The following is a 56365-nucleotide window of genomic DNA, read 5'->3' on the forward strand; positions in this document are numbered from 1 at the left end:
CCCCGCGCGGGCCGGCCCCCGGCGCCCCGCCGCAGGGACCGCCGCCGCAGGCGCCGCCGGCCCAGTGGCAGCAGCCCGACTACGCCCAGCAGGGGTACCCGCAGCAGGGCTACCCGCAGCAGGGCGGCCAGCCCGGCGGCGGTGTGCCGCCGTGGCAGCCGCCGGTCGGCGGAGGGTCCGGCGGCGGCAAGGGGAAGGGCAAGGGCAAGCTGATCGCGATCATCGGAAGCGCCGTCGCGCTGCTGGTCGTCCTGGCGCTGGTCCTGTTCTTCGTCGTGCTCGGCGGAGGCGGTGGCGCCAAGGGCGCTGCCGAGGACTTCCTGGACGCGCAGTTCAGCGGCGACCAGGAGGAGGTGTGCGAGCTGACCGCCAAGGACCGGCTCAAGGACACCTTCGAGGCCAACGACGTCGACTCGTGCAGCGCCCTGGGCGACAAGCTCTCCGAGGACCAGGCCACGAAGGAGTTCACCGACCTCCTCGACGACATCGAGGCCGACATCAAGATCGGCGACGTCAACGAGAAGGACGACGAGGCCACGGTCAAGTACACCGCCGACATCGAGTACACCGGGAGCGACGAGGACAAGTTCAGCGACCTGTTCGGCGGTGACACCAAGTTCACCGAGAAGGGCACGCTGACCCTCGTCAAGGAGGACGGCGACTGGAAGGTCTCCGACAACGAGACCGACTGATCCCCGCTCGACCACGACGGCCCCCCGGAGCGATCCGGGGGGCCGTCGTCGTCCGGCGCGTCAGCCCCCGACGGAGGCCGGCGGCTCGGTCAGCACCCGCAGCGCCAGGTCCGTGGTGGCGGGCACCCCGAGGTAGCCGACCACCTGGGACACGCGGTCGGGGTCGAGCGGCAGGAGCCCCGGCGTGCCCGGCTGGTCGGGGGTCAGGCCGAGGTCCAGGTCGGTGCGACCGGACATCAGCGCGAGGTTGAACTCGAAGCGCTCCCGGGCGCCCGGCGCGGTCAGCCGCTTGAGCAGCCCGGGGCCGATCCGGCGCAGGCCCTCCTCCTCGCAGTAGGAGTCGAGGGCGGCCACGAGGTTGGCGCCGCCGCAGTGGTCGATGTCGGCCCACACCGACCGCATGGAGCCCATCTGGCTGAGCAGCACCGGCGCGGACTTCTCGCCGATCCCCGGCACGCCCGGAAGGTTGTCGCTGGTGTCGCCGCGCAGGGCGGCGTACTCCAGGTAGTGCTCGGCGGCGATGCCGTAGAGGGTGTGCAGCCGTGCGGGGTTGAGCAACGGGGAGCCGTTGATGCCGCCGTTGATGAGCCGCAGGACGCGGGTGCGGTCGCTGATGTGGGCGAACGAGTCGCGGTCGGAGGTCACGATCACGCAGTGCCATCCCGAGGCCTCGGCCCACGTCGCGGCCGACGCGCTGACGTCGTCGGCCTCCAGACCGGGCGGGGTGACCGTGAGCAGCCCCAGCGCGTCGAGCAGGGCGCTGGCGCGCTCCAGCTGGTCGACCAGGGCCGGGTCCTTCTCGCGCCGGCCGGCCTTGTAGGCCGGGTAGGTCTCGGTGCGCACCGAGGCCGTGCGGTCGTCGAGGCCGAAGACCACCGCGTCCGGCGCGAACTGGTCGACGACCTCCAGGATCTGGCGCAGCATGCCGTGCAGGGCCCAGGCGGGACGGCCGCCCTGGTCGCGGAGCCCGGAATCGACGCGCGCGTGGTGGTTGCGGTGCAGCAGCGACGGGGCGTCCACGGTGAGCAGCAGGCGCGGCTCGGGGGAGGGGGGCGTGGGGCTCGGCATGACGGTGGGTCCACCCTACGGCTCGCCACGATCGGGACGAAGGTCCCGCCGATCGGGGTCTTCCGAGCCCACCGGCGTGCTGACGTGCGGGTCTACTCGCACGTGGGTGCCGTGACCCGCGCTCTGCTCCGTGCCGCTGCCTGCCCCGTGGTCGTCGTGGAGACCGCGCCGGTCGCCCCTGCCGCCGAGAAGGGCCGCGGCGGGCGGCTGCAGGTCCCCGCCTGAGGCGTCCCCGCGGAGCGCGGACACCTAGGGTCGACGCATGGAGCTCGTCGACAACGTCCCTCTCCGTACGGCGCTCGCCGCGTTCGCCGCGGACAGCAACCAGGCCACCTACCTGGAGGTGCTGCGACACCTGTTCCAGGGCGAGCTGCTGCTCGACGCGACCGCCTCGGACCTCCAGGTCGACGGCGGCACGATCGCGGCCGGCTCCACCCTGCGCTTCGCCGGCGGCACCGGACCGGACGGTGCCACCGCGCTGTTCGCGTTCACGCGGCAGGAGGAGGTCGCGCGGATGCACCCGGCCGGCACGCACGTGCAGACCGTCGGGCAGCCGGCCGCCTCCGTGCTGGAGCTGACGGCCTCCCAGGGACACGGCTGGCTCTACCTCGACCCGGCCGGACCCACCTGCGCCATCAACCTCGCCGAGGCGAGCTTCGTGCTGCGCAACCCACGCAACGACGCGGTCAAGGATGCGATCCCGCACGGCTCCTCGGCCGTCGTGGACGCCCTGGCCGGGGGAGGGGTGCTGTTCTACGCGGTGGACGAGCAGCCGGACGGCGCCCGGGCGCGCACCACCGCGATGCCGGACGGCTCGCCGGCGCGGCTGGCCTTCACGTCGCCGGCGGAGGTGGTGGTCCGCGCGCCGGACGACGCGTTCGTCGCGGTCGACGTCGCCCGGGTCGTGGAGGAGGCGCTCGCCGAGCCGTTCGTCGCGCTGGTGCTCAACCCTGCCGGCCCGTGGGTCGCGCTGCGCCCCGACGAGCTGACCGCCGTGCGGGCCGGCCTCGCCTCGGCCTGACGGGGTGCCGACTGTTCGAGAATGTGAACCGACTGGCGAGATCGTTCACGAGTCTGGACGTGGTTCTTGACTCTGTGTGACGGCGGCCATACGTTCGGCGCATGTGGACGCTGCGCACGGCCCCCCGACAGCCGGTGCGCTCGCGCCGTACGACCTCCCACCTCGTGACCGCGGCGGCCGCCCTGGCCGTGGCCCTCCCGGCGCTCGGCGCCGTGGCCGCCCCGGCGGCGGCAGCGCCCGGCGACGACGTCGTCGCGTGGGTCGAGGTCGAGGACGGCGTCATCGCGGGCGGCCCGGGCCTCAACTCCGGCGACCACGGGAACTTCTCGGGCACCGGCTCCTACACCTTCCGCGAGACCGGCATGAGCTCGACCATGAGCGTGACGGCGCCGGAGGCCGGGGTCTACCCGATCCACGTGCGGTACGCCGCAGGCCCGCTCGGTGCCGGCGAGAACGTCACCCGGTCGATGGGCCTGCTCACCAACGGCGGGGCCCGACGGCTCATGCAGCTGCCGATGACGAGCCTCGAGGACTGGGAGACGTGGCGGTTCGTCACCTACCAGGTCACCCTGGCCGAGGGCGCCAACACCGTGGCGCTGCAGTGCGACCGCTCCACGGACTTCTGCCGCCTCAACTTCGACGCCGTCCAGGTCGGTGGCGCCGCCCCGGACCCCTGCGCGGCGACACCCGCGGACCCCGGGGCCACGAGTCTGTTCGACGGGACGTTCGCGTCCTTCGACGGCTGGCGCAAGGCCGGCGCGGGTGCCTTCGGCCGCCAGACCGACTGCACGATCCGCAGCTTCCGCGGCCGCGGCGCGACCTGGTTCACCCAGCAGCAGAGCGAGCCGTACACCCTCGAGCTCGACTGGCGCCGCACCGCCTCCAACGACGACTCGAGCCTTTACGTCGCCTCCAGCAGCCGCGGCGGCGCCGACCCGGTGGGCGGCTACAAGATCGCCATCGGCGCCGACACCGGCGCCATCGTGCCCACCGGCGGCGCCATGCAGGCGGCCGACCGCACCGCCGTGGCGGGTGCGCTGCACCCGCTCGGCGAGTGGAACACCTACCGGGTGCAGGTCACCGCCTCCCGGATCCGGGTCTCCCTCAACGACGTCGTGGTCAACTCGCTGGCCCGCACCGGGACGGCGCCCGTCACCGGCTACGTCGGCCTCGAGAACCGCAGCGCCAGCGACGAGGTCGACTTCCGCAGCATCCAGGTGCGCCCGGGCGTCGACCCGGACGCCTCGACCACGTCGCTGACGGTCGCGCCGACCTCCGTGCCGGTCCGGCGCGGCACGGCCGCGGTATCCGTGGCGGTCGCGTCCAGCGGCGACACCCCCACAGGTGCCGTCGAGGTCTGGTCCGGCGCCACCCGGCTGACGACGCTGACCCTCGCGGAGGGCAGGGCCACCGGCACGGTCGGCCCCTTCGCCTCCGTGGGAGCCGTGCCGCTCGAGGCGCACTACGTCGGTGACACCGCCACCGGTGCGAGCGCCAGCCCCCTGACCACCCTGACGGTCAGGAAGGCGGCGTCGACGGTCTCGGTGAAGGCCCAGCCCCGCAAGGTCGTGGCCCGCAAGACCCGCGCCACGGTGAGGGTCGCGGTGAGTGCGCTCGGCGTCGTCCCCTCGGGCAAGGTGCGCGTCAAGGTGGGCGCCAGGACCTTCGTCGGCACGCTCCGCGGCGGCGTCGCCACGGTGCGGCTCCCGCGGTTCACCAAGGCGGGCACGGTCCGCGTCACCGCCACCTACCTGGGCGACGCCCTCGCCGAGGCCCGCTCGGCCCGCACCACGATCAAGGTGACCCGGGCGCGCAGGTAGCCGCCGGCGCACCCGAGCGGTCAGATCAGGTCGCGCAGCCGCGCGGCCAGCGAGTCCTTGACCGCCTGGGTGATCGCGGCCTCCAGCTGCGCGTTGAGCTCGTCCTGGCTCTCCAGGTCGTCGAGGAGGTCGCGCAGGTCGAGCTCGTCGATGGCGCGCAGCAGGACGTCGTCGGTCTTCAGGGCCGAGTCGATCACGCGATCCGGCAGCGCGCGGATGGCGGCCTCCAGGAACCCGTTGAGGTCCGCGGTGTCGAGCGCCTCGTCGACGAGGTCGGAGGCCGGCGGCAGCGAGCCCTCCCGGTCCATGCGCCGTACGGCGTCGCGCAGGCCCTCGCGCAGCGCGTCGATCTCCGCATCCGTGCGCTCGCCACCCTGGCCGAGCTCCAGGACGAACGCCTCGCGGCTGGTGTCGAGGCGGCAGGCAGCGCCGTCGACGCCGAGCAGCACCAGGCTCTCGGTGAGGCCCTCGATGCCGTCGGCCCGAGCGGTCACGGTGCGCTCCACGCAGGGGTCCGCGGTCCGCAACGACTCGAACGACCCGCCTCCGTTGGCGAGCTGGACGGCGAGCGCCGCGCCGACGAGCGCCAGTGCGGACGCCGGGAGTCCGGCGGTGCGCAGCCACGTGCTCACGACGTCCTCCTGCGGCGAGGGACGACGGCGGTGAGCAGCGCCGCGAGCGCCAGGGCGGCCCCGATCAGGAACGAGTCGCGGAAGGCGTGGGTCGCGGCGCGCTCGAGCTGCGAGTCGAGGTCGCGCTCCAGGGCGTCGGCGACGCGGCGGTCCTGCGGATCGAGGTCGAGCCGTGTGAAGGCCCGGTGCAGGTCCGGCACCCGGCCCTGCTGCTCCGACAGCTCGTCGCCGAGCCCGCGGGCGAGGTCGACCTTGTCCTGGGGCTGGAGGGCGGCGTCGATGACCAGTGCCGTGATGGCCTCCTGGGCCGGGACCTGGGCGTCGCGCAGGTCGGCGGTGAAGACCGGCGTCAGGATCGCCAGGCCGACCACGACACCCACGTGACGGGCGGCGATGGTCCAGCCCGCGTGCCGGACGCGGGGCAGCCGCATGTCCATGGCCTGCGCGGTGAGGCGATCGACGGTGAGCCCGAGCCCCAGCCCGACCAGGGCCTGGGGTGCGATCGTCCAGGCCAGGTGGGCCGACGGTGGGATCGCCAGCCCCGCCAGGCCGCCCGCCACCAGGAAGCAGCCCACCGCGACCTCGACCTGCGGCGAGGGGCGCAGCAGCCGGGCGAGCGGTCGCGCCGCCAGCGCCGCGAGCGGGACGACGGACACGGTGATCGCCGCGGTGGCGGGGGAGCGGCGCCAGCCCTCGACGAGGAGCAGCACGAGCAGGAACAGCGCGGCCGTCAGCGCGGCCGACAGCAGGGCGAGCGTGAGGTTGGAGCGCACCTCGGGGCGGTGCCGGTCCGGAGCCCGGTCCGGTGCGGCCCGCACCGCGAGGGCCGCGGGCACCGCCAGGACGGCGAAGGGCACCTGGACGACGAAGATCGCCTCCCACGAGATCGCCTGCGTGAGCAGCCCGCCCGCGACCGGGCCGGTCGCGGTGCCGACGACGCCGGCCGTCACCCAGGCCGCGACCCCGCGACGCTCGCCCCACTCCGCCACCATCAGCTCGAGGCACCCGACCAGCGCGAGGGCCCCTCCGAGCGCCTGCAGGCACCGCGCCACGATCAGCACGTCGATGGAGCCCGCCACGGCGCACCAGGCCGAGGCGCCGGCGAAGACGGCGATGCCGACCGCGCTGGGGATGCGCGGCGACACCCGGACCAGCGCCCGGGCAGTCGGCACGGCGCCCAGCCCGAGGACCAGGTTGAAGCAGATCAGCACCCAGGCGACCTGCGAGACCGACGCGTCCAGCTCTTGGAGGATGTCGGGCAGGGCCAACGTCACGACGGCCGAGTCCGCCAGCACCAGGGCCACGGTCACGGCGAGCAACGGGGCCACGGCACGACGCACCGGCTCATCCTCGCAGGGCTTGCCCGGCGGTCGTGCCAGCGGTCGTCCCAGGCTTCGTCTCAGGGGACGAGACCGATTGTGGTCAAAGACGAGTGAATAAGTAGGTTTAGTACGCCTCGGCTCGGAACGAGGTCCTCCTGCCCCGTCTCTCCTTCCTAGGACCGATGACCCCGATGACCCTGTCTCCCTTGCTGGGCTATGCCCTGATGATCGGACTCGGTGCCGGCCTGCTCGCCGTCGCACTGGTGGTCCGCACCCTGATCAGCAGTACCCGCGACTTCATCATCGCCGGCCGCCAGATCGGCTTCGGCTACGGCGTCGGCGCGCTGATCGCCGTCTGGACCTGGTCCATGGCCGTGATGATGTCCTCGGCCCAGGCCTTCTCGTTCGGTACGTCGGGCCTGGTCTGGTTCGTCGTCCCCAACGGCCTGGCCGTGATCCTGATGGTGCCCTTCGCGGTGGCGCTGCGGCGCCGGATGCCGGAGGGCTACACGATCGTCGAGTTCGTCCGGCACCGCTTCGAGAGCCCTGTGGCCAGCGCGGTCATCCTGCTGGTGATGATCGCGGTCATCATCTGCGAGGTCCTGATCAACCTCTTCGGCATCGTGCTCGTCATGGGCGTCGTGTTCGGCCTCCAGGCGACCGCCGTGCTGGTGGTGGCCCTCGTGGTCGTCACCGTCTACTCCTACTTCGGCGGTCTCTGGACCTCCGCGGTCACCGGCACCATCGGCACGCTCTGCATCACGGTGCCGGCCGCCCTGATCACCCTCTACGCGCTCGCCAAGGCGGGCGGGGCCTCCACCGTCTTCAAGGGCGTCGAGGAGGCGGGTGGCGCCAACCTGGACCCCGTCGACAGCACCGCCGCGTCGGCGTTCGGCATCTCGCTGGCGCTCGGCCTGCTGGCCTCCACCATGGCCGACCAGACGTTCTGGCAGAAGGCGTGGTCGATGAAGCCGGCCAGCATGTCGCGCACGTTCCTCTGGGCCGGGCTGTGGTTCTACCCGATCCCGCTGTGCATGGGCCTGTTCGGCCTGATCGGCATCTCGCAGGGCGTCACCATGGAGGACCTGGGCGCCGACGGCGCCGGGGCCATCGGCCCCTACGTGATCACCCACCTGGGCATCCCGACCGTGCTCGTCGCCCTCTACGTGACGATCATCCTGCAGGCCTGCTACTCCACCATCGACGGCGCCTTCTCGGCGCTCTCCTCGCTGGTCGCCACCGACGTCGTCAAGCCGCGCTGGCCGCAGATGCCGGACAAGCAGCTGCTCCGCATCACCAAGGGCAGCATCATCGCCGGCGGTGTGCTCGGCGGCATCGTGGTGCTCGCCAGCAACGACTACATCAACACCGTCAACACGATCTACTTCTTCAAGGGGGCGCTGATCCTCCCGCTGACGTTCGCGATCTTCTGGAAGCGCACCACCGCCCCGGCGTTCGTGGCCTCGATCTTCGTCGCCGCGATCGCGGGCTACCTGGTGCGCGAGAACGTCGATGAGCTGTGGGGGACCGCGACGCTGCTGTCCAGCTCGCTGCTCGTGCTGATCCTGGGCAGCGCCTTCTCCCGCAGCACCTTCGACTACGCGCAGCTGGAGCGCGTCAACCGCGACGACACCCCCGAGCCCGTCCTCACCGCAAAGGCTGACCGGTCATGACCCTCTTCTGGATCGCGACGGTCGTGGCCGTCGTCATCACGTTCCTCTTCGTCCGCGAGGGCGTGCGCGAGTTCGTCCACCTCCGCGACGGCGGTGACCGCGGCGTCGAGGTGGAGGTGCCGGCCGAGGACACCGGCAGGTTCTCGCTCAAGGCGCTCGGCGGGGTCGTCGCGTCGTTCAGCTGCATCGTGCTGATCAGCGTGACGCCGTACGCGTGGTACCTGCTGCCCGTCCTGAGCCTGGGCAGCGCGGTGGCCGTGGTCGTCGCCTTCTCCGTGGACCGGCGTGCCCGGGTGAGCAAGGGCGCGGTGTGAAGAAGGCCCACTTCCTGGGATTCGCGCAGCACGGCCTGAGCAGCCACGTCGTCGGGATGTGGCGTCACCCGCAGGACAAGGTCGGGTGGGACTTCGCCGGCCAGGAGTACTGGCAGCACCTGGCTCGCACGATGGAGCGGGGGCTGTTCGACGGCATCTTCCTGGCCGACGAGCTCGCGCCGTACAGCTCCTTCGAGGGGTCCTCGGACGCCACGGCGCGCTACGCCGTGCAGTTCCCCACCCACGAGCCGGGCGCCCTCGCGCCGGTCATCAGCGGAGCGACGACGCACCTGGGGGTGGGGCTGACCCTCTCCACGGCGTTCGAGCACCCGTACTCGATGGCGCGCCGGCTCTCGACCATGGACCACCTCACCGCGGGCCGCGTGGCGTGGAACGTCGTGGGCTCCTACTCGCCCAGCGAGTGGGAGGCCTACGGCGAGGTGATGCCCGACCGCGCGCAGCGCTACGAGCGCATCGCCGAGTACGTCGAGGTGTGCCGCAAGCTGTGGCGCTCGTGGGGACCGGGCGCGGTGGTCGCGGACCGCGCGTCCGGGGTCTGGGCCGACCCGGCGAGGATCGCCGAGGTCGACCACCGGGGGACGCACTTCACCTGTCGCGGACGGCACTTCGTGAAGCCCTCGCCCCAGGGCGAGCCGGTGATCTTCCAGGCCGGCTCCTCGCCGCAGGGTCGCGACTTCGCGGCGGCCACGGCCGATGCGGTCTTCGCCATCCACCCGACCGTCGAGGCGATGCGCGCCTACAGCGACGACATGCGCGAGCGCATCGCGCGATGTGGGCGCGACCCCGAGCAGGTGAAGCTCTACTACGGGATCCTGCCGGTGGTCGCGCCGACGTCCGAGGCCGCCCGGCGCAAGGCAGACGAGATCGAGTCGCTCGTGCCCGAGGGCGGTGCGCTGGCCATGCTCTCGGGCCAGCTCGGCGTCGACTTCGGCGCGGTGGACCCCGACGCTCCGCTGGTCGACATCGACGTGCCGGGCATCCAGGGCGTCAAGGACGCGCTCGTCGCCCAGGCCGCCGAGGGCGAGCGGGTCACCGTCGCCGAGGCGGCCCGGATCTACTCCTCGCGCTTCTCGATGCCGCGCCTGGTCGGCACGCCCGCCGAGGTCGCCGACGAGATCGAGACGTTCCTCGACGACGGGGGAGCCGACGGCTTCATCCTCCTGGCCACCTACACCCCCGGCTGCTTCGAGGAGTTCGTGGACCTGGTGGTCCCCGAGCTCCAGCGCCGCGGGCGCTACCGCACCGAGTACCCCGCACGCACGCTGCGCGACAACATCCGCCACGACTGACCCCAGGGTCGGTCGCCTCCCCGAACGGACACCCCGCATGACGAAGAAGCTCCACCTGCTCGGCTTCATCCAGAACGGCGTCAACAGCCACGCCACCGGGATGTGGCGCCACCCCCAGGACAAGGTCAACTGGTCCTTCACCGACCCGGCCTACTGGGAGCACATGGCGCGCACGATGGAGCGCGGCCTGTTCGACGGGATGTTCATCGCCGACGAGCTGGCGCCGTACACGACGCACGAGGACAGCTCGGACGCCACGGTGAAGTACGCCATCCAGTGCCCCACCCACGAGCCCTCGACGATCGTCCCGATCATCACGCGGGCCACCGAGCACCTCGGCGTCGGGGTCACCCTCTCGACGGCGTTCGAGCACCCGTACTCGATGTGTCGCCGGCTCTCCAGCCTCGACCACCTCTCCGACGGCCGGGTCGCCTGGAACATCGTCTCGTCGTACTCCAAGAGCGAGTGGGAGGCCTACGGCCAGGAGATGACCTCGCGCGCCGACCGCTACGAGCGGCTCGAGGAGTACATGGAGCTGTGCTACCAGCTGTGGGACTCCTGGGAGCCGGACGCGATCGTCGCCGACGCGGAGACCGGCATCTACGCCGATCCCGACAAGGTCAAGGTCGTCGACCACGAGGGCCAGTACTACAAGAGCCGGGGCCGGCACTTCGTGGCGCCCTCGCCGCAGGGCCGTCCGGTGCTGTGGCAGGCGGGCTCGTCGCCGCGGGGGCGCGACTTCGCGGCCAAGCACGCGGAGGCGATCTTCGCGGTGCACCCCAACGTCGAGCGGATGCGCGAGTACGTCGACGACCTCGACTCGCGGCTGCCGAAGTTCGGCCGCGACCGCGACAGCGTGAAGTACCTCTTCGGCGTCCAGACGGTCGTCGCGGCCACCGAGGAGGAGGCCCAGGCCAAGTACGAGCGGATCAAGGCCTGCATCCCGCTCGAGGGCGCGATGGCGTGGATGTCGGGCCACTTCGGCCTGGACTTCTCCACGTTCGACCCCGACGACAAGATCCAGAACATCGAGGTGCCCGGGATCCAGGGCCTCTTCGAGTCGATCCTCTACGCCAAGAACGGCGAGCCCGTCACCGTCGCGGAGGCGGCGATCATCTACGCGCAGGGCATGGGCATGCCGGTGCTGGTGGGCACGCCGTCCTCCATCGTCGACCAGCTCGAGACCTACGCCGACGAGGGCGGGGCCGACGGCTTCATGCTCATCGCGACCTACACGCCGGGCTGCTTCGAGGAGTTCGTCGACATGGTCGTGCCCGAGCTGCAGCGCCGCGGGCGGCTGCGCACGGAGTACACCGGCAGCACGCTGCGCGAGCACCTGCTCGAGCAGTAGCGCTCAGTCGGCGGCGAGCCCGGGGTCCTGGCCGGCGGCGGCCAGCTCCTGCCGCACGAAGCCGGAGTCGAGGAGGTCGTGGACGAACGCCGCGAGGGCGTCCGCGGCCTCCTCGCCCCGATCGCGGGGCAGGGCGACCGCCTGCTGGATCTGCATGAAGGCGGGCTCGACCAGCCGCAGGCTCTCGTCGTCGGCGATGAGTGCGGTCAGTGGCTGCCGGATGCCGGCGCCCACGTCGAGGCCCTCGTCGCGGAAGACGGCGACCCCGTCGGAGCCGCGCACGACCTCGGCGTGCTCGAGCGTGCGGGTGAGGAAGAGGTCGTAGGCCGAGCCCTGCTTGACGCCCACCCGCACCCCGGGCCGGTCCACGTCGGGCGCGGTCGCGACGGGCGAGTCGAGCGCGACGACGTACACGCCCTCGATCGTGAGGTAGGCCGGTGAGAAGCGGACCTCGACCTCGCGCGCCGGCTCGACGGCCAGGAACGCCACGTCGGCGGTGCCGTCAGTCAGCCCCGCGAGCGACCTGCGGGCCGCGTCGACGCACTCCAGCGCGAGCGGCACCCCGAGCCGGCCCGCGAGCTCGCGGGCGATCGCGACGGTGATCCCGCCCGGCTCCTCCGGCGTGCCGTGGGCGAGCACGGGGTTGCCGAGGTTGATGACCGCGCGCAGCACCCCCGTCGGCGCCAGTCGCGGGGCGAGGGCCTGGTCGATCGTCATGGTGTCTCCTTCGGCGGGCCGGGGTGCCGGCCCGGCCGATGATCCCTCACGCCCGCTCGATGGCGAAGGCCACGATGAACCCGACGGTGGCTACGAGCCCGGTGTAGAGGTGGGTCTCGTCGAATGCCTCGGGGATCATGGTGTCGGCGATCATGGCGAGGATGGCGCCCGCGGCGACGGCGGTGATGACCGCGATCGTCTCCGGCGGCGCTCCCTGCAGCAGGAGGCAGCCGAGCAGCCCGGCCAGGCCGCTGGCGACGGCGATGCCGCCCCAGACGCCGAAGACGTAGCGCGCGCTGCGCCCGCCCGCCTTCATGCCGGCGGCGCTGGAGAGCCCCTCGGGCAGGTTGGAGATGAAGATCGCGGCCAGGACCGGCACCCCGACTCCACCGCCCCCGACCAGGGTCAGGCCCAGGACGACGGACTCCGGGACGCCGTCCAGCAGGGCGCCGACCGCGATGGCGCTGCCGCTGCCGGACTGCTCGTCCTCGGAGGGCTGCTGGTCCTGCGAGCGCTTGCGGTGCCGGGCGCCGCGACACGCCAGGGCGACGTTCGCCAGCACGTAGACGGTCGCGCCGCCGAGGAACCCGACGGCGGTCGGCAGCAGCCCGCCGGTCCGCTCGGCCTCGTCGACGAGGTCGAAGGCGAGCGCCGAGATCAGCACGCCGGCTCCGAAGGCCATCACCACGGCGACCACGTGCTGCGGCACCCGGACGAACCAGGACACCAGGGCGCCCACGACGAGGGCGCCGCCGGCGACCAGGCCCCACACGCCCGCTTCCAGCCACACCGGCATCGCACGACCTCTCGCTCGGACGGACCCCTGGTACCCCGACGTGCTCCGGGTGACGCGTGGGTCGGGACGCAGGCGGGTGAGTAGGCGGGTGAGTTTCGCCGGTCGACCGGCGTTTCTCACGCTTCCCGGGGGAAGTTTCAGCGGTCAGGGTCCAGTTTCGCCGGTCGACCGGCGAAACTGGACCGCCGGCCTCACCCGAGCGAGCCCGCGTGGAGCGCGTCGCCGAGCTCGGAGCGCAGGTAGAGCACGGACCGGCCGTGCCGGGCGGAGGTCAGCAGGCCGGCGGCGCGCAGGGCGCGCAGGTGCTGGTTGACCGCCGACGTGGTCACGCCCAGACGCACCCCGAGCTCGGTGGAGGAGGCCGGCGACTCGAGCAGGGTCACGAGGCGGGCCCGGACCTCGCCGAGGATCCCCGCCAGCGCGTCGGGCCCGCCCGGGCGCTCCGCCTGCCAGACCGTCCCCGCGCCCCGTGCCGGGTAGACGAGCAGGGGGGCCTCCGCAGGGTCGAAGGGCCCGGTGGTGACCTGGGTGAAGAGCGAGGGCACCAGGGTCAGGCCCTCGCCGGCGGTGATGCCGCGTCGCAGGTGGGCGCTGCCGCTGCTGACCCGCACCACGTCGCCGTCGAGACTCACCTCGGGCGCGAGGTCGGCGAACATCGACGACGTCCCCTCCCGGGCCGTGACGCGTCCGCGGTGCACCACGTCGGCCTCGAGGACCGCGCGCATCCGGGGCCACCACGGCTCGAAGCAGGCGGTCCAGTAGTCGGCGAGCGCCGCCACCGTGCGACCCAGGACCCGCTCCGTCGGGCCCCGCAGCACCCGGGGCAGGCCGGCGGGGTGGACCTCCGCGACGTCCTCGCGCACGACCGCCGCGGGCGTCGACGACACGACCGCGAGCTCGTCGGCGATCCGGGTCATCGGCGTGCGCGGCCGGGGCGTGAGGAAGTCGGGGAGGTGGAGGCGCTCGTTGCTCAGCGCGACCAGCAGCTCGGTGTCGAGTCCCTCGCGGGCGCGCCGCGTCGCGGTCAGCCACGGCAGGTGGAGCGGGAAGCGGCCCGGGTCCTGCCACGTGCGCAGCGAGAGCGCGAGCTCGGTGAGCGGGGAGATCGCGAAGCGCACGGCGGCGAGATCGGTCCCGCTCAGGTCGTACTCCAGCATGTAGCAGGACGCTACATCAGTAACGCCGGTCGGACAGGCCGTGACAGAACGGCGACGTGACCCGCCAGCTGCTCCCGCACGACCCCGTCGAGCGGGCCCTCACCTTCACGACCCTCGCCGGCTCGCTCGCCAACGGCGTCTTCTACAGCGTGAGCGCCCTGTACTTCACCCGGGTCATCGGCCTGCCTGCCACCGACGTGGGCCTCGGCCTGACCGTGGCCGGCGCCGCCGGGGTGGCCGCCTCCTACCTCGGGGGGCGGCTCTCCGACCTCGTCGGCGCCGACCGGGTGCTGCGCTGGGCGTCGGTCGCGCAGGCCTTGGCGCTGCTCGCCTACGTCGTGGCCGACGGCTGGACGTCGTTCGTGGTCACCGCCTGCGCGGCCGTGGGCTTCCGCAGCCTCCAGGGCTCGGCCAAGTCGGCGCTGCTCGCCCGCTGGTTCACGGGTCCCGACCGGGTGGCGGTGCGCGCCCGGCTGCGCGTGGTCACCAACGTGTTCATGGGCCTGGGCACCCTCGCGGCGGGCATCGCCCTGCTCGTGGACACGCGGACGGCCTACCAGGCGGCGATCGTGGTGGTGGGCGTGCTCGCCCTCGTCTCGGTGCTGCCCGTGCTCGGCCTGCGCGAGCGCGTCCCCGGCCTGGCGGAGGTCATGGGGGTGCGAGTCCCGGGCGCGACGGCTCCCGCCCGTGGGCGCTCGCCCTTCCGCGACACGACGTACCTCACGGTCTCGTCGCTGAACGCCGTCATCGCGATGCAGTTCGGGCTGCAGAGCGTCGGCGTCCCGCTGTGGATCGCCGGCCACACCGACGCGCCGACGGTGATGATCTCGGTGCTGCTGATCGTCAACACGATCCTGGTCGCGCTGCTCCAGGTGCGCGCCGCGCGGGGGACCGAGGACGTCCGGGTCGCGGGCCGGGCCGTACGCCGCGCCGGCGGCGTGCTGGCCGCCGCCTGCCTGCTCTACGCCGCCGCGGGCAGCGTCGGGGCGGTCGCCGCCGTCCTGGTCCTGCTCGTCGCCGAGGTCGTCGCCACCTTCGGCGAGATCTGGGCGGAGGCCGGGGCCTGGGGGCTCGCGTTCGAGCTCGCCGACCCGCGCAGCGTGGGGGCCTACCAGGGGGTCAGCCAGATGGGCTACTCCATCGCGGGCATGCTCTCCCCGCTCGTGGTCACGGCCACCGCGATCGACCACGGGCTGCTGGGCTGGGCCGTCCTCGGCTGCGTGTTCGCGGTGGCCGGGTGCCTGGTCGCCGAGGTGGCTCGACGAGCCTCGGCGACCAGGAGCCAGCTCGGGCGGGCCGCTGCGCCGGTCTCGTCGGTGGGGTAGCCCGCCCCAGCGCATCGCAGCGCGGTCAGGGGGAGACGGACTCGCGCAGCAGGCGACGCGCCTCGGCGTAGGTGGCGAGCAGGTCGACGGGACGTCCGGCGTCGCGGGCATCGGCCCACCGGTCCAGGGCCACCCCGACGACCACGGCCGCCGTCGTGACGGCGAGCCGCGGGCCCAGGTCGTCGTCGACGCCGAGGAGCACCCGGAGGCGCTCCACCAGGGCGTCGACGCGCTCCTCGTCGTAGCCGATGGCGGCCAGGCGCAGCGCCGGCTCGCTGCGCATCAGGCGGCGTACCCGCAGGAGCAGCCGGCCGGGCTCGCTGCGTCCGTCGTCGAGGGCGACGAGGATCTCGCACCACACCTCCTCGAGCTGCTCGAGCAGCGGACGGTCCGCGACCAGGCCGTCGAGCATCTCCTCGACGCGCTCGTCGAGCTCCGTGTGCGGCACCAGCGCGGCCCGCTCCTTGCTGGGGAAGTAGCGGAAGAACGTGCGCGCCGAGACGCCCGCGGCGCGCGCGATGTCGTCGACGGTGGTGCCGTCGACGCCCTGCTGCTCGAAGAGGAGGAGCGCGGCGTCGCCGATCTCGCGCTCGGTCTGGCGACGACGACGCTCGCGCAGCACGGTCTCGGTCATGGCCCCAGCATAGGAGGAATGATTGCGGACCGTGCCATGTTGTCATTCACTGCCACACTGGCATCCGCCGTCAGAACCATCGCTCCAGGAGTACCCGTGTCCGACACCCTCACCGCCCGACCGCCGCGCGACGCCGAGGGGACCGCGCACCCGCGCCGCTTGATCGCGCTGCTCGTCGGCTCGGCGTTCGTCGTCATCCTCAACGAGACGATCATGAGCGTCGCCCTGCCCGAGCTGATGCGCGAGTTCGCGGTGCCCGCGACCACGGCCCAGTGGCTGACCACGGCGTTCCTGCTCACCATGGCGGTCGTCATCCCCGTGACCGGCTACCTGCTGACCCGCTTCCCACTGCGCAGCGTGTTCGTGGCCGCCATGGGCTCCTTCAGCGTCGGCACGCTGGTGGCCGCGCTCGCGCCGGCGTTCCCCGTGCTGCTGACCGGCCGGGTCGTGCAGGCCGTCGGCACGGCGCTGATGATGCCGCTGCTCATCACCACGATCCTCAACCTCGTCGAGCCGGAGCGGCGCGGGCGGATGATGGGCACGATCTCGATCGTGATCTCCGTGGCGCCCGCCATCGGCCCGACCGTCTCGGGTCTCGTCCTCGACTCCCTCTCGTGGCGCTGGATGTTCTGGCTGGTCCTGCCCATCGCGCTCCTGTCGCTGGCGCTCGGCACGCGGTGGGTGCGCAACGTGACCGAGCCGCGCCGGGTGCCGGTCGACGTCCTCTCGGTGGTGCTGTCCGCGCTGGCCTTCGGCGGGCTCATCTACGGCCTGAGCAGCATCGGCGAGAGCGCTGCCGGGCACGTCCCCGTCGCTCCGTGGGTCCCGCTGGTCGTCGGTGGCCTCGCACTGGTGGCCTTCACCGTCCGCCAGCTCTCGCTGCGCGACCGGGCGCTGCTGGACCTGCGTGCCTTCGCGGTGCCGTCGTTCTCGATCGCGGTCGCCCTGGTGGCCGTCAGCATGATGGCGCTGTTCGGCACCCTCATCCTGCTCCCGCTCTACCTGCAGAACGTCCTGGGGCTCACCACGCTGGAGACCGGACTGGTCCTCCTGCCCGGTGGCCTGACGATGGGCCTGCTCGCACCGGTCGTCGGGCGCGTGTTCGACCGCGTCGGGCCCCGCCCGCTGGTGGCTCCCGGAGCCGCCGTCACCAGCCTGGCGCTCTGGGGGATGACGTCCTTCGACGTCACCACCGGGCAGCCGACCGTGATCGGCATGCACGTCCTGATGAGCATCGGGCTCGCGCTGATGTTCACGCCGCTCCTGACCTCCGCCCTCGGCTCCCTCCCGCAGCACCTCTACTCCCACGGCAGCGCCATCGTCTCGACGCTGCAGCAGGTGGCCGGAGCGGCCGGCACGGCACTGTTCATCACGGTGATGACCCGCGGCATCGCGTCCGGCACGGACGCCGGGGCCACCGTCGTCGACGCGACCGCGGACGGCATCCACTCCGCCCTCATGTACGGCGGCATGATCTCGGCGGCCGCGGTCGTGGTGGCGCTCCTCGTCCGGCGCCCGGCAGCACAGCACGACGAGGCCTGAGCGACCCGCGGGAGCGACCCGCGGGGACGAGTGCTGGCGCTTTGCAAATCGTTTGGCTAGCGTGCCGTCGACACCGCGTCGAGGAAGGAACCCGCATGGACAGCACGCGCACCCGTCAGGCACTGGTGGTCCGGGGTGGCTGGGAGGGTCACAGTCCCGTCGAGGCCACCGAGCGCTTCATCCCGTTCCTGAAGGAGCACGGCTTCGCCGTCGAGGTCCACGACTCTCCCGAGGTGTACGCCGACGCCGAGCGGCTGGCGGCCACCGACCTGGTCGTGCAGTGCTTCACCCAGGGGGAGGCCACCGACGAGCAGGTGCTGGGGCTCTCGGCGGCCGTGGCTGCCGGGACCGGCCTGGCCGGCTGGCACGGCGGCGTCTGCGACTCCTACCGCGGGTCGCCCGACTACCTCCACCTCACCGGCGGCCAGTGGGCCGCGCACCCCGGCGGCTTCGTCGAGTACGACGTCGTCGTGCTGCCCGAGAAGGCCGACCACGAGCTGATGACCGGCCTCAGCCCGCGCTGGTCGCTGAACACCGAGCAGTACTGGGTGCTGACCGACGAGCTGAACGAGGTCTACGCCACGACGACGTTCGAGCCCGGCGAGGACACCCCGTGGCGCGAGACCGTGACCTGCCCGGCCGTCTGGACGCGGCAGTGGGGGACCGGCAAGGTCTTCGTCTCGACGATCGGCCACAAGCTCGAGGATCTCGACCACCCTGACGTGCGGACGCTGACCGAGCGGGGCCTGCTGTGGGCGAGCCGCTGAGCGCGGCTCCCACCCGGATCATCCTCGACACCGACCTGGCCATGGGCGCGCCGGGATCGGACATCGACGACGGCTTCGCGCTCGCCCTCGCCCTCGCCGACCCCGACCTCCGGGTCGAGCTCGTCACGACCGTCGGCGGCAACAGCGACGTGGCGACGTCCACGCGCCTCACCCGCGAGCTGCTCGGCGTGCTCGGCCACGACGACCTCCAGGTCGTCGAGGGTGCCCCTGCCGGCGACGACGCGGCCCGCGAGCTCGCGCGCCGCGTCCTCGCCGAGCCGGGCGAGCTCACGGTCGTGGCCATCGGCCCGCTCACGAACGTCGCCCGCGCGCTCGCGCTGTCCCCGGGGGTCGCGGGGGCGGTCCGGGAGGTCGTGGTCATGGGCGGGGTGTTCCTGGAGCAGACGAACGTCGCCGCGATGCCGGGGGAGTACAACTTCTGGTGTGACCCCGACGCCGCCCAGGCCGTGCTCGACAGCGGCGCGCCGCTCCGGCTCGTCGGGCTCGACGTGACCCGGCGGGTGCGGCTGAGCCGCGCCGACGCCGACGAGCTCGCCGAGGGCGGCTCGTTCGGCGGGGTCGCCGCAGCCGCAACCCACGGCTGGATCGACTTTCAGGAGCAGGTCAAGCCGCGCGAGGAGCTCGAGCAGGGCAGCTGTGCCCTCCACGACCCCCTCGCGGTCGCGGTCGTCACGCGCCCGGACCTGGTCACCTGGCGCGACGCGCACGTCGCGGTCGAGACCGAGGGCAGGGTGGCTCGCGGCGTCGCCGTGGCCGACCTGCTGATGTGGGAGGACCCGCCCACGCCCAACTGCCGCATCGCCACCGACGTGGACGCCGCGGCGTTCCGCGCGCTGTTCCTCGAGCGCATGGCGAGCCTCCCGTGACCCGCCAGGTCGACGTCGTCGTGGTGGGGTCGGTCAACCGCGACTACGTGTGCCGGGTGGGGATCCTGCCCGAGCCGGGGGAGACCGTCCTGGGCGGCGAGGCCTCGGTGGGCTCCGGTGGCAAGGGCGGCAACCAGGCCGTCGCGGCCAGCCTGCTGGGGGCCCGCACCGCCCTCGTCGCGCGGGTGGGGCGCGACGACGACGGCCGAGCCCTGGCCAAGGACCTGGCTGACGCCTGGGTGGACACCTCCGAGGTGCTGCCGACCCCGGCGCGCACCGGCATGGCGTTCGTCATGGTCGACGCGACCGGCGAGAACTCCATCGTCGTGGCCCCGGGAGCCAACGAGCTGCTGGAGCCGCGCACCACCTCGCGTGCCGTGCGCGCACTCATCCGCCCGCCCGGCGTGATGGTCACCCAGGCCGAGATCCCCGAGGACGCCTTCGCCGCCGCGGTGCGCGCCGCCGACGAGGTGGGCTGCCGTGCGGTGGTCAACCTGGCGCCGTTCCGGCCGCTGGCCGACGAGCTGCTGGCGCTCTGCGACCCGCTGGTCGTCAACGAGTCCGAGGCGGGCGGCCTCCTCGGTCACCCGGTCCGCGGACCCGAGGCGGCGCGTGCCGCCGTCGCGGAGCTCGCCGGTCGCTGTCGCTCGGTGGTGGTGACCGTCGGAGCGCAGGGAGCGGTCGTCGGGCAGGGCGCGCACGTGGAGCACGTGGAGGCCGAGCCGGTGACCGCGGTCGACACGACCGGTGCCGGCGACGCCTTCACCGGGGCGCTGGCGGCAGCGCTCAGCGCGGGGGCCGACCTCGTCGACGCCGTTCGCCTCGGGGTGCGGGCCGGCACCTTCGCCGTGCAGCGGCGCGGGGCCCAGGCGTCGTTCGCCCGGGGCGCCGAGCTCGGCGTGGGCCCGCTGCACGAGCGCGGCTGAAGACCGTTGACCCGGGGGCCGGATACGCCTAGCGTTCACCAAACCGATTTGCATCCCGACGACGTCGGACGAAGGAGCGCCATGGACCAGCACCGCCCAGCACCCCGGCCGACGCTCGGCATCGCCATGATCGGCTACGCCTTCATGGGCGCGGCGCACTCGCAGGGCTGGCGCAACGCGCACCGCTTCTTCGACCTGCCCGCGCGCCCGGAGCTCGCCGTGATCTGCGGCCGCACCGAGTCGGCCACCCGGGAGGCCGCCGACCGGATGGGCTGGGCGGACTGGACCACCGACTGGCGCACGGTGCTGGACCGCGACGACGTCGACGTCGTCGACATCTGCACCCCGGGCGACACCCACGCCGAGATCGCGCTCGCGGCGCTGGAGGCCGGCAAGCACGTCCTGTGCGAGAAGCCGCTGGCCAACACGGTCGCGGAGGCGGAGAAGATGACCGCCGCCGCCCAGGCCGCCCAGGAGCGCGGGGTGCTGTCGGCGGTCGGCTTCAACTACCGACGCACGCCGGCCCTCGCCCACGCCCGCCGTCTCGTCGAGGAGGGGTTCGTCGGCGAGGTCCGCCACATCCGCGCGCACTACCTCCAGGACTGGATCGTCGACCCCGACTTCCCGCTGGTCTGGCGGCTGCAGAAGGACAAGGCCGGCTCGGGCGCTCTGGGCGACATCGGCGCCCACGTCGTCGACCTCGCGCAGTTCATCACCGGCCAGCAGCTCACCTCCGTCGCGGGCCACCTCACCCGCTTCGTCGAGCGCCGGCCGCTCGCCTCGACGGCGTCCGGCCTCAGCGGCAGCGGCGGCACCGAGACCGGCGAGGTCACCGTCGACGACGCGGCGGTCTTCTTCGCACGCACCGACGGCGGGGCGCTGGCGACGTTCGAGGCGACCCGCTTCGCCACCGGGCGCAAGAACGCGATGCGTCTCGAGGTCAACGGCTCGCGGGGGAGCGTGTCGTTCGATTTCGAGTCGATGAACGAGCTGCACGTCTACGACGCCACCTCGCCGGCGCGCGACGCCGGCTTCCGCCGGCTCCTCGTGACCGAGCCCGACCACCCCTACACGGCCGCGTGGTGGCCCCCCGGCCACGGCCTCGGCTACGAGCACACCTTCGTCCACGAGATCGCCGACTTCGTGCGCGACGTCGCCACGGGCACCCCGCCGACCCCGTCGTTCGCCGACGGCCTGCAGGTGCAGCGGGTGCTCGAGGCCGTCGAGCGCTCCTCCGACGCCGACTCCGCCTGGACCTCGGTCTGACCACCACCGCGCCTGCCGGCTCCCCGGCGCGCGCCCCCTGCCCCCATCACCACCCATCGAGAGGGACCCCGTGAACAAGCTGCGTGTCGGAGTCATCGGTCTGGGCGAGGTCGCCCAGGTCATCCACCTGCCCATCATCGAGTCGATGCCGGAGCGCTACGAGCTCTCGGCGATCTGCGACATCTCGCCCGGCCTGGTCAAGCGCCTGGGGGAGCGCTACCGGGTCCAGCGCGGCTACACCGACTTCCACGAGCTGATCGCCGCCGGCGGCCTGGACTGCGTGCTGGTGCTCAACAGCGACGAGTACCACGCGGAGTGCACGATCGCCGCGCTCGACGCCGGCATCCACGTCCTGGTCGAGAAGCCGATGTGCCTGAGCCCGCGCGAGGCCGACGAGATCATCGCGGCGCGCGACCGCTCCGGGAAGACGGTCATGGTCGCCTACATGCGCCGCTTCGCGCCGGCCTTCAACGAGGCCGTGGAGCGCCTGCCCGAGCTCGGGGAGCTGCGCTACGCACGCGTGCACGACGTCATCGGCGAGAACCGGCTGATCGTCGACCAGACGTCGTACGTCGACCGGCCCGACGACGTGCCGCAGTCGGCGGCCGACGAGAAGTGGGCGCGCCGCTCCGCCCTGGTCAAGGAGGCCCTCGGCGACGTGCCGCAGGAGCTCGAGTGGACCTACGGCCTGCTGTGCGGGCTCGGCAGCCACGACCTCTCTGCGATGCGCGAGCTCCTGGGCCGCCCGCAGAAGGTGTCGGCCGCCAAGATGTGGCGCAGCGGGGGCTACGTCGTCGCGCTGCTCGACTACGGCGACTTCGTGGTCACCTACGAGACCGGCGTGGACGACCAGCTGCGCTACGACACCTACATCGAGGTCTACGGCGCCAGCGGGACGATGAAGGTGCAGTACGACACGCCTTACGTGCGGCACTTCCCGACGACGCTGCACCTCGAGCTCACCGACGGCGACTCCTACGAGCGGTCCGTCCGGCGTCCGCACCTCAAGGACCCCTACACCTACGAGCTCGAGCACTTCCACGACGTGGTCACCGGTGGAGGGACCCCCAAGACCAGCCCCGAGGACTACGTCCAGGACATGGAGCTGTTCGTCGAGATCATCCGCGCGATCGAGCGCTCCTGAGGCGCCTGCCGAAGATAGGTCGACCGCCGCCGAGGAAAGGCGTCGTGGGGGTGGGTGCCTCCTCCGTAGCGTCCTCGACACCGTCACCCGACGCCACACCGCAGACCACGAACCGAAAGGCAGAGCCGTGCTGAGCGAGCAGGACATCGAGCACTTCCGCACCCAGGGCTACCTGCTTCCGGGCCGTCAGCTGTTCTCCGAGGAGCAGCTGTCCCGGCTGGAGCAGATCTTCAACGAGCACCTCGCCGACAAGGGCGACAAGCTCTCCGACGAGCTGGACACGCCGCACTACCGCGACGAGCGGCTCCTGGAGTTCCTCATGTCGGAGGAGGTGCTGGACCTCATCGAGGAGCTGATCGGCCCCGACATCGCGTTGTGGTCGAGCCACTTCATCTCCAAGGACCCACGCACCGGGCGCGCGACGCCGTGGCACGAGGACAGCGCGTTCTGGGAGGGCCGCTTCGACAGCTACGACCACATCGTCACGATCTGGCTGGCGCTCGAGGACGGCTCGTTCAAGGAGAACGGCTGCATGCGGGTCATCCCCGGCACGCACCTGGACGGCGGCTTCTCCGACAACTACGAGCCGACCGACATCACCGAGCAGACCTTCCACGCGGGCCTGGCCGGCGTCGACGAGGACCAGGCGGTCTACTTCGAGCTGAAGCGCGGCGAGTTCTCCATGCACGACGGTCGCATCGTCCACGGCGCGGCCGCCAACACCAGCGACATCCGGCGCACCGGCTACACGATGCGCTACTTCCCGTCGTCGGTGAAGATGCAGGACGTGCCCCAGAACGAGGGCTGGAAGATCTGGCTGGCCCGCGGCCGCGACCTCGCCGGCAACGACTACGCCAACGTCCCGGCGAGCGCGTGAGGGCCTGCTCGTGAGGCTGGGTCTCCTCACGGCCTGCCTGCCCGGCGAGTCCCTGGAGGACGTCGCCGGGTGGGCGGGCGGCCACGGGTACGCCGCCCTCGAGGTCGCCGCGTGGCCCGACCGTCCCGGCCGTGACTGGGAGGCCAGCCACCTCGACGTGGAGTCGTTCGGGGCCCCCGACGCGGCCCGGGTCCGGTCCCTGCTCGACGGGCACGGCCTGGAGATCTCGGCGCTCGCCTACTACGAGAACAACCTGCACGAGGACCTCGCCGTCCGGGAGGCCACGCACGAGCACCTGCGACGCTGCATCGACGCGGCGCAGCTGCTGGGGGTCGGCCTCGTCGGCACCTTCGTCGGCCGCGACGTCTCCCAGACCCTGGTGGAGAACCTGGCGCTCGCCGAGCGGGAGCTCCCACCGCTGGTGGAGTACGCCGCGGCGCGGGACGTGCGCCTGGTCGTCGAGAACTGCCCGATGGAGGGCTGGCACCCCGACGGCTACCCCGCCAACCTGGCCTACTCGCCCGAGCTCTGGGGCTGGATGGGCGAGCTCGGCCTCTGGCTGAACTACGACCCCTCCCACCTGGTCTGGCTCGGCATCGACCCCGTGGCCGCGCTCGAGGCGCACGCCGACCGCGTCCTGCACGTCCAGGCCAAGGACGTCGAGGTCGATGCCGCCGCCCGGGACCGCTACGGCGTCTTCGGCCGGGTGCTCGACAGGGAGCCCTGGGTCAGCGGCTGGTGGCGCTACCGGATCCCCGGCCTCGGTCAGGTCGACTGGCGCCGCGTCGTCGACACGCTCTTCCAGGCCGGCTACGACGGCGTCGTCTCCGTCGAGCACGAGGACCCCGTCTGGAGCGGCGACCCCGAGCGCGTCTACCGGGGCCTCGAGATCGCCCGCCGCACGCTCGACCCGCACGTCAACGTCTGAACGTCCCGCCCATCCCTCACGGCCAGGAAGGTCCGCCCATGCACCGCGGTGTCTACTTCGACGCCTGGTTCCCACGCCAGCACTGCTACCACCCGAGCCTGCCGCCGAGGCGGCTTCGCATGGTCGACGACCTCGTCGACTTCCGCGCCACCGTCCTGGTCTGGGCCTCGATGGGCGGCGGCTCCCTCTCCCTGCCGTACCTCGAGCAGGAGGCGTTCGGGCCGGTCGACGCCCGCTCGCGCTTCTACGGCTTCGTCAACGACAGCGAGTTCATCGCCGCCTGCCACGAGCGGGGCATCAAGGTGCTCGGCATCGTCTTCGAGGCGCAGGGCTGGGAGTTCCCGGTCGAGCTGAGCGAGGACGAGGACGAGGTCCTGGCGATCAACGAGCTGCGCGGCGTCGGCAAGCGGGACTGGATGGGGCTGCGGGAGTTCTCCTCCAACCGCTACCCGAAGCTCTGGAAGCCCGTCGAGCACTACTTCCCCGAGGGCCTCGTCAACTCCGACGGCGAGCCGGTCACCGACCTCATCGACGAGTGCGTGGTCCGCGACATCCACGGCGAGCCGTGCCACGCCCACTGGGTGGAGTGCCCCGACCGCGAGCACCAGTGCTACTACATGGACCGCAACAACCCGGTCTGGCGCGAGTACCTCAAGGCGGTCATCCGGATCCAGCTGGACGCCGGCGCCGACGGCATCCAGCTCGACGAGGCCGAGCTGCCGATGGGCGCGTTCCAGTACGGCGCGTGCTTCTGCAAGGACTGCATGAAGGGGTTCCGTGCCTACCTCCAGGAGCTCCGCCCGTCGGCCGTCGACGTCGCCCTCGACGGCGTCGACCTCGCGACGTTCCACTACGGCGAGTGGCTGCTGGAGCAGGGCTACAACTTCAAGGAGGGTCGCGAGTCGACGCCGCTCTTCGGCGACTACTACGCCTTCCAGTGCAGGGCGATCAAGACCTACTTCGGCGAGCTGGCCGACTACGCGCGCGAGTACGGCCGCTCGCTCGGTCGCGAGATCATCCTGTCGGGCAACTTCTTCAACCTCGAGCCGATGTACCTCGCGCTGGCCGACGACGTCGACCTGGTCATCACCGAGATGCGCAACACCACCTACCAGCAGCCGGAGTGGTACCGCTACGTCGCGGCGTTCGCCGGCGACAAGGACGTCGTGGTGGTCGAGAACCCCTACGGCGGCATCGTCCCCGAGCTGATCGAGCTCCTGGCCGAGGGCAAGGGGCACGACCTGTTCCGGCTGTCGCTCTTCGAGGCCGCGGCCTTCGGCGCCAACATGTCGGTGCCCTACGGCTCGTGGATGGGATCGGTCATCGAGGACTCCTTCTACGCCCCCCACGGGCTGGCGACGGAGATCCAGGCGTTCCTCGCCGACCACGAGCACCTGGTCGCCCGCAGCACCGCCAACGAGGTCGCGGTGGTCTACAGCGTCGAGAGCACCCGCGAGCTCATCGGGAAGGCCGATGCCAGCGACAACACCACCAACCTGCGCGACGAGTCGGTCGTGGTGCCCTACCGCGTGGTGACCAAGACGCTGGCTGACGCCGCCGTGCCGTTCGACGTCGTGATCTGGCCCGACGGCGTCACCGCGCCCGACCGGGCCACGGCCGAGGCGCTGGCGCGCTACTCGACCGTCGTGCTGCCCGACGTGCACGCGCTCACCGAGGCGCAGCTGCAGGCGGTCCGGGGCTACCTCGACGGTGGCGGCACCGTCGTGGCGACCGACCTGGTGGCCGAGCGGCTCTCGGGTCACGAGGGCATCCGTGCGGCGCGGCACGACGACCTGGACGAGCTGCTGCCTCACGGACGTCAGGTCGACACCGGGGCGCCGCTGTCCAGCAACCTGCAGCAGCTTCCCGACGGCTCCTACGCCCTGCACCTGGTCAACTACGACTACGACCGGTCCGCCGACGCGGTCCGGGTGCTCGACGACGTGCTCCTGCGGGTGCGGCTCCCGAAGGACCGGGCTCAGGCCACGCTCGTCACGCCCGACGGGGTCCGCACGCCCCTCGCGGTGGATCGTGACGCCGGCGCGCACGTCGTCCGCCTGCCGGCGCTCGGCGTCTACGGGATCGTGGTCCTCCACGACGGGGACCTGGCGTGAGGATCGCGGTCCTGAGGGGCCCCCGCTCCTTCGAGGTCGAGGAGGTCCCGGTCCCACAGGTGCGACCCGACGAGGTGCTCGTGAGGGTGGCCGTCTCGGGCGTCTGCGCGTCCGAGCTGGAGCCGTGGCTCGACGGCCCGCCGCCGGGGGAGGAGCGTCACCCCGGCCACGAGGTCAGCGGCGTGGTGGTCGAGCTGGGCGCCGACGTCACCGACCTGGCGGTGGGGGAACCGGTGGGGGTGTGGGTCACCGAGCGCGGCTTCGCCGAGTACGTCGCGGTGCGAGCGGCCTACTGCTTCTCCGTGGGAGACGGTGCTCTCGAGGTCGCGCTGGCCGAGCCGGTCGCCTGCGCCGTCAACGCCGTGGAGGCCGCCGACGTGCGGCTCGGCGACGACGTCGTGGTGATCGGTGCCGGCTTCATGGGCAACCTGGTGCAGGAGCTGGTGTCGCTGCGCGGACCGCGCCACGTGGTCGTCGCTGACGCACGCCGCGACGCGCTCGAGCGGGCCGACGGGCTCGGGGCGACCCGGGTCGTCGACGTCACCCGCGAGTCGCTGCCGGACGTGGTGCGCTCCGTGACCGAGGGGCGCGGCGCCGACATCACCTTCGAGTGCACCGGCACCCAGGCTGCACTCACGGCGTGCGGCGACACCACCCGGATGAGTGGGCGGATCGCGGTCGTGGGCTTCCACCAGGGCCCGGAGCGGACGCTGCCACTGGCCTACTGGAACTGGATGGCCTTCGACCTCGTCAACGCACACTTCCGCGACGTCGACGTCATTCTGCGCGGCATGGAGGTCGGCATGCGGCTGCACGGGGCGGGGATGCTGTCGCTGGACCGGCTCGTGAGCCACCGGTTCGCGCTCGAGGACATCGACGAGGCGTTCGCGATGCTCCTCGACAAGCCCGAGGGCTTCACCAAGGCGGTGATCGCCTTCCCGGAGACCGGGTGACGACGGGCCCCTAGGCCGTGCCGCGCTCCACGAGGGGGCAGGGGAGGACCACCGTGCGGCCGGCTCCGCGGTAGCGCCCGGTGAGCCGGCTCAGGGCCAGGTCGCCGGCAGCGTTCCCCAGGTCGTAGGCGGGGTTGCGGACGGTGGTGAGCTGCGGCGTGACGATGGTGGCGGCGTCGACGTCGTCGAAGCCGACGATCGCGACGTCCTCGGGGACCGAGAGGCCGAGCTCGTGGGCGACGTCGAGCGCACCGATCGCCATCAGGTCGTTGGCGCAGAAGACGGCGTCGGGCCGCTCGGGCAGGGCCATCAGCGCCTGCATGGCCTGGTAGCCGCCCTTGCGGGTCCAGTCGCCGCGCACCATGTGCTCCGCCGGCACGGGCCGCTTGGCGGCCTGCATGGCGGCGCGGAAGCCGGTGGTGCGCCCGGTGCCGTAGCGGGGAGGGCCCTGGATCATCGCGATCCGCGAGTAGCCCTGACGGGCGAGGAACGCCGCGGCCTCCCGCGAGCCCGCCTCGTCGTCGGGGATCACGGCGTCGCACAGCGGGTGCTCGAGGTGGTCGCCGATGCACACGATCGGGGTCGTGTGGTCGCCCGGCCCGAAGGTGATCTCGGAGGCCAGCTCGCCGGAGGCGAAGACGATGCCGTCGACGCCCCGGTCCATGACGTCCTGGAACAGCTTGCGCTCCCGGTCGTGCTGCCCGTCGGTGCTCCCGACGAAGGTGCCGTAGCCCGCGGCGTCGACGGCGTCCGCGAGACCGCGCGTCAGGACGGCGTAGAAGGGGTTGGTGATGTCGGGGACCAGCACCGCCAGCATGTGCGACTGGCGGGTGCGCAGGTGGCGGGCGACGTGGTTGGGCCGGTAGCCGAGCTCGGCGATCGCATCCATCACGGTCTGGCGCGTGGACTCGCCGACGACGCGCTTGCCCGAGAGCACGTGGGAGACGGTGGTGGGACTGACGCCGGCGCGGTCCGCCACATGGGCGATCGTGACGCGGACGGGGGCGGCCAGGCTCGTGGTCGACTGGCTGCGCGGCATGCGGATACCCTAGCCCACCCAAAACGATTTGAGACTGGGAGGCGGCCGGTGACCGACCCGGTCGAGCGCTTCAGTGCCGACGCCCTGGGCGTGCCGGCGGTGGGCGTCCGGGTCATGCGCCCGCACCTGCGCACCGTCGACGTGCACTGGCACGACTACTACGAGCTGGGCCTGGTGATCTCGGGCGAGGCGGACCACGTCGTCAACGGGGAGGCGCTGAGCCTCCGGGCCGGAGACGCCTTCCTGCTCTCGCCGGCCGACTTCCACGCCATCCGGAGCCGAGGCGAGGCGCCGCTCACCTGCTACAACACCGTCGTCTCCGCCGAGCTCATGGAGCGTCAGCTCGCCGGTCTGGGGGCGCCCGCCTCCGACGGCCTGCCGTGGCTGGTGCCGGACCTCGAGGGGGCAGCGCCCGACTTCGAGCGGCTCCAGCGCGAGCTGGCCGAGCCTCGGCTGGGCTCGGCGCGGGTGGCCGAGGCCGTGGTCGCCTGCCTCGTGGTCGAGCTCGCCCGGCGCGCGGGCGTCGACGACCCGGGTCGGGGGGCGCCGTCGCCCGCGGACGCCGACCTGCGTGCCGCCGTGCTCCACGTCGACCGGCACTTCCGGGAGCCTCTGACGCTCGCGGCGGTGGCCACCATCGCGCACCTCTCGCCCAACTACTTCAGCGAGCGGTTCCGCCAGTACGCCGGGACGTCCTTCCAGTCCTACCTGCAGGAACGCCGTCTGCGGTTCGCGCGCTCGCTCCTCGTCGCGACCGCTCTCTCCGTCACCGAGGTGTGCCACGCCGCGGGCTTCAACAGCCTGTCCCACTTCGGCCGCGCCTACCGGCGCAGGTACGGCGTGGCCCCGTCCGAGCGCCACGCCTGACCGGGCTGCTCCCGCCGCTGCGGACGTCACGATGTGAACATGGATGTGACCGAAACCACGCGAATCCATTGACAAGGACGGGGGGCCACAACGATGCTTCCGGCACGGAGCCAAACGATTTGCATCGGGTCCATCGGGGTCTCCGCGCCAACGCTCGAACGAAAGCAAGGGAGTTGATTCGGTGAGAACAAAGTCGCCCCGCAGGATCGCCTCGGTCGCCGTGCTGGCGATCGTCGCGTCGCTGGGTCTGGCCGCCTGTGGCGGCGAGTCCGACGGCCCGAAGCAGGAGCCGAAGGGGGAGGGTCCCGGCCCGGTCGAGCAGCCGGCCGAGCCGACCACCGTCTCCTTCTTCTCGTGGCTCGGGAACACCCCGGAGTGGAAGAAGCTCGCGGACGAGTTCCACGAGGAGTACCCCAACATCACGATCAAGTTCGAGAACGTGCCGGCCGAGCAGGCCGCACAGGTGCTCTCGACCCGGATCGCCGGCAACAACGCCCCCGACGTGGCCTACGTCAACGCCAGCGACGTCGCCGACTACGCCTCGAGGGGCGCGGCCGTCGACCTCGTCAACTACATCGACCGCAGCGACGTCGTGAAGCCCGACGACTACGTGGAGGCCTTCCGCCAGTTCGTCACCTACGACGAGAAGATGTGGGGCCTGCCCATGGGTGGGGAGACCACCGGGCTCTTCTACCGCACCGACATGTTCGAGGAGGCCGGCATCGAGGGCCCGCCCACGACCTGGGAGGAGTTCGAGGACGCGGCCGAGGCGCTGACCGACGAGTCCAAGAACCAGTACGGCTTCGAGGTCTTCGCCCCCGAGTCCGCCTACTACTTCCAGCCGTGGCTCTACCAGGCCGGCGGGGACCTGATGAGCCCCGACGGTAAGGAGATCGCCTTCACCAGCGACGAGGCGAAGACCGCCGCCGAGTACTACGTCAACCTGGCGAAGTACGCGCCCAAGGACTACCTCAACTCCAACTCGTGGGACGGCCGCGTCGCGTTCGCCGAGGGTCAGGTCGGCATGTACATGGCCGGCGCCTGGTTCGCGGGCACGCTCCTCGAGGAGTTCCCCGACATCGAGGGCAAGTGGGCCACCGCGCCGCTCCCCGAGGGCGAGGCCGGCTGCAAGACGACGATCGCGGGCGACTCGCTGGTCATGCTCGACCAGACCAAGAGCCCGGACGCCGCCTGGCTGTGGATGGAGTTCCTGTCGCGTCCCGACGTCCTGGCCCGCACCACCTACGGCACCGAGGGCACGCTGCTCCCGCCGCTCACCCCGCTGCTGGAGGGCAAGGAGATCACCGAGAAGAAGCCGGTCCTGAAGGGCTTCATCGACCTGATGAAGTGCGGCGTCGCCCCCACGGCCTCCAACCCCAAGTGGCCCCGCATCGAGACGATCCTCAACGACGAGCTCGGCAAGGCCATGTACGGCGACCAGAGCGCCGAGGAGGCGCTCGACAACACGGCGCAGCAGGCCGAGGCGATCCTCGCCCGAGGCTGACGCCCGCCAGCCTCCGCCCGGGCCGGGCTCTCCCCGGCCCGGGCGGACGCTCGCAACGCACGACCCCCCGACACCGACAGCAGAGGAGCAGGTATGTCGACGGCCGTGGCGCAGAGGAACGCGCCGGCCCCGGACCAGGAGCCCGGTCGCGCACGCGCCCGGAAGTCCGGACGCCGCAGCCTGGGAAGACGCATCTGGCGCGAGAGGTCGGCGTACCTCTTCATCGCGCCCGGGATGATCATCTTCTCCGTCTTCACCCTCGCGGCGCTGGCCTTCGCGTTCTACCTGACCTTCCACCGCTGGAGCATCATCGAGCCGGACAAGCCCTACGTCGGGACGCAGAACTACGAGGACATGATCCACGACGAGCGGTTCGTGACGTCGATCCTCAACACCATCTACTTCACGGGTGCCTCGGTCCCCCTGACGATGATCATCGGGCTGTGCCTGGCGCTGCTGCTCAACCAGCCACTGCGCGGCCGCGCGATCTTCCGCACCGCCTACTACCTGCCGGTCGTGACGCCGTTCGTCGTCTCGTCGCTGCTGTGGAAGTGGCTCTACAACGGTGACTACGGACTGTTCAACTACTACCTGGTCAAGGGCCACATCATCGACGAGCCGCTGCTGTGGCTCTCCGACAAGGACCTGGCCATGCCCGCCGTCGTGCTGATGACCGTCTGGAGCGGCGTCGGCTTCTCCATGGTCATCTACCTCGCGGGCCTGCAGGCGATCCCGCACGAGCTCTACGAGTCGGCCAAGCTCGACGGCGCCGGCACGCTGCAGCGCATCCGCCACGTCACGATCCCGCTGCTGCGGCCCACCACGCTGTTCCTGCTGGTCATGGGCATCATCGGCTCGCTGCAGGTCTTCACGCAGATCTTCGTGATGACCAGCGGAGGCCCGGTCAACAAGACGACCACGATGGTCTACTACATGTACCAGTGGGCCTTCAAGTACTACGACATGGGCTACGCCAGCACCTTGGCCTTCGCGCTCTTCGCGATGCTGCTGGTCTTCACCGGCTTCCAGCTGCGGCTCTTCCGGGACGGGGCGTCCTCATGACCGGCGTGACCGAGGAGCCCACGGCCAGCCGCTTCGTCAGCGAGCTCGAGCCCGTCGTCCCCGAGCAGGTGCGCCGCGGTCGTCGGCGGCGCCGCCCCGGAGCGGTGCGCGACCGCGAGCACATGAGCACCGGCGCGAAGGTCGGCACCTACCTGGTGCTCGCGCCGATCGCCATCCTGTTCGTCGCGCCGTTCGTGTGGATGATCAGCGCGTCGTTCCAGCCGATGAGCACGATCTTCGCCAACCCTCCGACGTGGCTGCCCGACGACCCCACCCTCAGTGGATACAAGGGCTTCCTCAACGTCGGGGAGCTGACCGAGGCTCAGCAGTCGCAGGGCCACGGTGACTGGAAGTGGTTCGCCAACAGCGCGTTCGTGGCCATCACGATCACCGTGCTGCAGACGTTCTTCAACGCTCTGTGCGCCTATGCCTTCGCCAAGCGCAAGTTCCCCGGGCGCAACGTGATCTTCGTGCTGTTCCTCGCCACGATGATGGTGCCGGGCCAGATCACGCTGATCCCCAACTACATCATCGTCCAGCACATCCCGTTCTTCGGCGGCAACGACTGGATGGGGATGGGTGGCCACGGCTGGCTCAACTCCTACTGGGGCCTGATCATGCCGGGCATCGTCAGCGCCTTCGGCATCTTCCTGCTGCGCCAGTACATGATGTCGATTCCGGACGCGCTGCTCGACGCCGCGCGCATCGACGGGGCCGGTGAGTTCCGGATCTTCTGGAACGTCGTGCTGCCGCTGTGCATGCCGGCGCTGGCCGCCAACGCGATCTTCACGTTCCAGGGGGCCTGGGAGGACTTCCTCTGGCCGTTGCTGATCACCTCTGGCGATCCGGACAAGACCACGGCACCGGTGGGGCTCGCGCTGTTCGTCGTGCAGAACAAGACCGACTGGAACCTGCTCTTCGCGGGGTCCGTGATCGCGACCCTGCCGATGATCATCGTCTTCCTGATCTTCCAGCGTCACTTCGTCCGCGGCATCGCGGTGACGGGGCTCAAGGAGTGACCGGTCGGGACCTGCTGCACCGGCTGCTGGCCGACGGCGGTGGCGTGCTGCGCTGCGAGCCGGCCTGGGTCGCGCGGGACTTCCTGCCGCCCGGTCGCCGGCTCGGCCTACCCGAGGACGCCTACGACCTGGGGGAGCGCGGTGCGGTCTGCGAGCGCTGGCTGGCGTCCACGACGAGGGCCGACAACCGGGTGGGTCCCGACGACGAGGGGCTGAGCCACGTCGTCGGCGAGCACGGCGAGCGGATGCTCCTGCGGGACGCGGTCGCCGCCGACCCGGCGGCGGTGCTGGGGGAGTCGTACGCCGCCGCCCACCCGGCCGGGCTGGGGCGGCTGGCGAAGATCTTCGACTACGCCTACCGGCTGCCGTACCACATCCACCCGCCGCAGGAGTTCGCGTCGCTGGTCGGCTGCAACGCCAAGGACGAGTCGTACCACTTCCTGCCGGGCCCGGACGCGGGCCGCCATCCCGAGACGTTCTTCGGCGTGCACCCGTGGATCGCCGAGCAGGGGGCCGGCGACGTCCTGCTGCCCTACCTGGTCGACTGGGACAGCGACCTGGTCCTGCGGCACGCCCGGGCCGAGCTCCAGGTCGCGGGCGAGGGCTTCCACGTGCCGTCGGGCGTCCTGCACGCCCCCGGCACGGCGCTGACCCTCGAGCTGCAGGAGGACTCCGACGTCCTCGCCATGTTCCAGGCGCTCAACGCGGGCCGGATCATCTCCAAGGACCTGCTGTTCAAGGACGTCCGCGCGGCGGACCGCGACGCCGAGGGCGAGCGGTTCCCGCTGCGCTTCGTCGACTGGGAGGTCAACGGCGACCCGTGGTTCTACGAGAACCGTCACCTCGTGCCGCGCGCCGCCGGCGACGACGGCGTGGAGAGCTGGATCTTCTACAACACCACGAAGTACGCCGGCAAGCGGTTGGTCGTGCCGCCGGGCGCCACGCACCGGGTCGTCGAGCCCGGCGTCTACAGCGTCTTCGCCTGGTCCGGCTCGGGCACCTACGCCGGGCACGACGTGACCGGCGGCGAGCCCGGGCGCGACGAGCTGGTCGTGACCCACGACGCGGCGACGCGCGAGCACGACGTGGCCAACACCGGGAGCGAGGACCTGGTGGTCTACACGTTCTTCGGCCCTGGCCTGCAGACCGGTGCGCCCCGCATCGAGGCACGGGGACGCTGAGCGCGACCCTCGTCGAGCCGACGCGGGCCCGGCCTGACGGCCGGGCCCGAGCCGCTCAGCGGCCCTTCTTCGGCTTCCAGAGCCGCTTGCGCACCGGCGCGGACCGGAACGCGTTGCTGATGGCGGTGTAGGCCGGCTTCGGCCGCAGCTGACGGTCGAACGCCAGCGGCCGACGGTGCCCGCCGTCCTCGCGGGGCTGGTCCTCGTCGAGCCAGGTGTAGCGGTCGGTGAGCCCGAAGGCGATCACCGCCTTGACCGCCTTCTCGTCGAGCGTCACGTCGAGGTAGTGGCGGTAGACGTCGGCCACCTTGCGGTCGCGGAACTTCGCCCCTCGGCGGATGCCCTCGTCGAGGACGTCGAGCTCGGTGATCAGGATCGGCAGCCCGCGGTCCGCGATGTCGCTGAGGAACCTGCGGTAGCCGCGCTCGTCGAACTTGTCGTGGAAGCCGTCGGCCAGCAGGTGGCCCTGGATCCCGACCGCCTGGACCGGTGCGCCGATGTCGAGCAGCCGGTCGATGGCCTTGAGGTAGGCACGACGACGCGGCTCGGGCCGGTCGCCCCACTCGTTGACCGTCTCGAAACCGAACTCGTTGATGATCCGCAGCGCCCGGGGGTCGTGCTTCTTGGCGAGGTGGAAGCTGTTGGCGATGTAGGAGGGCCCGATGGTGCTGTACCAGGGGATGTTGGTCCGGAAGCCGTAGCGGTCGGCCTCCTCGGGGTCGGTCACCTCGTTGGCGACGATCCAGCCGTCGGCCCGGCCCTTGTAGTGGCGCACCTCGCGTCGGATGACCGTGTAGAGCAGCTTCTTGGCCTGCTTCTTGTTCAGGCCCCAGAGGTCCTTCTCCTTCCAGCCGTCGCCGAAGCCCTCGTCCCACGCGAGGTGGGCGGCGATGACGAGCTGGTCGTTCTTCTCGGCCAGGTCGACGATCTGGTCGCCGGGACCGAAGTTGAGCGGCGCGTCCGGGTGGGGCTTGAGCTGGTACCAGAGCAGGTCGTCCTCGGTGAACAGCAGGCCGGCCTCGCGCGCGTGCAGGCGCGGGTAGGTCTTGTCGAGCTGCCAGGTGGCGATCGAGGAGCCGAACACCAGGCCCTTGCGGTCGGCCTGCTTCCACAGGGGTGGGCGGCCGGTCCTGGGGATGCCCGCGGCCGCCCCGGACACGGCGGCCTCGGCGGTGCCGGGCAGGGTGAGGCCGGCCGCCCCGGCGGCGGCGAGGCCGGCGAGCCCGGCGGTGCCTCGCAGGAGCGATCGACGGTCGAGGTTGACGGTCTCGGACATGGGTCTCCTCCACGGTGGGCGACCGTCCCGGAACGGTCTGTGACGGACGTCACGCAAATCGAATTGCATCGACGGTAAGACCCAGCACGTGCGGAGGCAACCCCTTCCGCGGAACTTTCAGACGACGCCCTTGGTGATGAGGAAGCACCCGTAGGGCCGCTCCTCGGTCGTGGCCACGACGACGTACGCCTCGGCGGCGCGCCGGTAGAACTCGAAGCGCTCGACGGCGGCGGCCGCGACGGGGCGCCCCTCGGCCTCGTCGACGACCGTCGACAGCTCGGTGTGCACCTCCTGCACCGTGTCCTCGTCGCCCACGGCCCCCATCCACAGGACCGCCGGCTCGACGAAGGTGTCGACCGGCAGCACCGAGAGGATGGCCCGCGCGGCGCGCGGCACGTCGACACCCGGCAGGGTCACCAGCCGCTGGGCGGCCGAGGCTGCCGGGAAGTTGCGGTCGACGAGGGCGAGGACGTCGCCGTGACCCATGGCGGCGAGGTGGCCGAGCAGCTCGGCGGACAGCAGGGGGTCGATGCCCTTGAGCACGGGGGTCCTTCTCTCGGTCGGAGGGGAAGCGGTCCTCAGGCGTGGAGGACGACGTGGCCGTCCTCCTGGGTGACCCGGTAGACGCCCAGCCCGCTGCGCTTGGGCTCCAGGAGCGACCGGCCGGTCTCGAGGTCGAACTCCCAGCCGTGCCAGGGGCACCGGATCACGCGGTCGTCCTTGCCGTAGACGTACTCGTGGGGGGTCGAGGCGAGCATCGTGCCGCCCAGCGAGCCCGCGCTCATCGAGGCGCCCATGTGGGGGCACTTGTCGTTGATCGCGAAGAAGTCGTCGCCGACGCTGATCACGCCGATGCGGCGTCCCCCGACGTCGACGATCCGGCAGCCCTCGCTGCGCACCTCGTCGACCGTGCCCACCCGAACGTCCATTGTGTCCTCGCTACCTCTGTACGCGTGCCAAACGATTTGCTATGCATGACTCTGCCGTCTCCGCGCCCGTCTGCGCAACGGTTTCGCCCACAGGAGCCCTCATGACCGAACTGCTCGACCAGGCCGCCGCCGACGAGGCCGTCGCGCCCCGCTACTCGCTCGTCGACTGCGACGTGCACCCGATCATGCGCCACGGCATGACCGATCTCCGGCCGTTCCTCTCCCAGGCGGCCCAGCGCCGGCTCGGCCTGGACGAGCGCCGGAGCCTGACGACCGTGGGCCACCGCGAGGCGGTGTCGATCCCGCGCAACATGCTCTACGTCAACCAGGCCGGTGTCCTGCGCGACGACGCCCGCGCCCCCGACGGCTCCTCGCCCTGCTCGGACCCGGCCTTCGCCGCCGAGCAGCTGCTGGACGGCAACGGCATCGACCGGGCCGTGCTGATCGGCGGCGAGGTGCTGGGCCTGGGCGCCATGCCCGACCCGGACGCGGCGGCGATGATCGCGTCGGCGTACAACGACTGGATGGCGGCGACCTGGTTCGACGCCGACGAGCGCTACCGCGGCTACCTCGTCGTCGGGGCGCAGGACCCGCAGCTGGCGGCGCAGGAGATCCGGCGGGCGGAGAAGGACCGCCGCTTCGTGGGCGTGCTGCTGCCGCTGACCAACATCCTGATGGGGCAGCGGCACTACTACCCGATCTACGAGGCGGCGGCCGAGGCCGGGATCCCGGTCGCGGTGCACCCCAACTCCGGCGAGGGGATCTTCCGCACGTCCCCGCCGATGGCCGGCGGCACGCCCACCTACTACGTCGAGTGGCACACCGGCCTGAGCCAGGTGTTCCAGGCCAACGTCACCAGCCTGGTCGTCCACGGCGTCTTCGAGCGCTTCCCGACGCTCAAGGTAGTCATCACCGAGGGCGGGCTCGGGTGGATTCCCGACGTCATGTGGCGCCTGGACAAGAACGTCAAGGGGCTGCGCGACGAGGTGCCGTGGGTCCGGCGGCTCCCGAGCGAGTACCTCGTCGACCACGTGCGCTTCACGACGCAGCCGATGCCGGAGCCGAAGCGCCGCAGCCACCTGCACACGCTGCTGGAGATCGCCCACGCCGAGCGGACCCTGATGTTCAGCTCCGACTACCCGCACTGGGACTTCGACGACCCGCGGCACGTGCTCAAGACGCTGCCCGAGGCGATGCGCCAGCGGGTGGCCAGCGAGAACGCGATCGAGACCTACGGAGACCGGCTGTGACCGACGCCCACCTGACCGCCTCCATGTCCGAGCAGCCCGACCACGGCGAGGACTCCTACGAGGGCCACGGCCGGCTCCGCGACAAGGTCGCGGTGGTCACCGGCGGCGACTCCGGGATCGGACGCGCCGTGGCGCTGGCCTTCGCCCGCGAGGGCGCCGACCTGGTGATCTGCTACCTGGAGAGCGACGACGAGGACGCCCAGGAGACGGCGCGGCTGGTCCGGGCGTCCGGGCGGTCGATCACGCTGATGCCGACCGACCTCACGCACGAGGACGCGTGCCGCGACCTCGTCGAGCGGACGGTGGCCGAGCACGGGAGGATCGACGTGCTCGTCAACAACGCCGCCTACCAGCTGGCCCAGCTCGGCGGGATCGCCGACATCACCACCGAGCAGTTCGACCGGACGATGCGCACGAACCTCTACGCCATGTTCTGGATGTGCAAGCTGGCCCTCCCGCACATGGGCCGTGGCTCCTCGATCATCAACACGTCGTCGGTGCAGGCGGGCTCGCCGTCCCCCGAGCTCCTCGACTACGCGACCACGAAGGCCGGCATCGCCACCTTCACCCGGGCGCTGGCGTGGTCGGCCGCCCGCGACGGCGTCCGCGTGAACTCGGTCGCGCCGGGGCCGACCTGGACGCCGCTGGTCAAGGCGACCATGCCGGAGGAGATGACCGAGTCCTTCGGGGAGAACACCCCGATGGGCCGGGCCGGTCAGCCGGTGGAGGTCGCCGGCGCGTTCGTCTACCTCGCGTCCGCCGAGTCGGCCTACGTCACCGGCGAGGTGCTCGCCGTCACCGGCGGCCTGCCGGTCACGGTCTGACGTCACGCCGGTGACCGACCACGTCGCCGCCGACCGCCGTACGCCGGTGCGGCGGCCGGCCTCGCGGGGCCCGCGCTGGAGCCTGCTCGGGCCGGCCTTCGTCGCCGCCATCGCCTACGTCGACCCGGGCAACGTCGCGACCAACACCGCCGCCGGCTCGGCCTACGGCAACCTGTTGCTGTGGGTGGTCGTCCTGGCGACGCTGATGGCCGCACCGGTGCAGTACCTCTCGGCGCGGCTGGGCATCGTGAGCGGCGGGTCGCTGCCGGCGTACGTCGCGGCGCGGAGCCGCCGCCGGGTCTCGCGGCTCGCCTACTGGGGCCAGGCCGAGCTCGTCGCCGTCGCGACCGACGTGGCGGAGATCGTGGGCGCGGCCGTGGCGCTGCACCTGCTCCTCGGGATGCCACTGGTGCCCGCGGGCCTCGTCGCCGGCCTCACCGCGATGGTCCTGCTCGTGCTGCGCGACGCCCTGGGCACGCGGTTCTTCGAGGTGGTGTGCGCCGGGTCGCTGGCCGTCATCGGCCTGTGCTTCGCGTTCGGCCTCGTGCAGGTGCCGCCCAGCCCCGGCGAGCTGGCCGAGGGCCTGCTGCCCCGGCTCGGGGGCAGCGAGACCGTCCTGCTGGCGGCGGGCATCGTCGGGGCCACGGTCATGCCGCACGCGGTCTACCTGCACTCCTCGCTCGCGAGCGACGACCGCTCGACGCGCGAGCGCGCCCAGCACGAGGCGGCCGGCGTCGAGGAGCGGCTGCGCACGGCACGCTGGGACGTCGGGCTGGCCATGCTCGTCGCGGGCACGGTCAACGTCTCGATGCTGGTCCTGGGCGCCGCCGCCCTCGGGGGAGGCGACGGCGACTCGCTGGAGGCGGCGTACGACGCGCTCTCCGGCGGCCTCGGCACTGCTGCCGGCACGGCGTTCGCGGTGGCGCTGCTCGTCTCCGGCCTCGCGTCGACCGCCGTGGGCACGCAGGCGGGGGCGGCCATCATGCGCGGCCTGCTGCGGCGCCGGGTGTCCCAGCTGGTCCGGCGGGCCGTGACGCTGGTGCCGGCCCTGGCGCTGCTGGCCTCGGGCACCGAGCCCCTCGCGGTGCTCGTCCACTCGCAGGTGGTCCTCGCGCTGGGCCTGCCCTTCGCGCTCGTGCCGCTGGTGCTGGCCTCGCGCGATCACCGGCCCCCCGTCTCCGGCGAGGGGGTCGTCCGCGTCGTCGCCGTGGTGGCCGCCCTCGTGATCGCCCTCGACCTGACCCTGGTCGCGCTGACCGTGACCGGCTGACCCGTGCCCGCTGAGCCTGGAGGACGACCGATGAGCATCGAGACGTACGACGCCGCGATCACGCTGAGTCCCGACTTCCGGGTGGGGCGGGTGGACCCCCGGCTGTTCGGCTCGTTCCTGGAGCACATGGGACGGGCGGTTCACGGAGGAGTCTTCGAGCCTGGCCACCCCGAGGCCGACGACGAGGGCTTCCGCACCGACGTCCTGGACCTGGTGCGCCGACTCGGCACGACCGCCGTGCGCTACCCGGGCGGGAGCTTCGTCTCGGGCTACCGCTGGGAGGACGGCGTGGGTCCGCGCGAGCACCGCCCGACCCGGCTCGACCTGGCCTGGCACGCCACCGAGACCAACGCGTTCGGCACCGACGAGCTCATGCGGTGGTGCCGCCGCGCGGACGTCGAGCCGATGCTGGCCGTCAACCTCGGCACCCGTGGGGTGCAGGAGGCCGTCGACCTCGTGGAGTACTGCAACCACCCCGGTGGCACCCGGCTCTCGGACCTGCGCCGGGCCCACGGCGCCGAGGACCCGTACGACGTGCGGCTGTGGTTCCTCGGCAACGAGATGGACGGGGCGTGGCAGATCGGGCACCGGCCGGCGGCGGACTACGGCCGCCTGGCCGCCGCGACCGGGCGGGCGATGCGGATGGTCGACCCGCGCATCGAGCTGGTCGTCTGCGGCAGCTGGGCCCCCGCGTCGGCGACGTTCGCGACCTGGGAGTCCGCGGTGCTCCAGGAGTGCTACGACACCGTCGACCACATCTCCCTGCACAGCTACCACGACCCGACGGGTCGCACCCCTGCGGCGTACCTCGCGACCGCGCACGAGCTCGACCTCGCCATCGACGCCGTCGTCGCGACCGCGGACCACGTGGGGGCGGCGCTGCGCTCGCCCAAGCGGCTCCAGGTGGCCGTCGACGAGTGGAACGTCTGGTACCGAAGCCGCTGGATCGACCCCGACCCGGACCGGTGGCCGCAGGCGCCGCCGCTGCTCGAGGACACCTACGACGACCTGGACGCGACGATGGTGGCGAGCCTCCTGGTCACCCTGCTGCGCCACGCCGACCGGGTCTCGCTGGCCTGCCTCGCCCAGCTCGTCAACGTGATCGCGCCGATCCGCACCGACCCCGGCGGCTCGGCGTGGAGGCAGACGACCTTCGAGCCGTTCGCGCGGATCGCCGCCGCCGCGCGGGGCGAGGTCCTGCGGGTCGAGCCGCGGGTGGCGACGTACGAGGCGGAGGCCGGGGAGGTGCCCCTGCTGGACGCGACCGCGACGTACGACGAGGAGAGCGGCGCCGTGGTCCTGGTGCTGGTCAACCGCTCCGAGACGTCGACCGCGAGGACGAGGGTGGCCCTCCGTGGGTTCCCGCAGGCGACGCTCGACGGAGCGCGCGAGCTGGAGGTCGCGCCCCTGTCGTGGACCGTGGTGGATCTCGGACAGCGTGCCTGAGCGGCTGCTCGACGGTGGGCGGGTGCCTCGACCGGGATCGCACCTGGGGCGCGCGCCCGTCAGTGCCTAGCGCGGTGAGCGGAGCACCAACGCGGGGTCGACGGTGCGCAGGGTGTCAGGCTTGAACCCGTGGTCGAGTGCCCAGATGACGGCCTGGGACCGGGACGCGACCCCGATCTTGCCGTAGGCGGTGCGGATGTAGGTCTTGACCGTGTTGACGCTCAGGTACGCGCGGGCGGCGATGTCCTTGTTGCTGAGTCCTTGCGCGATCAGGGCGACGACCTCCGCCTCGCGAGGGGACAGCCCGATGGAGCGGCCGGGCCAGTCACCGTCGCCGCCCACGCTGGTCTCGTCGTCACCGGTCAGGACCACGACCTCACCGGCGACGACGCGCCGGAGCGCCGCCACGATCTGGGGGCCGGTCAGCACCTTCGAGAGGTAGCCGCGGGCGCCGTGGGCGACCGCGTCCCTCACCATCTCCGGCTGGACGTTCCAGCTGTAGACCACCACCTGCGCGTCGCTCTCCCGGACGAAGTCCTGGAGATCGATGCCGCGGCCCTCGACCTGACCGAACGTGTCGTACAGGACGACGTCGACATCGCTGACGACCGCCTGCGAAGCACCGGTCTCGACCACGTCGATCGCCTCGGCGGCGAGGAAGGACGCGACCCCGGCGACCACGACGGCGTAGTCGTCCACGATGGCGAGCCGCAGCGGGCGAGAGTTCGTCACCCTCGTCACCCTAGGTGCGGCCCCCGCTCCAGTCGACATCCTGCGGGAGGACCCAGGTGGTCCAGACCGGCATAACCCGAGCGCGGTGACGGAGTTGAAGGGAACGCGTGGGTCTGGGGGGATTCGCGCGGCGTGCCGCCCCCCGGGTGTCCCGGGGGCGGCCGTTACGCCGTGGCGCCGACCGCCGCCGCATCGCTGGTCGGGAAGACGACGGTCACGCTGGTCCCTACGCCGAGGGTGGACTCGACCTCCATCGAGCCGCCGTGAGCGGCCACGATCGCGTCCACCACGCTGAGCCCGAGGCCCGTGCCCGGGACGGCGAGCCGGTAGGCCTCCGACGAGCGGTAGAAGCGGCCGCGGGCCCGCGTGCGGTCCTCCTCCGACATGCCGATGCCGGTGTCGGCGACCGTCAGCACGCAGCCCGCGTCGGTCGCGGCGACGGTGAGCGTGACGGTGCCGCCGTCATGGGTGAACTTGAGGGCGTTGTCGCCGAGGTTGAGGACGACCCGCTCGAGTGCCTGCGCGTCGCTCAGCACCAGGACGGGCTCGTCGGGCACCCGCACGTCGAGGGTGACGTCACGGCCGCGGGCGAGCTGGTCAAGACTGTCGCGGGCCTCGACCACCAGCGCCGCCAGGTCGTGGGGCACGAGATGGAGGGGGACCTCGTCGGCGGAGCCGATCCGGTCCAGGTGCAGCAGGTCCTCGACGAGGGCGGAGAGCCGCGCCGCGTTGCGCAGCATCTTCTCGACCGCTCCGGACTGCGCAGCCGTCAGCTCTCCGAGGTCGCCGTCGGCGAGGAGCTCGCCGTAGCCACGGATCGAGGCGATCGGGGTGCGCAGCTCATGGCTGATCGTCGAGACGACCTCGTCCTTCATCCGGTCCGCTTCCTGCAGGCGGGCCACCGACTCCAGCTCGCGGGCGAGCGCCGCGGCCTGGGCCGCCTCGATGCGCAGCCGGACGGACACGTCCTCGCCGGCGCAGAGGTAGCCGATCAACCGCTGCCCGTCGCGGATCTCGGTGAAGCTCAGCGACATCGTGCGGGTCTCGCCCGAGCGGGTCGTGATGCGCCAGTCCCGCGGCCTGCCGTGGCGGACCAGGGCAGCGACGATGATCGCGGACTCCGGCGTGACGCCGAGCGCGTCGGCCTGGCGCCGCGTCTCCTCGACGCCCAGGATGCCCGCCGAGGGCCTGCCGACCACGTCCTCGGCCGCGTGGCCGAGCATCTGCTCGGCGCCCCGGTTGAAGTGGGTGACGATCATGTCCGCGTCCGTCGCGATGAGCAGCGTGTTGGTGGCGGCGTCGATGATCTGGCTGACGGTGGCCGTGGCGCTGGCGGCCTGCTCCGCACGGGCCTTCAGCTCGGCCCCCTGCTCGTCGCGCGCACGCACCAGCTCGCGCTCGTAGGCGCGACGCTGGGTCGCGTCGAAGACGGCCACCCGGACGAGGCGGGGCTCACCGTCGGGGGTGCGGACCAGGGTCGCGTTCAGCAGGACCGGGAGACGGCTGCGGTCGGCGCGGACGAGGTCGACGGCGATCTCCCGGACGAACCCCTGCATCTGCACCATGGGGGCGTAGTGCGTCTCGTGGTAGATCCGGCCACCGGCCGTGAGGAGGTCGGTCAGGTGCAGGCCGAGCAGCTCGTCGGCCCCGAACCCGAGCCAGGTGCACAGCGTGGCGTTGACCCGGACGACGTAGCCGTCGGGGGTGGTCGAGAGGTAGCCGAACGGCGCCTCGTCGTACAGCAGCGCGAGCTCCTCCTCGAGCACTCCCTCAGGAACCGGCACGGGCACGGGCACGTGCTCGTGCGAGCCCTGGCGAGGCTGCTCCGGCGGCATGGCTATGGCGCGACCCGCTGCCGCAGGAAGCCCTCGATCGCGGTGATGGTCTCCTCCGGCGCGCTGAGGTTGGGGCAGTGGCCGGTGGCGTCCAGCTGCACCAGCGTCGCGCCGGGGATGGTGTCGGCGACGTAGCGTCCGACCGCCGCCGGGGCGATCGCGTCGCGGCTGCACTGCAGCACCAGGGTGGGGACGCCGACCATCGGCAGGTCGGCTCGGTTGTCGGAGAGGAACGTCGTCGTTGCGAAGCGGCGGGCGATGTCGGGATCCATGCGGCAGAAGCTCGCGGTGAGCTCCTCCCCGAGCGCCGGACGGTCGGGGTTGCCGACGATGACGGGCGCCATCGCGGCCGACCACCCGAGGAAGTTGCTCGACAGCGACTCCAGGAGCTCGTCGATGTCCTCGGGGGAGAAGCCGCCGGTGTAGTCGCCGTCGTCGATGTAGCGCGGTGACGGGCTCACCATCACGAGCCTGTCGAAGCGCTCCGGGGCCTCGATCACGGCGAGCGCGCCGATCATCGACGACACCGAGTGGCCGACGAACACCACGTCGTGCAGGTCCAGCTCGCGCACGATCTCCACGACGTCAGCGGCGTAGCCGGCGTTGGTCGAGTACTTGTCCGGGTCGTAGGCCGAGACGTCCGAGCCACCCGACCCGACGTGGTCGAAGGTGATGACGCGGTAGCGATCGGCGAAGGCCGGGGCGACGTAGCGCCACATCGACTGGTCGCACCCGAAGCCGTGGGCGAACATCATGGGCTGCCCGTCCTCGGGGCCGGAGAGCGACACACCATGCCGCGCGATGGCGCTCATGCGACGCGAGCCTAGTGGAGGTGCCCCGGACCCCACCTCACCCGTGAGGTAGGTCATCCCTCCGACAGGCCGGTCTCGTCGCCGGTGCCCGCCTCGGCGGCGAGCCCGTCGCCGTCCGCCTGCGCGTCGAGCTCGTCCTGCACGTCGGCCAGCTCCTCCTGCTGCTCGTCGCGCTCGTCGCCGGCGTTCGTGTCGTGTGCCTCGGTCATCGTGTCCTCCTGGGAGTGGGCGTCGTGGGTCGACGCGCTGGGCTGCGGTACCCGTGCCGGGCAGGTCAGAAGACGCCGAGCGCCACGAGCAGCACGAGCAGCATCAGGACGCCCGCGAGCACGCCGTGCACGACGATCACGGGCCGGGGCATCTGGTCCTCGGCGAGGCGGGCGTTGGCCTGCTCGTTCTGGACCAGCGTGTGCCCACGATCCTGCTCCGGCGGTCCGGCGCCACGCATCGCCGCCTCGCGGGGACGCAGCGTGCGCATCAGGAGCACGTCCCCGAGTACGGCGCCCGCGACCAGCAGGGCGAAAGCGACCCACGGCAGGGCCTCGCCGCCGACGTAGACAGCTGCTCCGGGCCACGCTCTCGGGACGTCCGACGCCCGTCGTGAAGCCCCACAGGTAGGTGCCGCCGAGTGCCGTCACGACGTAGAGCCCGAGGATGAATCCCACCATGGCGCGCTAGTACCCCGCGTGCCACAGCCCATGCCGGGACGGGACTCAGGTGCGCGGCAGGGGGTCCTTGCTGCGGAAGACCGCCCGGCGCAGGCTCTCGGGGACGTCGGCGAGGCCGGGGCCGCCGGATGCCACCCAGTCCGCGATCGCGGTCGGCTCGTGGCGGCCGTTGAGCTGTCCGAGCCACACGGGGCGACCGCCCGCCCGTCGTCCGGCGGGGGACGGCGAGACGACCATGACGTCGGAGCGCTCGCACGGGCCCAGGCAGTCGGTGACCCTCACGCGGGCGGTGCCGTCGAGCAGACGCCGCAGTGACTCGAGCCGGGCGGCGTGGTCGACGAGAGGGCGCTTCTTGCTGGTGCCGCAGCAGCACCCGCGGCAGACGGTGACGGTGGGGTCGCCGGGCGGGGGAGGGGTGGCTGACATCGAGGCGCCTTCCTTCGAGGCTGGTCGTGGACGCAGCTCAGGCGACCGGACTCGGCGCTGGGGCCTCTACCGTTGCGGGACAGTGCCGGGATCTCACCGGACTTCGCTGGGGCTGCGTCGCTCCCGGGGGGAGCGGCGCCAGGCTACGCACCACGACAGCGGGCGCCGTCGGCGCGGGGCGGGCTGCGATCTGAACGCGCGCCGCCGAGAGCAACCCTGTGGCGCGCGGCCGGGCCATGAGGGGTGGCGGCCCGTGGCCTCACTCCGAACCTGCGTCCGCCGTCGTGGGGCACGCGGGAGCGGGTGCGCGGGCCCCTTATAGGTTGGACGGATGGATGCGGACCCCGACGACGCATCGTTCCGGGCCCGCAGCGACCGCCGACGGGTCCTCCTGCGCACGACCGGCCGGCACGCGCTGCGGTTGCTCGTCGCGATGGTGCTGGCCGGCGTCCTCGGCTCCCCGCTCGCGCTGTCGTGGGCGCTGACCCACACCCAGGTCGAGGCGCAGATCGGCACGTCGCCGACGACGTTCTCGCTCAGCACGGAGGGTCACAGCGAGGTGCGGCTCGGGATCGCCGGGACCGTCTACGTCCCGGAGTCCAACGGCGCCGTCGGCCTCGTGGCGACGGTCAACGGGCCGGGGGACCCGGGCGCCGGCGACGGTGACATCGCCGACTACGCCAGGCCGGAGATGCTCCAGCTCTACGCCGGCCTGTTCCACGATCCCGCCGCCGCGGTGCAGGAGTACGTCGACCTCGTCCAGCGCGAGTTCTACCACCAGCTGCTCCTCGCCGAGCTCGTCGTCGCGGTCGGCGGAGGCGCCGTGGGTCTGGCGCTGCTCCTCCTGCTGCGCGGGCGCCGCGAGACCGCCGACGGAGGCCCGCGGCGAGCGGTCGCCGGCGGGCTGGTGGTGCTGCTGACGACCAGCCTGCTGGCCTGGGCCCAGGTCCAGACCTCCGACACCGCCAGCGACGCCAGCGACGGTGCCTACGCGCTGCCCATCTTCGACGGCACCCTCGCCGAGGGGAGCTCGACCAACAGCCCCGTGCTGCGCGCGGTCCTGGGTGGGGCGGTGTCCAAGGCACAGGTGCTCGTCCGGCGGCAGGAGGAGGGGGTCCGCGCCTACGAGGCGAAGGCCGCCGCCCTCCTCGACGACCAGCAGGACGACATGGAGGGGCCGCGCGAGGGTGAGGTCGCCGTGCTGATGCAGTCCGACATGCACTGCAGCACCGCCATGATCCGGCTGCAGTCCCAGGTCGTGCAGCTGGTCCGCGAGCAGCACGGTGACGACGCGCTGTCCCTGCTCGCGGTCGCCGGCGACCTGACGACGAACGGCACGGCGGCGGAGGGCACCTGCATCCGCAAGGAGGCCGCCATCGCGGACGGCATGCCGATCGCGGCGATCACCGGCAACCACGAGTCGGGGCAGAGCGCCGACCAGATGGCCGACGCCGGCATGACGGTCCTGGACGGTGAGTCGGAGGAGCTGGGCGGCGTCCGCGTCCTGGGGGACGGCGATCCCAGCCGCACGGAGCTCTTCGGCGGCTCGGCGCTGCGCGGCGACGAGAACCAGCAGGACCAGGGCACGCGCCTGTTCGACGAGGCGGAGAGCGGCGACCGCCCGGACCTCGTGATGATGCACGAGGGCTACGCCGTCGCGGCGTTCCTCGACGTGGACGACATGCGCGACTTCCTCGACACCCCGGGATCCCTGACCGAGCCGACCGACGACGGCGTGCGGGACCTGCCCGCGGGCGCCGTCTTCTACGGACACTGGCACCGCTCGGTCGAGCCCCGGGTGGTCTGGAACTCCGACGGCACCTGGACCTTCGTGATGGAGCTTGGCACCTCCGGCGGCGCCCTCGCCTCCTCCACCATCAACAACTTCTCGACCCCGTGGTCCTCACCGTTGCAGCAGGCGTCGTTCCCGGTGGTCTTCCTCGACGAGGAGACCCGCCTGGTCACCGGCTACCAGCTCTACCGCTTCGAGCCCGACGGCACCGCCGTCGTCGAGCCCCGCGTCGACGTCGGCGCGCCGTAGCGGCCACCCCCGCTGTAACGCGGAGTTATCCGCTCTGGTGCCCCGCTGCAGGGGAGCCGGAGAGCCGGCAGGGGAGCACCAGAGCCTCGCCCGGCGTCACCAGGAGGACGTGGTGATGCCCGGTAGCTCGCCGCGGTGGGCGAGGGTGCGCAGGTTGATGCGGGAGAGCCCGACCTTGCGCAGGTAGCCGCGCGGTCGCCCGTCGACCTGGTCCCGGTTGCGCACGCGCACGGGGCTGGCGTCGCGGGGGAGGCGCTGCAGCGCCCGCGTGGCGGCGTCGAGCTCCTCCGGCGTGCCGGCGACGCGGACGGCCTCCTTGAGCTGCGCCCGCCGCTCGGCGTACCGCGCCACCGTCTGCTGGCGCCGTTCGTTCGCGACGATCTTGGACCTCTTGGCCATCAGCGCTCCTCGCGGAAGTCGACGTGGCGCCGGACCCGGGGGTCGTACTTGCGCAGCACCATGCGGTCGGGGTCGTTGCGGCGGTTCTTGCGGGTGACGTAGGTGACGCCGGTCCCGGCCGTCGAGCGGAGCTTGACGATGGGCCGGACGTCGCTGCCTCGCACGGGGCTCATCGTGGCGCGCCCGTGGCCGGATCGACGTAGCCGCGCTGGACGGCGCGCACGAGGGCGCGGGGGACGCGGTGGACCTCGCCCGCCACGGTGACGGGGACCAGGTCAGGGGGTGTCGCCTTCCACTGGGCGCGACGGTGGCGGGTGTTGCTCCGTGAGGTACGGCGCTTGGGTACGGCCATGGGTGTGCTCCTGGATCGGGTCTGATGGGGACGGGTCAGGCAACGTTGCGGATCTCGCCCAGCCATGGCTCGAGCCCGTCCTCGGCGACGTCCCAGCCGCGGCGGTCGAGCAGGGCCTCGGACGGGCTCAGCAGCAGGTCCTCGAAGGCGGCCGGCAGGTCCCGCGGCATCGCGCCGAGGCCGGTCATGATCAGCCGGGTGACGGGGTCCCGGCGACCCCACCGGCTGTGGCTGCCGATGCTGAGCTGCCCCCCGGCGCCCGACCACTCCAGCACGTCCCCGGGCCTGGTGGGGACCCAGAAGGCCCCGCGTGAGCGGTGGGCGCCGGCGCCGAGACGCTCGATCTGGTCCAGCAGACGCTCGGGGTGGAAGGCGCGTGGTGAGGACAGGTCCAGCCTCCAGGCGTGCTCGCCCTGCCACGGCGGCACGGCGGCCTGGAGCTCCGGCGAGCACCAGGAGCTCGTGAGGTCCAGCTGGTGACGTCGTGCGAGCAGTGTGGTCCCGTCGAGCTGGTGGACGCCGTGGACGAGGGGTACGTCGGGTCGCGCGAGGGCGCGCAGCAGGTCGGTGGCTGCCGCGCCGGGGTCGTCGTCGACCACGACGACGTCGGCGAGCTCGATCTGGGCGCAGGCGACCTCGCCCACGCCACGGTCGTCGTCCGGGTTGGTGTGGGTCCCTCGCTCGCGCAGCAGGTCGTCGCTGAGCAGGTCCCGCACGACGTCCCCCGCAGCGACGGCGGCAACCACGCCGCGCAGCGTCAGGTGACGCACGAGCCGGCTGTCGGAGGCGAGGATGTGGGCGAGCCGTCCGGCCTCGGTCGCGGTGGGCAGCCCGGCCACGATCGTGCTCCACCGCTCGTCGCGGGCGAGCCTCTCCAAGGTCGGCACGATGTCCTCGCGCAGGGCACAGCTGACGCACGCGTGCTCCAGCTGGATCTCCTCGCGCTCCACGACGCCGTCGAGGTCGCTCACGGTGCGGGTCAGGACCTGGGAGACCGGGTCGATCCGGTGCCGGACGGAGACCGCCCGGGGGAGGTCCCAGACCAGGCTGAGCATCGTGGTGTCCATGGCCACCGGGTGGACCCCGGTCACCACCACCAGCGGCGTCCTCACGACGGACGCCCGTAGCGCCGCTGGAACTTCTCGACGCGGCCCTCGGTGTCGAGGGCGCGGGCGGTGCCGGTCCAGAACGGGTGGCTGCCGGACGTGATGTCGACGTCGATCACCGGGTAGGTCCGGCCGTCGAGCTCGACGACCTTGCTGGAGTCCTGGCTGACGAGCGTCGAGCGCGTCAGGGTCAGGCTGCCGGTAGATCGATCGCGGAACACCACCGCGCCGTACGGGGGATGGGTGCCGTGCTTCATGCGCTCCTCCTGGTAACGAGAACGATTCTCATTATGACACACGAGCCAACGGCGATTCGCGCGTGCCGCACTCGGCCTCACCACGACGCCGCCCACGCTCCTGCCGGCGGTCGGAGGCGGCCGACCCCGGGATACCGTCCAGGGGCTCCCTCGATCCCTCGAAAGGTCCCTACGTGTCCTCACGCACCCGGCAGAGCCTCTCTGCCGTTCTCGGCCTCACCCTCGCAGCCACCGCGCTGTCGCTGGTCCAGGCCCCGGCCGCGCACGCCGCGCCGGTCGATCTCACCCTGCTCGACATCAACGACTACCACGGCCGCATCTCGAGCGACGGCGGGAGCGGGTCCGCCGAGGCCACGACCTACAGCACCGTCGAGCTCGCCACCACGATCCAGGGCATCCGTTCGGCCGAGGGCGACGCCAACGTCCTCTTCGTGTCCGCGGGCGACAACATCGGGGCGTCCCTGTTCACCTCGGCCTTCACCGAGGACCAGCCGACCATCGACGTGCTGAACGCGCTCGGGCTGGCCTCGTCGACGTTGGGCAACCACGAGCTCGACAAGGGCTACGACTGGCTGCAGGACAACGTCGTCGAGGGCACCGCCGACTACCGCGAGGCGAGCTTCCCGATCCTCGGGGCCAACGTCTACCTCAAGGGCACCACCACGCCCGCTCTCCGCGAGTACTCGACCCACCAGGTCGCGGGCGTGGACGTCTGCATGATCGGTGCCGTCACCGAGGAGACGCCCACCCTGGTGAGCCCGTCCGGGATCGCGTCGCTGGAGTTCGGCGACCCGGTGGCCGCCGTCAACCGCGTCGCGGGCCAGCTCGAGGCCGCCGACACCTGCGACGTCATCGTCGCCAGCTACCACGAGGGCGCCGGCGCCGGCACGCCAGACAACGCCGCGCTGGAGGACGAGGTGGCCGCAGGCGGCGCCTTCGCCGACATCGTGACGACGACCGCGCCGGCCGTCGACGTCATCTTCACCGGTCACACGCACAAGGAGTACGTCTGGAACGCCGACAAGCCCGGCGGTGGCACCCGACCCGTCGTGCAGACCGGCTCCTACGGCACGAAGATCGGTCAGGTCGACCTGGCCTACGACCCCGACACCGACGTGGTCTCCGTGCCGGCCGCGAAGCTGGTCACCGTCGGGACGACCGAGAACCTGGCCGACCCCGTCGTCGCCGAGGTGGACGGCATCGTCAGGAGCGCCGAAGCGGCCGCCAACGTGGTCGGCGACGTCCCCGTCGGCGAGGTGACGGACGACGTCACCAGCGCCTACTCCGGTGGCAGCTACGGTCCCGACGGCTACACCGGAGGCACGCGGGACAACCGCCTCTCCGAGTCCACCCTGGGCAACCTGGTGGCCGACGCGCTGCGCGAGACCCCCATCACCGACATCCCCGGCCTGACCAGCCCCGACATCGGCCTCGTCAACCCCGGTGGCCTGCGCAACGAGCTCCTCTACGCCGCCAACCTGGCCGCGAGCCCCCAGGACGCCCCCGGCGTGGTCACCTTCGAGGAGGCCAACGCGGTCCTGCCGTTCGCCAACAACATCTCCTACGTGACGCTCACCGGAGCCGAGCTCAGGAAGGTCCTCGAGCAGCAGTGGCAGACCACCGCCGACGGGGTCACCCGCCCCAGCCGTCCGTTCCTCCACCTGGGACTGTCGAAGAACGTCCAGGTCATCGCGAAGCCCGACACCTCGGCGACCTCTCCGGTGGGCAACAACATCCTGAGCGTGACGATCGACGGGCGGCCCGTGGTCGACGACCGTGAGTACGTCGTCTCCACCTTCTCGTTCCTCGCGACCGGAGGCGACAACTTCCGCGCGTTCAAGGAGGGCACCAACCGCGACACCGGCAAGGTCGACCGGGACCTGTGGATCAACGGCTACTTCGGCGACGACGAGGCCAAGAGCCCGAGCTTCGCCCGGCGCCAGGTCTTCGCCACCGGCGTGGGTGCCACGCCGGTCCAGCCCGGTGACCAGCTCGACCTGCAGCTCACCAAGCTCGACCTCACCTCGCTCGGTGCGCCTCTCAACACCGCGGTCGAGGCCAGTGTCGTCCTGGGCGACACCGTGACGAGCCTCGGCTCGTCGCCTGTCGCCAACGGCACGGCCGACGTCGACGTCACGGTCCCCGACGACGCCTACGGCGCCACCGTCCGGCTCGTCGCGCAGCCGAGCGGAACCACGGTCTCGATCCCCGTGGCCAAGGCCGCCTCGTCGGTCTCGGCGAGCGCGCGGCGGACGTCGTACGGCCAGCCGGTCCCGGTCGACGTCGTCGTCGACTCCGAGGCGCGTGCCGACGGGACCGTGACGGTCACCGCCGGCAGCAGGGTCGTCGGCACCGGCACGGTCACCGACGGTCGTGGGACCGTGACCATCCCGGGCAGGACGCTCGAGCCCGGCACCACCGCGCTCACGGCGACCTTCTCCGGTCCTCAGGCCGAGAACGCCGCGACCGCGCTGCGCGCCACCGTCACCAAGGCATCGGCGACCGTGACGGCGACCAAGAGGACCGGCAAGGTGGTCGTCCGCAGGACCCGGGCCGTGGTCAAGGTGGTCGTGCGGACCTTCGGTCAGCGCGCGACCGGCAAGGTCACCGTCAGGGTCGCCGGCCGGACCTACACCCGCACCCTGCGGTCGGGCGTCGCGACGGTCCAGCTCAAGCGGTTCACGGCTGCCGGCCGGCGCACGGTCGTCGTGCGCTACCTCGGCAACGCCCTCACCCTGCCGGCGAGGGACACGCTCGCGCTGAAGGTCACCAAGAGGTAGTCCACCCCGGATCGGCCCCGTCCCTGGTCTCAGGGGCGGGGCCGTCTGGCCTCACAAGTGCGCAGCCTGCTCGGTCGGAGTGGTACACCCTGACCAGCAAGGAGGCTGTCGTGATCGAGGTGCTCATGACGTGCCCACGGTGCGATGCCGAGATCAGCGTGGACATGGCCTCGGCCGTCCTGCGCATGGACGTCACCCCGCGCGCCGAGGCCGAGCTGCTCTGCTCGTGCCCGTCGTGCGAGAGGCCCGCCACGTGGCGGATCCGTGGCGACCTCGTCACCAAGCTGCTGTTCGTGGGGATCGAGCCGCTGCGCCTCAGCGAGCCCTCGCTGCCGGTCGAGGACCGTGCGCCCGACCTGCCGCCGCTCACGCTCGACGACCTTCTCGAGTGGCACCTGGACCTGGCGCCGATCTGGACGACCATCCCCTGGGAGCGCTGACCCGGCCCGGTGCCGGATGTCGCGATCGGCCCAGGAGCGGCTCACCCGTTGCCCGGTCCGGTCGCGCCGAACCCGGATCGCCACGTGGGATGACGCGGTGTCCACCCGGCAGCCCTGGCCTTGGCGTTCGACGCGCCCCGTCCGCCGGGGGACCGGTGGGCCCAGACCGTCGAGGTCGGTGCGGGTGCACCAATCGACCGGGCATAGACGGGCAGCCACTCGGTCGCCGGCGCGGGCTCGTCGTCGACGATGTTGTAGGCCCCCGCGGGCCAGTGGATCGCCTGGAGGGTCGCGGAGACGGCGTCGTCGATGTGCACGAAGGAGTTGACGGTGCGCGTCGCGGGGAGGAGCCCCTCGGCCACGGCATCGGCGACTCGGCCGCCCTCGGCGTACCAGGTGCCGGGTCCGTACCACCAGCCGAAGCGGAGGATCGTGGGCCCGGCGAGGGTGCGCGCGAGGTCCTCCATGGCAGCCACCGCGGAGCCCTCCTCGACCGGCTCGTCCTCGTCCGCCAGGCCGTGGCCGTCCTCGTAGGCCCAGGCGATGCTCTGGACCACGATTCGTCCGACGCCGGCCCGGTGGGCGGCCGCCACGAGGTTCCTCGTGCCCTCCCGCCTGATCCGTGCCGTGGCACGGGTGTCGTAGTGGCGGAGGTCGGACAGCTGGTGGATGACCAGGTCCGGCGCCGCCGTCGCGACCAGCTCGGTGAGGCGCGCCGAGTCGTAGACGTCGACCACCACGCCCGTGGCGCCCGAGCGCTCGATCCGATCGACGTTCCCGAGGTGGCGGGTCGTGGCCACGACCTCGTGCCCCGCGGCGAGGAGACGGGGCACCAGCCTCCTGCCGATGACCCCGGTCCCGCCGGCGAGGAAGATGCGCATGGGGTCCCTCCGTTGTCGGTGCGGATCGGTGACGCTGCCGGTGTGCGGGCCGCCTCGTCGCCCACGGCCGGTCTACGCCGCGCTGTCCTGGCTGGTGGGCACCGTGTCGAGGGGCTGGTCGGCTGGCCGGGTGGAGGACGCCGGGAGTGGGCCGTGGAGCTCGGTGTAGCCGCCGTCGGCTGCCCGCACGATCACTCCGGTCTCGAACCCGAGGGCCGCCGCCGTGCGCTCCCGCTCCTGCAGGCCGAGGCACACCGCGCGCGTCACGACGAAGGCCAGCGCGGGTCCGAGCACGAGGGCCACCCTGAGGGCGTAGATGAGGGACTCGAACGCGAGGTGGAGCTGGGTCGCCATGATGTCGACGCCGGCGGAGGAGAGCAGGACGCCGTAGAACACGGCGCCGGCAGCGCCGGCGCCGGTCCGCACCGGGTGGTCGCGTGGGCGGTCCAGCACGTGGTGCTCCTCGTGGTCCCCGGAGAGCCTGCTCTCGATGAACGGGTAGGCGGCGACGAGCACCAGGAAGCCACCGATGACCGCCATGGGGACGAGCAGCCCCAGCGACCACGTGTTGCCCCCGAGCACGACCTCCCACCCGGGCGGCACCAGCCGCAGCGCTCCGTCGAGGAATCCGAGGTACCAGTCGGGTTGGCTGCCGTTCGACGCGACGGCGGGGTTGGCCGGACCGTAGAGCCAGATGGGGCTGACCGTCATGGCTCCGCCCATGAGGACCAGCACCCCCACCGCGACGAGGAACAGGCCGCCGGAGCGCGCGATCGTCACGCGGAGGGTGGACGCACGGCCGCCTTCGCTGTCGTGTTCCCGCCCGGCCGCCGAGCGCATGGGTCCGCGCACGAACGCCAGGCGCAGCCGCAGCGCGACGACGGCGACCAGGAGCCCGGGGACCACGTAGACGTGCAGCGGGTAGAGCGTCTCCATGATGTGCCCGGGGAACTCGCCGCCGAAGAGGAGGAACGCGAGCCGAGGGCCGACGACAGGCACGCCCAGCACCATCCCGTGCATGATCCTCAGCCCCGTGCCCGACAGCATGTCGTCCGGCATCGCGTAGCCGCTCCACCCACCCGCCAGCGCGAGCACGAAGGTCGCGAACAGCAGCAGCCACATCCCTCGCCGCGGCTTGCGGAAAGCGCCGGAGAAGAACGTGCTGAACAGCTGCAGGATCAGGGAGGCGGGGAGCACGAGTGCGGCCCAGTGGTGGGCCTGCCGGGCCAGGAGCCCGCCGCGCACCTCGAAGCTGAGGTGCATGGTGGAGGCGTACGCCGGGGACACCTCGACGCCCGCCAGCGGCGTGTAGCTGCCGTCGTACCTGAGGTGGGGGCCGGAGGCGTCGTAGAACGACGTCAGGAACACTCCCGTCACCAGCAGGACCACCATCGCCGCCATCGAGATGACGCCGAACGTGTGGGCCCAGCGGTGGGGAGCCACGCGCCCGCGGGACCGCGTCGCCCACCGCTCACGCAGCATCCGCGTCACCCGTCCGTGACGAAGGGCGAGCCTCGAGACGACCGCCGCTCACGAACTCCTGTCGGGGGCGTTGGACCGAGGCCAGCGACACGATGTCGCGTCCCAGGAAGAGCGCGGTGATCCAGCCGGCCGCGACGCGGATCTTGCGCTCCCAGGTCGGGATGGCGAGCACCTGGTAGCCGCGGTGGATCAGCCACCCGAGGAATCCCCTGATGGCCACGGGGCCGGCCTCGAACACGCCGGTCCCCAGTCCCAGCGTCGCGACGGTTCCGAGGCTGCGGTGGCGGTAGGGCCGGGGTGCCGCGCCGCGCAGCGTCCGCGTGATGTTGCGCGCCAGTCGCTTGCCCTGACGGACGGCGTGCTGTGCGTTGGGCACGGTGTAGACGTACGGCGGGGACGCGGTGCGTGAGAGGTCCGGCACCGCGGCGTTGTCGCCGGCCGCCCAGGCGTCGTCCCGACCCCAGGCGTCTCCCGTCGTGGACGCGGGGCCCATCGCCCAGGCGTCGGTCACCGGGTGGTCGTCCGTGCCGACGCGGAGGTCGGGGCGCACGATGAGCAGGCCGCGTGCGTTGACGGGCAGGTCGGAGCGCTTGGCGATGGTCGGGTTGGCGGCCGTCCCCGCCGTCCAGACGATCAGGTCGGACCCGAAGCGCTCGCCCGAGGACAGGACGACCTCGCCTCCCACCGCCGAGGTCACCGTGGTCCTCAGGTGCACCCGGGCCCCCCGACGCTCGAGCGAGCGCACCACCCACGCGCCGGTCTTGGCGGAGACCTCGGGCAGGACGCGCTCGCTCGCCTCCACCAGGTGGAAGTGGAGCTCGTGGGGCTCGATCTCCGGATACCTCTTCACCGCGGCCTGCGACAGGCTGAGCAGCTCCCCGAACCCTTCGACACCCGCGTAGCCGGCGCCGACGAACGTGACGGTCAGGGCGCTGGAGCGGGCCGGCCCCTTCGGCAGGTCCGCGGCCCGGTCGAGCGCCGTGAGCAGCCCGTCCCGGATGGCGACGGCCTCCTCGACGTGCTTGAGGCCCAGCGCTGTCTCCGCGATGCCCGGCACGGGGAACGTGCGGGTGACGGCGCCCGCGGTGACCACGATGATGTCGTAGGACAGGCTCACGTCCCGCCCGTCGTTCATGCGGGCCTCCACGGACTTGCTCGCATGGTCGATCGACGTCGCGCGTCCGCTCAGCACGGTGGTGCGCCGCAGGTGCCTGCGCAGCGACACGGCCACGTGGCGGGCCTCGATCGATC

The 56365-nt window shown here is 72.1% G+C and carries 54 protein-coding genes and 1 pseudogene (1 of these 55 cut by a window edge); 30 read left to right on the plus strand and 25 right to left on the minus strand.

Annotated features, from left to right (window positions below):
- Positions 1-692, plus strand: a pseudogene (locus tag IRQ30_RS03715) (hypothetical protein); the annotation flags it as partial.
- Between the two features lie 60 nt (positions 693-752).
- On the opposite strand, the gene IRQ30_RS03720 reads toward IRQ30_RS03715, so the two are convergent.
- Positions 753-1760, minus strand: a complete 1008-nt coding sequence (locus IRQ30_RS03720; RefSeq protein ID WP_193607868.1) for a 5'-3' exonuclease — start codon at positions 1758-1760, stop codon at positions 753-755.
- A 262-nt stretch (positions 1761-2022) separates the two neighbouring features.
- Between IRQ30_RS03720 and IRQ30_RS03725 the strand changes: the two genes are divergently transcribed.
- Together IRQ30_RS03725 and IRQ30_RS03730 are read left to right on the plus strand one after the other, a co-directional pair.
- The gene (locus IRQ30_RS03725) at positions 2023-2781 is read left to right on the plus strand and encodes an SseB family protein (protein WP_193611697.1); all 759 of its coding nucleotides are present in this window, start codon (positions 2023-2025) and stop codon (positions 2779-2781) included.
- A 101-nt stretch (positions 2782-2882) separates the two neighbouring features.
- The gene (locus tag IRQ30_RS03730) at positions 2883-4601 is read left to right on the plus strand and encodes a 3-keto-alpha-glucoside-1,2-lyase-like domain-containing protein (protein WP_193611698.1); all 1719 of its coding nucleotides are present in this window, start codon (positions 2883-2885) and stop codon (positions 4599-4601) included.
- 20 nt (positions 4602-4621) lie between these two features.
- On the opposite strand, the gene IRQ30_RS03735 is transcribed toward IRQ30_RS03730, so the two are convergent.
- Both IRQ30_RS03735 and IRQ30_RS03740 read right to left on the minus strand, forming a co-directional pair.
- The gene (locus IRQ30_RS03735) at positions 4622-5233 is read right to left on the minus strand and encodes a hypothetical protein (RefSeq protein ID WP_193611699.1); all 612 of its coding nucleotides are present in this window, start codon (positions 5231-5233) and stop codon (positions 4622-4624) included.
- A complete protein-coding gene (locus IRQ30_RS03740) occupies positions 5230-6573 on the minus strand; it encodes an MFS transporter (RefSeq protein ID WP_193611700.1) in 1344 nt (447 codons plus the stop codon). Before IRQ30_RS03740 ends, IRQ30_RS03735 begins: the two co-directional genes overlap by 4 nt.
- A 173-nt stretch (positions 6574-6746) precedes the next feature.
- On the opposite strand from IRQ30_RS03740, the gene IRQ30_RS03745 reads away from it, so the two are divergent.
- The 4 genes from IRQ30_RS03745 to IRQ30_RS03760 are packed head-to-tail and all read left to right on the plus strand — an operon-like array spanning position 6747 to position 11203.
- Entirely contained in the window at positions 6747-8228 is a 1482-nt protein-coding gene (locus IRQ30_RS03745) for a sodium:solute symporter family transporter (protein WP_227466943.1), read from the plus strand.
- A complete protein-coding gene (locus tag IRQ30_RS03750; protein ID WP_193611701.1) occupies positions 8225-8542 on the plus strand; it encodes a hypothetical protein in 318 nt (105 codons plus the stop codon). The genes IRQ30_RS03745 and IRQ30_RS03750 overlap by 4 nt, the downstream gene beginning before the upstream one ends.
- Positions 8539-9852: an NtaA/DmoA family FMN-dependent monooxygenase gene (locus IRQ30_RS03755; RefSeq protein ID WP_338089556.1), complete on the plus strand. Its 1314-nt coding sequence runs from the start codon at positions 8539-8541 to the stop codon at positions 9850-9852. Before IRQ30_RS03750 ends, IRQ30_RS03755 begins: the two co-directional genes overlap by 4 nt.
- A gap of 37 nt (positions 9853-9889) precedes the next feature.
- Positions 9890-11203, plus strand: coding sequence for an LLM class flavin-dependent oxidoreductase (locus IRQ30_RS03760; RefSeq protein ID WP_193611702.1), 1314 nt, complete (start codon positions 9890-9892; stop codon positions 11201-11203).
- A 3-nt stretch (positions 11204-11206) separates the two neighbouring features.
- Here IRQ30_RS03760 and IRQ30_RS03765 read toward each other — a convergent pair whose 3' ends face one another.
- From IRQ30_RS03765 to IRQ30_RS03775, 3 genes are all read right to left on the minus strand, one after another.
- Positions 11207-11920, minus strand: coding sequence for a transporter substrate-binding domain-containing protein (locus tag IRQ30_RS03765; RefSeq protein ID WP_193611703.1), 714 nt, complete (start codon positions 11918-11920; stop codon positions 11207-11209).
- Positions 11921-11966: 46 nt separating this feature from the next.
- Entirely contained in the window at positions 11967-12716 is a 750-nt protein-coding gene (locus IRQ30_RS03770) for a ZIP family metal transporter (RefSeq protein ID WP_193611704.1), read from the minus strand.
- A gap of 191 nt (positions 12717-12907) precedes the next feature.
- Positions 12908-13873: an ArsR/SmtB family transcription factor gene (locus tag IRQ30_RS03775; protein WP_193611705.1), complete on the minus strand. Its 966-nt coding sequence runs from the start codon at positions 13871-13873 to the stop codon at positions 12908-12910.
- Between the two features lie 56 nt (positions 13874-13929).
- Here IRQ30_RS03775 and IRQ30_RS03780 point away from each other — a divergent pair, with 56 nt between their 5' ends.
- Positions 13930-15198 carry an MFS transporter gene (locus IRQ30_RS03780; RefSeq protein ID WP_193611706.1) on the plus strand — a complete coding sequence of 423 codons (1269 nt, stop codon included), beginning with the start codon at positions 13930-13932 and terminating at the stop codon, positions 15196-15198.
- A 25-nt stretch (positions 15199-15223) separates the two neighbouring features.
- Here IRQ30_RS03780 and IRQ30_RS03785 read toward each other — a convergent pair whose 3' ends face one another.
- Complete coding sequence (locus tag IRQ30_RS03785; RefSeq protein ID WP_193611707.1) at positions 15224-15832, minus strand: TetR family transcriptional regulator; 609 nt, start codon at positions 15830-15832, stop codon at positions 15224-15226.
- A 96-nt stretch (positions 15833-15928) separates the two neighbouring features.
- Here IRQ30_RS03785 and IRQ30_RS03790 point away from each other — a divergent pair, with 96 nt between their 5' ends.
- From IRQ30_RS03790 to IRQ30_RS03835, 10 genes are all read left to right on the plus strand, one after another.
- Positions 15929-17374, plus strand: coding sequence for an MDR family MFS transporter (locus IRQ30_RS03790; protein ID WP_338087782.1), 1446 nt, complete (start codon positions 15929-15931; stop codon positions 17372-17374).
- Positions 17375-17469: 95 nt separating this feature from the next.
- Positions 17470-18141, plus strand: coding sequence for a ThuA domain-containing protein (locus IRQ30_RS03795; protein ID WP_193611709.1), 672 nt, complete (start codon positions 17470-17472; stop codon positions 18139-18141).
- On the plus strand, positions 18126-19028 hold the full coding sequence (locus IRQ30_RS03800) for a nucleoside hydrolase (RefSeq protein ID WP_193611710.1): 903 nt from the start codon (positions 18126-18128) through the stop codon (positions 19026-19028). The genes IRQ30_RS03795 and IRQ30_RS03800 overlap by 16 nt, the downstream gene beginning before the upstream one ends.
- Positions 19025-19954 (plus strand): PfkB family carbohydrate kinase, encoded by a 930-nt coding sequence (locus IRQ30_RS03805; RefSeq protein WP_193611711.1) that lies wholly within the window; start codon positions 19025-19027, stop codon positions 19952-19954. Before IRQ30_RS03800 ends, IRQ30_RS03805 begins: the two co-directional genes overlap by 4 nt.
- An 81-nt stretch (positions 19955-20035) precedes the next feature.
- Entirely contained in the window at positions 20036-21220 is a 1185-nt protein-coding gene (locus IRQ30_RS03810) for a Gfo/Idh/MocA family protein (RefSeq protein ID WP_227466944.1), read from the plus strand.
- A gap of 70 nt (positions 21221-21290) precedes the next feature.
- Positions 21291-22364 (plus strand): Gfo/Idh/MocA family oxidoreductase, encoded by a 1074-nt coding sequence (locus tag IRQ30_RS03815; protein ID WP_193607851.1) that lies wholly within the window; start codon positions 21291-21293, stop codon positions 22362-22364.
- Positions 22365-22491: 127 nt separating this feature from the next.
- A complete protein-coding gene (locus tag IRQ30_RS03820; protein WP_193607850.1) occupies positions 22492-23241 on the plus strand; it encodes a phytanoyl-CoA dioxygenase family protein in 750 nt (249 codons plus the stop codon).
- Positions 23242-23251: 10 nt separating this feature from the next.
- Complete coding sequence (locus tag IRQ30_RS03825) at positions 23252-24169, plus strand: TIM barrel protein (protein WP_193611712.1); 918 nt, start codon at positions 23252-23254, stop codon at positions 24167-24169.
- A 119-nt stretch (positions 24170-24288) separates the two neighbouring features.
- Positions 24289-26283 carry a hypothetical protein gene (locus IRQ30_RS03830; protein ID WP_193611713.1) on the plus strand — a complete coding sequence of 665 codons (1995 nt, stop codon included), beginning with the start codon at positions 24289-24291 and terminating at the stop codon, positions 26281-26283.
- Positions 26280-27236 carry a zinc-binding dehydrogenase gene (locus IRQ30_RS03835; RefSeq protein WP_193611714.1) on the plus strand — a complete coding sequence of 319 codons (957 nt, stop codon included), beginning with the start codon at positions 26280-26282 and terminating at the stop codon, positions 27234-27236. The genes IRQ30_RS03830 and IRQ30_RS03835 overlap by 4 nt, the downstream gene beginning before the upstream one ends.
- A 10-nt stretch (positions 27237-27246) precedes the next feature.
- Here IRQ30_RS03835 and IRQ30_RS03840 read toward each other — a convergent pair whose 3' ends face one another.
- Complete coding sequence (locus IRQ30_RS03840) at positions 27247-28275, minus strand: LacI family DNA-binding transcriptional regulator (protein WP_193611715.1); 1029 nt, start codon at positions 28273-28275, stop codon at positions 27247-27249.
- 48 nt (positions 28276-28323) lie between these two features.
- Between IRQ30_RS03840 and IRQ30_RS03845 the strand changes: the two genes are divergently transcribed.
- The 5 genes from IRQ30_RS03845 (at position 28324) to IRQ30_RS03865 (ending at position 33908) form a co-directional block, all read left to right on the plus strand.
- On the plus strand, positions 28324-29142 hold the full coding sequence (locus IRQ30_RS03845; protein WP_193611716.1) for a helix-turn-helix domain-containing protein: 819 nt from the start codon (positions 28324-28326) through the stop codon (positions 29140-29142).
- Positions 29143-29323: 181 nt separating this feature from the next.
- Positions 29324-30646: an extracellular solute-binding protein gene (locus tag IRQ30_RS03850; RefSeq protein WP_193607844.1), complete on the plus strand. Its 1323-nt coding sequence runs from the start codon at positions 29324-29326 to the stop codon at positions 30644-30646.
- A gap of 93 nt (positions 30647-30739) precedes the next feature.
- A complete protein-coding gene (locus tag IRQ30_RS03855) occupies positions 30740-31708 on the plus strand; it encodes a carbohydrate ABC transporter permease (RefSeq protein WP_193607843.1) in 969 nt (322 codons plus the stop codon).
- Entirely contained in the window at positions 31705-32727 is a 1023-nt protein-coding gene (locus IRQ30_RS03860) for a carbohydrate ABC transporter permease (RefSeq protein WP_193611717.1), read from the plus strand. The genes IRQ30_RS03855 and IRQ30_RS03860 overlap by 4 nt, the downstream gene beginning before the upstream one ends.
- Positions 32724-33908, plus strand: a complete 1185-nt coding sequence (locus tag IRQ30_RS03865) for a cupin domain-containing protein (protein ID WP_193611718.1) — start codon at positions 32724-32726, stop codon at positions 33906-33908. Before IRQ30_RS03860 ends, IRQ30_RS03865 begins: the two co-directional genes overlap by 4 nt.
- Before the next feature lie 55 nt (positions 33909-33963).
- Here the strand turns inward: IRQ30_RS03865 and IRQ30_RS03870 are convergent, their stop codons facing one another.
- The 3 genes from IRQ30_RS03870 to IRQ30_RS03880 all read right to left on the minus strand — a co-directional run bounded on the left by IRQ30_RS03870 (position 33964) and on the right by IRQ30_RS03880 (position 36113).
- Positions 33964-35184: an endo-1,4-beta-xylanase gene (locus IRQ30_RS03870; RefSeq protein WP_193611719.1), complete on the minus strand. Its 1221-nt coding sequence runs from the start codon at positions 35182-35184 to the stop codon at positions 33964-33966.
- Between the two features lie 117 nt (positions 35185-35301).
- On the minus strand, positions 35302-35727 hold the full coding sequence (locus IRQ30_RS03875; RefSeq protein ID WP_193611720.1) for an RbsD/FucU domain-containing protein: 426 nt from the start codon (positions 35725-35727) through the stop codon (positions 35302-35304).
- A gap of 35 nt (positions 35728-35762) precedes the next feature.
- A complete protein-coding gene (locus IRQ30_RS03880) occupies positions 35763-36113 on the minus strand; it encodes a Rieske (2Fe-2S) protein (RefSeq protein WP_193611721.1) in 351 nt (116 codons plus the stop codon).
- 101 nt (positions 36114-36214) lie between these two features.
- Here IRQ30_RS03880 and IRQ30_RS03885 point away from each other — a divergent pair, with 101 nt between their 5' ends.
- From IRQ30_RS03885 to arfA, 4 genes are all read left to right on the plus strand, one after another.
- Complete coding sequence (locus IRQ30_RS03885; RefSeq protein WP_193611722.1) at positions 36215-37363, plus strand: amidohydrolase family protein; 1149 nt, start codon at positions 36215-36217, stop codon at positions 37361-37363.
- Positions 37360-38187 (plus strand): SDR family oxidoreductase, encoded by an 828-nt coding sequence (locus IRQ30_RS03890; RefSeq protein ID WP_338089557.1) that lies wholly within the window; start codon positions 37360-37362, stop codon positions 38185-38187. Before IRQ30_RS03885 ends, IRQ30_RS03890 begins: the two co-directional genes overlap by 4 nt.
- 82 nt (positions 38188-38269) lie before the next feature.
- A complete protein-coding gene (locus IRQ30_RS03895) occupies positions 38270-39457 on the plus strand; it encodes an Nramp family divalent metal transporter (protein WP_227466960.1) in 1188 nt (395 codons plus the stop codon).
- Positions 39458-39487: 30 nt separating this feature from the next.
- Complete coding sequence (gene arfA, locus IRQ30_RS03900; RefSeq protein WP_193611723.1) at positions 39488-40903, plus strand: arabinosylfuranosidase ArfA; 1416 nt, start codon at positions 39488-39490, stop codon at positions 40901-40903.
- A gap of 66 nt (positions 40904-40969) precedes the next feature.
- Here the strand turns inward: arfA and IRQ30_RS03905 are convergent, their stop codons facing one another.
- The 6 genes from IRQ30_RS03905 to IRQ30_RS03930 form a co-directional block, all read right to left on the minus strand.
- The gene (locus IRQ30_RS03905) at positions 40970-41635 is read right to left on the minus strand and encodes a LuxR C-terminal-related transcriptional regulator (protein WP_338089558.1); all 666 of its coding nucleotides are present in this window, start codon (positions 41633-41635) and stop codon (positions 40970-40972) included.
- 164 nt (positions 41636-41799) lie between these two features.
- Positions 41800-43425: a PAS domain-containing sensor histidine kinase gene (locus tag IRQ30_RS03910; protein ID WP_338089559.1), complete on the minus strand. Its 1626-nt coding sequence runs from the start codon at positions 43423-43425 to the stop codon at positions 41800-41802.
- Positions 43426-43472: 47 nt separating this feature from the next.
- Positions 43473-44282 (minus strand): alpha/beta fold hydrolase, encoded by an 810-nt coding sequence (locus IRQ30_RS03915; RefSeq protein ID WP_193611726.1) that lies wholly within the window; start codon positions 44280-44282, stop codon positions 43473-43475.
- Positions 44283-44335: 53 nt separating this feature from the next.
- Complete coding sequence (locus tag IRQ30_RS03920; RefSeq protein WP_193611727.1) at positions 44336-44491, minus strand: hypothetical protein; 156 nt, start codon at positions 44489-44491, stop codon at positions 44336-44338.
- A 65-nt stretch (positions 44492-44556) separates the two neighbouring features.
- Positions 44557-44760: a hypothetical protein gene (locus IRQ30_RS03925; protein WP_193611728.1), complete on the minus strand. Its 204-nt coding sequence runs from the start codon at positions 44758-44760 to the stop codon at positions 44557-44559.
- A gap of 235 nt (positions 44761-44995) precedes the next feature.
- Positions 44996-45376 carry a (2Fe-2S) ferredoxin domain-containing protein gene (locus IRQ30_RS03930; RefSeq protein WP_193611729.1) on the minus strand — a complete coding sequence of 127 codons (381 nt, stop codon included), beginning with the start codon at positions 45374-45376 and terminating at the stop codon, positions 44996-44998.
- Between the two features lie 331 nt (positions 45377-45707).
- Between IRQ30_RS03930 and IRQ30_RS03935 the strand changes: the two genes are divergently transcribed.
- Positions 45708-47417, plus strand: a complete 1710-nt coding sequence (locus IRQ30_RS03935; protein ID WP_193611730.1) for a metallophosphoesterase family protein — start codon at positions 45708-45710, stop codon at positions 47415-47417.
- A 96-nt stretch (positions 47418-47513) separates the two neighbouring features.
- Here the strand turns inward: IRQ30_RS03935 and rpsN are convergent, their stop codons facing one another.
- From rpsN to IRQ30_RS03960, 5 genes are read right to left on the minus strand one after another with little or no spacing between them, the layout of a single operon-like run.
- The gene (gene rpsN, locus IRQ30_RS03940; RefSeq protein ID WP_193611731.1) at positions 47514-47816 is read right to left on the minus strand and encodes a 30S ribosomal protein S14; all 303 of its coding nucleotides are present in this window, start codon (positions 47814-47816) and stop codon (positions 47514-47516) included.
- A complete protein-coding gene (gene rpmG / locus IRQ30_RS03945; protein ID WP_193611732.1) occupies positions 47816-47980 on the minus strand; it encodes a 50S ribosomal protein L33 in 165 nt (54 codons plus the stop codon). Before rpmG ends, rpsN begins: the two co-directional genes overlap by 1 nt.
- 5 nt (positions 47981-47985) lie before the next feature.
- The gene (gene rpmF / locus IRQ30_RS03950; protein WP_193611733.1) at positions 47986-48168 is read right to left on the minus strand and encodes a 50S ribosomal protein L32; all 183 of its coding nucleotides are present in this window, start codon (positions 48166-48168) and stop codon (positions 47986-47988) included.
- Between the two features lie 35 nt (positions 48169-48203).
- Positions 48204-49280, minus strand: a complete 1077-nt coding sequence (locus IRQ30_RS03955) for a GTP-binding protein (RefSeq protein ID WP_193611734.1) — start codon at positions 49278-49280, stop codon at positions 48204-48206.
- Positions 49277-49531 carry a type B 50S ribosomal protein L31 gene (locus IRQ30_RS03960; protein ID WP_193611735.1) on the minus strand — a complete coding sequence of 85 codons (255 nt, stop codon included), beginning with the start codon at positions 49529-49531 and terminating at the stop codon, positions 49277-49279. Before IRQ30_RS03960 ends, IRQ30_RS03955 begins: the two co-directional genes overlap by 4 nt.
- 173 nt (positions 49532-49704) lie before the next feature.
- Here IRQ30_RS03960 and IRQ30_RS03965 point away from each other — a divergent pair, with 173 nt between their 5' ends.
- Both IRQ30_RS03965 and IRQ30_RS03970 read left to right on the plus strand, forming a co-directional pair.
- Positions 49705-52311, plus strand: coding sequence for a 5'-nucleotidase C-terminal domain-containing protein (locus IRQ30_RS03965; RefSeq protein WP_193611736.1), 2607 nt, complete (start codon positions 49705-49707; stop codon positions 52309-52311).
- Between the two features lie 110 nt (positions 52312-52421).
- A complete protein-coding gene (locus tag IRQ30_RS03970; protein ID WP_193611737.1) occupies positions 52422-52751 on the plus strand; it encodes a hypothetical protein in 330 nt (109 codons plus the stop codon).
- Positions 52752-52792: 41 nt separating this feature from the next.
- On the opposite strand, the gene IRQ30_RS03975 is transcribed toward IRQ30_RS03970, so the two are convergent.
- From IRQ30_RS03975 to IRQ30_RS03985, 3 genes are all read right to left on the minus strand, one after another.
- Complete coding sequence (locus IRQ30_RS03975) at positions 52793-53632, minus strand: NAD-dependent epimerase/dehydratase family protein (protein ID WP_193611738.1); 840 nt, start codon at positions 53630-53632, stop codon at positions 52793-52795.
- Between the two features lie 72 nt (positions 53633-53704).
- A complete protein-coding gene (locus IRQ30_RS03980; RefSeq protein WP_338089561.1) occupies positions 53705-55075 on the minus strand; it encodes a cytochrome b in 1371 nt (456 codons plus the stop codon).
- A 28-nt stretch (positions 55076-55103) separates the two neighbouring features.
- On the minus strand, positions 55104-56365 hold the 3' portion of the coding sequence (locus IRQ30_RS03985; protein WP_193611740.1) for an NAD(P)/FAD-dependent oxidoreductase. The gene runs 163 nt beyond the window's last position; 1262 of the gene's 1425 nt are visible here — the last part of the coding sequence; its start codon lies off the right edge, out of view; the stop codon is at positions 55104-55106.

Origin of the sequence: Nocardioides lijunqiniae, from assembly GCF_015024225.1 — a bacterium.
Taxonomy (GTDB): domain Bacteria; phylum Actinomycetota; class Actinomycetes; order Propionibacteriales; family Nocardioidaceae; genus Nocardioides; species Nocardioides lijunqiniae.

Excerpts from the sequence above, each read along its gene's own strand:
- IRQ30_RS03775 (WP_193611705.1), bottom strand. The coding sequence starts at position 13,873 with ATGCTGGAGTACGACCTGAGCGGGACCGATCTCGCCGCCGTGCGCTTC.
- IRQ30_RS03760 (WP_193611702.1), top strand. The coding sequence starts at position 9,890 with ATGACGAAGAAGCTCCACCTGCTCGGCTTCATCCAGAACGGCGTCAAC.
- IRQ30_RS03870 (WP_193611719.1), bottom strand. The coding sequence starts at position 35,184 with ATGTCCGAGACCGTCAACCTCGACCGTCGATCGCTCCTGCGAGGCACC.
- IRQ30_RS03885 (WP_193611722.1), top strand. The coding sequence starts at position 36,215 with ATGACCGAACTGCTCGACCAGGCCGCCGCCGACGAGGCCGTCGCGCCC.
- IRQ30_RS03765 (WP_193611703.1), bottom strand. The coding sequence starts at position 11,920 with ATGACGATCGACCAGGCCCTCGCCCCGCGACTGGCGCCGACGGGGGTG.
- IRQ30_RS03860 (WP_193611717.1), top strand. The coding sequence starts at position 31,705 with ATGACCGGCGTGACCGAGGAGCCCACGGCCAGCCGCTTCGTCAGCGAG.
- IRQ30_RS03840 (WP_193611715.1), bottom strand. The coding sequence starts at position 28,275 with ATGCCGCGCAGCCAGTCGACCACGAGCCTGGCCGCCCCCGTCCGCGTC.
- rpmF (WP_193611733.1), bottom strand. The coding sequence starts at position 48,168 with ATGGCCGTACCCAAGCGCCGTACCTCACGGAGCAACACCCGCCACCGT.
- IRQ30_RS03920 (WP_193611727.1), bottom strand. The coding sequence starts at position 44,491 with ATGACCGAGGCACACGACACGAACGCCGGCGACGAGCGCGACGAGCAG.
- IRQ30_RS03960 (WP_193611735.1), bottom strand. The coding sequence starts at position 49,531 with ATGAAGCACGGCACCCATCCCCCGTACGGCGCGGTGGTGTTCCGCGAT.
- IRQ30_RS03745 (WP_227466943.1), top strand. The coding sequence starts at position 6,747 with ATGACCCTGTCTCCCTTGCTGGGCTATGCCCTGATGATCGGACTCGGT.
- IRQ30_RS03930 (WP_193611729.1), bottom strand. The coding sequence starts at position 45,376 with ATGTCAGCCACCCCTCCCCCGCCCGGCGACCCCACCGTCACCGTCTGC.
- IRQ30_RS03925 (WP_193611728.1), bottom strand. The coding sequence starts at position 44,760 with ATGCGCACGCTGCGTCCCCGCGAGGCGGCGATGCGTGGCGCCGGACCG.
- IRQ30_RS03975 (WP_193611738.1), bottom strand. The coding sequence starts at position 53,632 with ATGCGCATCTTCCTCGCCGGCGGGACCGGGGTCATCGGCAGGAGGCTG.
- IRQ30_RS03880 (WP_193611721.1), bottom strand. The coding sequence starts at position 36,113 with ATGGACGTTCGGGTGGGCACGGTCGACGAGGTGCGCAGCGAGGGCTGC.
- IRQ30_RS03915 (WP_193611726.1), bottom strand. The coding sequence starts at position 44,282 with ATGAGCGCCATCGCGCGGCATGGTGTGTCGCTCTCCGGCCCCGAGGAC.
- IRQ30_RS03795 (WP_193611709.1), top strand. The coding sequence starts at position 17,470 with ATGGACAGCACGCGCACCCGTCAGGCACTGGTGGTCCGGGGTGGCTGG.
- arfA (WP_193611723.1), top strand. The coding sequence starts at position 39,488 with ATGAGCATCGAGACGTACGACGCCGCGATCACGCTGAGTCCCGACTTC.
- IRQ30_RS03935 (WP_193611730.1), top strand. The coding sequence starts at position 45,708 with ATGGATGCGGACCCCGACGACGCATCGTTCCGGGCCCGCAGCGACCGC.
- IRQ30_RS03830 (WP_193611713.1), top strand. The coding sequence starts at position 24,289 with ATGGTCGACGACCTCGTCGACTTCCGCGCCACCGTCCTGGTCTGGGCC.
- IRQ30_RS03810 (WP_227466944.1), top strand. The coding sequence starts at position 20,036 with ATGGACCAGCACCGCCCAGCACCCCGGCCGACGCTCGGCATCGCCATG.
- rpsN (WP_193611731.1), bottom strand. The coding sequence starts at position 47,816 with ATGGCCAAGAGGTCCAAGATCGTCGCGAACGAACGGCGCCAGCAGACG.
- IRQ30_RS03855 (WP_193607843.1), top strand. The coding sequence starts at position 30,740 with ATGTCGACGGCCGTGGCGCAGAGGAACGCGCCGGCCCCGGACCAGGAG.
- IRQ30_RS03730 (WP_193611698.1), top strand. The coding sequence starts at position 2,883 with ATGTGGACGCTGCGCACGGCCCCCCGACAGCCGGTGCGCTCGCGCCGT.
- IRQ30_RS03725 (WP_193611697.1), top strand. The coding sequence starts at position 2,023 with ATGGAGCTCGTCGACAACGTCCCTCTCCGTACGGCGCTCGCCGCGTTC.
- IRQ30_RS03750 (WP_193611701.1), top strand. The coding sequence starts at position 8,225 with ATGACCCTCTTCTGGATCGCGACGGTCGTGGCCGTCGTCATCACGTTC.
- IRQ30_RS03720 (WP_193607868.1), bottom strand. The coding sequence starts at position 1,760 with ATGCCGAGCCCCACGCCCCCCTCCCCCGAGCCGCGCCTGCTGCTCACC.
- IRQ30_RS03785 (WP_193611707.1), bottom strand. The coding sequence starts at position 15,832 with ATGACCGAGACCGTGCTGCGCGAGCGTCGTCGTCGCCAGACCGAGCGC.
- IRQ30_RS03770 (WP_193611704.1), bottom strand. The coding sequence starts at position 12,716 with ATGCCGGTGTGGCTGGAAGCGGGCGTGTGGGGCCTGGTCGCCGGCGGC.